Raw genomic sequence first — 57,671 nt, 5'->3', positions numbered from 1 at the left:
CGGGGCTTGAATATAATGGGCATACTATTTCATCACTGTTTGCCCAGAAACGTAATTTATTGAACCCGGCTTTTTATCGCTTTTTGTATGAGATCACCCAGTTTAATAAGCTTGCTAAAAAGGTTGTAGGTGATAGTGAGTTAATGAATCAAACGCTAGGTGATTTTTTAACTCAGCATCAGTTTAGTGATTACTTTGCTGAAAATTATATCTTACCGATGGGGGCTGCTATTTGGTCTTCAACGTTATCTGATATGAGACGTTTTCCCTTAGCTTTCTTTCTGCGTTTTTTCTTAAACCATGGTTTGTTAGACATAACTAATCGTCCACAGTGGCGTGTAATACCGGGTGGTTCTCGTGAATATGTTAGAAAAATGATGTCTTATATCGGAGATTGTATTCAACTAAATAGCCCTGTCTCTTCGGTGAAGCGTAGTAAAGGCAAGGTAATTGTTACGGTTAATACTAAGCAAGAAGAATTTGATCAAGTGATTTTCGCTTGTCATAGTGATCAAGCGTTAAAAATGCTGTCTGACGCAACATCAGAAGAAAACTACGTGTTATCAGATATTCATTATCAAGAAAACGAAGTGGTTCTTCATACCGATACTTCGTTATTACCAAAACGTCAGGCTGCATGGGCATCTTGGAATTATTCGTTACCTAAATCTCGTGATGCTCGAGAACGTAACTTAGCGTCACTGACTTATAACATGAATATACTTCAAGGCATTCTAGCTCCTGAAACATTTTGTGTAACCCTTAACCAAACTGAATCGATAGATAAAGACAAAATACTGCGCAAATTTGTTTATTCTCATCCTGTTTTCAATACGAAAAGTATTGCGGCTCAGCAGAAACGTCATTTAATAAATGGACAAAATCAAACATGGTTCTGTGGTGCGTATTGGTATAACGGTTTTCATGAAGACGGGGTACGTAGCGCGTTAGACGTTGTCGAAGCAATAAAAATGCAATCATTGACGCAATCAGAAGATGAAATGGTAACAGCGAAATCTCTGAATGTTTCTAATGAACCATCATATAACTGTGTCATACGAAGTTATTAGTATGGGGAAAGATAATCAGCTAAAAAGCGGCATCTTTCAGGGATGGGTTAGGCATCGACGTTTTACACCAGTGGATCATAGATTCACGTATTCTATGTTTATGCCCCATATCCACTTAAATGAATTAGAACAGTTGGATAAAAAAGTAAAAGGCTTTGGATTATCCCTGTTTAATTTTGCTCGATTTCGACGTGATGATTACGTAAAAGGTGATCCTGATTTAGCACAAGCTGTAAAAGATAAGGTCTATGCGCTAACAGGTAAAATGATTGATGGCAATGTCACTATGCTATGTCACTTACGTTATTGCGGATTGTATTTCAGTCCTCTTAATTTGTATTACCTCCATGATGATGAAGGTCAATGGCAATATATGTTAGCTGAAGTCAGTAATACACCTTGGAACGAACGTCATTACTATGCGATACCGGCCCCGCAATATTGGCAGGGGCGTGAATATAGTCATGATAAGGCGTTTCATGTTTCACCTTTTAACCCTATACATCAACAGTATCATTGGCGATTAACAGAGCCTGATAGCAATTTGCTGGTTAACTTGGCTGTGAGTCGATACAAAGATTGCATCTCTCCGAGCGGGTATTCGGGTGATTCGAAAAATAGCCATCAAAAAGTATTTGATGCCACCATGCAGATGCGTAAGCAAAACTTCACATCTGCAATACTTATCAAGCAATTACTGCTTACACCGATTATGACAATAAAGGTTGTTATAGGTATTTATTGGCAAGCGCTTAAATTATTTATTAAAGGCGTACCAATTTATGATCACCCAAATAACACACCGTATGAAAAAGTAAATAAACACAAGATTAAACGAGGGAATGACAATGTTTAGAAGCGACGTACAACAATCATCATCAGTTAATGTATCAGCCTCTGATCATGCATCTCGGCATATTTTATTTAAAGTATTAAAACACCTTTCTAATGCGGGCTTAAGTGTATCTGATTCAACGGAAGGCACCGTCTTCTTTGGTGACAAACAAGCACCGCTACAAGCGAGTATTAATGTCCATAACCCACTTTTCTATAAACGCTTACTGACTGATGGCAGCATTGGTGCAGGTGAAGCGTATATGGAAGGCTGGTGGGATTCACCAAACTTAACCAATGTTGTACGAGTTTTGGCTAAGAACTTGACAACGTTAGATAAGCTAGAAGCAAAAATGGGTTGGATGAGTCGAATCTCTGAACAGATTGGGCACTTGCTGCGTAAAAATACCATTAAGAATGCGCGCAAAAACATTTCAGCTCATTACGATCTTGGTAACGATCTTTATCGCCACTTTCTTGATCCTAATATGCTTTATTCTTCGGCAATTTATCTCAATAAAAATGACACGTTAGATCAAGCACAATGGAATAAGATGGATCGTTTGTGCCAACATTTAAAATTAACTGAAGACGATCATTTACTAGAAATTGGTACTGGATGGGGCGGTATGGCGATTCATGCAGCGAAATACTACGGCTGCCGTGTTACTACTACTACGATCTCTGAGCAACAATATTTATGGGCAAAAGAGCGAGTTGAAAAAGAAGGTCTATCAAATCGTATCACCTTACTTATGGACGACTACCGCGATTTAACGGGGCAATACGATAAGTTAGTATCGGTTGAAATGATAGAAGCAGTCGGTAAGCAATACCTTAAAACCTATATTGAAAAGTGTCAGTCATTATTAAAACCAACTGGCTTAATGGCGATTCAAGCAATCACAATTGCCGATCAACGTTATGATAGTTACAGCCGCGGCGTTGATTTTATTCAAAAACACATATTCCCTGGCGGTTTCTTACCTTCAATTACCGTATTACTTGAAAATCTAACCAAGCACAGTGATTTCGTGATGCGAGATATCAAAGATATTGGCTTAGATTATGCGAAAACGCTTGAGGATTGGCATCAGCAGTTTAATGAGAATGCCGTAGCATTAGAAAAATATGGCTACGACGAAAGATTTATGAGGATGTGGCGTTTTTACTTTGCTTATTGCGAGGGGGGGTTCTTAGAGCGCACCATTAGTACTATTCAATTTGTCGCAAGTCGCCCGCAATGGAGAGAGTAAATCCATTGGCAAACAAACTAAAAGTGTTATTGGCTGGCATGGTGTTTAACTTCTATTGGTTACTCGCTGTGTGGGGGCAATATCGTTTTACTTATATCTTGGTTTTCATACTAATAGCTACATGGTTTATGGAATCTAAGGCGTGGCGTTTCTCTGTATTAGCATCGATACCCGGCATAGTGATTGATTCAATGCTCAGACATTGGCAGGTGTTTGATTTTCCAATACCGAATCGAACGCCACTTTTCTTTAATGTGGAGAGTATTGGGTTAATACCACTTTGGCTGATATTGCTTTGGTTGGGTTTCACAACTTTTGTTTGGGTTCTACGCACATCAATTAGTAGCTTTGCTACACATTGGTTGCTGGTGGCTGGCAGTTTTGGCGGTGCATTGAGTTATTGGTCTGGAATGAAATTAGGTGCGGTAATTTGGCAGCTAGAAACATTAGATACATTCTTTGTGCTAATAGTGATCTGGTTGGCTCTATCGGCGTATCTTTTATGGTTACTGCGTATTTTACATAAAGATCCAAATAATCCGACCGCACAGGAGCAATAAATGCGAACACTCGTTATCTTTTTGGGTTTATTGATATGCTCTAATGTTGCTAAAGCAGAAGCGGATTATAGCAATAAAGCGATTCAAAATAACGCTACTCTACAGTTACAGACCCTTAGTGATAAATACCCATGGTATCAGTGGAAAATAGTGGGTGAAGCAACACTTGAGTGGGGAATATGGGATATTTATCACTCAGAGCTAAAAACGCCAACAGGACGATATAAGGGGACGCAAGATGATTTAGCTTTAATTATTCTTTATCTACGTAATATCGATAAAGATGCCTTGTTGGATGCGACTGAAGAACAATGGCAACATTTAGGTTATAGCAGCCAACAGATAACACCGTGGCTAAAAACGTTATCAACCATATGGCCAGACGTTAAAAAGGGAGATAGATTAACTTTCGTTCTCCGTAATGGTGAAGGGCAGTTTTATCAACAAAGTAAACCACTAGGGAAAGTCTTATCACCATCACTATCACAAAGCTTTATTGCTATTTGGTTATCACCAAAGACATCGTATCCGGAATTACGTCAGCAGTTAATTGGAAAATAGCGAGCATCAAATACTCTTACTCTGCATGTTAATCATTCAAAGTGAGACTATGGAATAAGGTCACGGCATGAAAAAAATAACTTCAATATTATTAGCATTAATGTTGCTTTTAACAGGGTGTACAGCGTCTATTTCTGATTATAAATCTTCACAACCCAAGTTTGATTTATTTGGTTACTTTGCTGGTAAAACAACGGCATGGGGAATGCTGCAAGATTATAAAGGTAAACAAACACGCCGATTTACGGTTGATATAGTAGGTAAAGTAAAAAAGGATACATTAACCCTTGTCGAAGACTTTGTATTTGATGATGGTGAAACCCAACAGCGTATTTGGACGATAAAAAAACAAGCAGATGGACGATATACCGGAACGGCGGGTGATGTTATTGGTGAAGCACAAGGAGTTGAGGTCGGTAATGCATTGCACTGGCAATATACCTTAGCGATTCCCGTAGATGATACAGTTTATAATATTACATTTAATGACTGGATGTATCGCCAAGATGAAAAGCACATGTTCAATGTTGCAACCATGACCAAATTTGGCTTTGAAGTAGGTAAAGTAACGTTGTTTTTCCAAAAAAGATGATTAATTTAAATATGTAATACCATATTTTCTCTATCTATTTATTACGCAATAATAAGCCAGTTTGATTGACTGGCTTTTTTGATCGAATTATCACGTCATAAAGATACTATGTTATACGGTTACTATTATAGTGCGCTTTGTTTCTAATTTTTAGTCAATGAGTTTATAAATCATGAATTATAAATAGTAATTTAAAAGACATAATCAAATAACGGATTTAGGAAAATAATAATGCTTAAAAAATGGAATGAAAAATGGTTCAAACGTTGGAGCATACGGCGTGAAAAAGGGCAGTTGCATTATGTTCTTTCTCAAACAGCAATTTATGTTTTTTCTTAATAATTGGTTTGTTTTTACAAACGTTACTTTTTTCTAATCAATCTAAATGGGATGTGTTTTTACCGAATACAGCAAAATACGCACTGTTTTGGTCTGTCATGGGCTTAATAGTAAATTACTTTGGATGGATATTTGCTGAAATTCGATATCAAAATGTGATAAAGAAAAAGAAAGAAGAAAACGGTAACCATTAAATACGAGAGATCGTTCTCTTCTAGCACATCTTTAATCAAAAGATTAAAAGCCTACATCTAAACAGGCTTTGATTTAACTAAACTCGATGCTGGTTATCAGCCAAAACCACGCGACATTGCAACGATACGTTTTAATACCCAACGGATAAGCAGAGGTGTGCGGTTATCTTTCTCATCGCGAGTATATTTAACGATTGCCAATGCCATATCGGGTTTCGCTGTTTTTCTTAGTACCTTATGAATGATCTTACGCATTGGTATTTTAGTATCAGTGATATTCGCTAAGTCACGAAACAAAGGTTCATAGCCATTTTTATATAAGAAATGTTCAATGTCTTTTGCTGGCAATACGGTCAAGCGTTCACGCTCGGGATCATCGCCAAGCATATTACGGACTTTCTCTGCATATTTCTTACCCGCTAGATCACCATCAGCCACTAAATGCCATTCAATACCGAGTATCTTTGCCAACTTGATCAATGGCTTTAATCCACTTTGCGCAAACTCAATAATTTGAATCCCTTCTGCGGCAAGGTTATAACCATTTAGGTGTGCCATTTCATTAAATAACCATACTTCCGTTTCCCCTTCAACTAACAGCCATACTCTTGCAAAGAAAGCACTCGGGCGATGCATGCGTACGTGAAAAGTGACTTTTCGGGTATCATCTTTACTCAACTCCCCATTATCTACACCATATACTTCCGTTTTATATGGCTGACGTATCAACTTCTTGATCGCGGTTAACGGCGCAGAAGTTAAAAGCTCAGGGCTGTTGGTCGTTAAGATCTTTTGCATCGGCATATTTTGAATAAACGCCCATGCTTGATGGAGCATGATCGGATGCAAACGACCTTCTGGATCTTCCAAGATCATGATAGGCCGTGAAATGCGTTTTAACTCGACAGGACCCCTTGCACGAATATATTCATTCAATAACCCCATTAACAATAAACGCGCTTGCTTTGTCATGTGGGGCTGAATCAATTGGTCAAACGGATTTGCATATAAACCATGTGTATTGGTTTGTTGTAATGAAGAGTAGTGTGGCGATAATGCTTTACTACGCTGGTGGGGCGCAAAGGCAAAGTAGTGATCAACTAATGATCGTAACGTAGTAATACTACTTTTAATTTCTGCTGTACTGACATGACCGGGCTGTGTCATTAACCGTCGACAGGTATTATCTAAACGTTTTTGTACGCGAAGCTCTTGCGGCGTTTGCGTTAATGGCTGCTCATTATTACCGTCATGACGTTCTTCGTGAAGACGTCTCGAATCACGAATACGAACAATAGGGTGAAGCACCATTAGCTGTCGAATCAACTTATCCGTATCAGGATGTGAAATGCCATGACCAGTTGAATGTAAAAATTGTCTATTAGTAATGATCTTATCGTTTTCAATATGGCTGTGAATTTGATAATAAAAATGCTTTATACCGTCTTTTTCTGAGAGAAAAGGCTGAAACCCACGGTAGCGACGGGCATTATGTTCACCTTTATAATCTTCATTCCAATGTAAAACAATCTGAATTTCTGTCGCTCGCTCATTACCTAACGCATGATCGATATGGAAATCGGAAAAGTTAAACTCGTAAAACTCAGCATCTGGAGACAATGCTAAACAAAGCGCATCGAGCAAAGAGGATTTGCCCCACGCATTTTCACCAATTAGGACGGTTAACTCTTTAAAAGACAAGGATAAACGCTTAATACCACGGAAACCGGATATTTCAATTCTTTCTAAATGCATAAAACTCTACAAACCTCGTTTATTCCTGTATACGATATAGTAAATCAATCGTTGACTCGCAAGAACTGATCACATATTCATAGCATGATATGCTTTAAATAGTTATATGATTTCAAACAAATAATAATAGAAGGAAGAGTTAGATGGCTAAGATAATTCACTCAATGATCCGTGTGTTAGATCTTGACGCTTCATTAAAGTTTTACAAAGAAGCATTAGATTTAGAGATTGCTGAGCGTTTAGATTTTGAAGGGTTTAGTCTGGTTTACTTACGCAACAATGAAAATGATATGGAGCTTGAGCTGACTTGGAATGAGGGAACGGAAGAACCGTATACCCATGGTACGGGTTATGGTCATATTGCTGTCGCTGTGGATGATTTAGAAGCTGAACATGCAAAATTAACGGATTGTGGTTATGCGCCTTTAGAGATTAAAGAGTTTTTCCGTGAGGGGACGTTATTAGCGAAGTTTTTCTTTGTACAAGATCCGGATGGTTACAAAATTGAGTTTTTACAACGCCATGCTCGTTATCAGTAACATTTTAGCAAAGATGATTTAATGGATAGTAAGATGATAAATAGCAATTAGTCTTACTATTCATTAAATGATCATCATGAATCATGCTATATTGATATTTATCACAATTATTTTGTCTTATAGTGAAATTTTTTAGGCTAAATAGGTGACTTAAACTAAACATATCTCTCATTCATATGAGTCCTTCAGGGAGAGACGTAATTTTTTATGACAAAGAATAATAAAAAAGCAAAGATTACATTTGCTCATATCAATGATACGCATTCAAATTTTGAACCATCATCTATATCACTGAATTTACCTGAACACGTTTTAGATACTGAATCCTCGGTTTATGCCAGTTGTGGTGGTTTTTCTCGTATTTCATCGGCAGTAAGTGAATTAAAAGCTGAAGCCTATTTGAATCAACGTGAATTCATGTTTTTACACGCAGGTGATTGTTTCCAAGGCACGTTATATTTCTCATTATATAAAGGTATGGCTAATGCTGTACTACTAAATGCGATTGGTGTTGAAGCGATGGCATTGGGAAATCATGAACTTGATATGGGTAACGACAGTGTCGCTGATTTTCTTGATCATACGCATTTCCCGTTACTGGCTGGTAATTGGGATCTGTCACAAGAAGTTCAAACCAAGTCTAATCCGCTGCGAGATAAAGCCAATGTTTACGGTTATGACAATAGCACTGCAACCGCTAAATATATTGTAAAAGATGTGCATGGTGAGCCTGTTGCGATTTTTGGTGTAGCGATCGAAAATATGGCCGGCATTGCGAACCCAGATCCTGATACTCACTTTATGAATGTCGAGACGGTTGCGCGTAATACTGTTCAGTATCTACATAAGCAGAGTATCAATAAGATTGTTGTGTTAAGCCATCTAGGCTATGACCACGATATTGAGCTTGCTCAAGCTGTTGATGGAATAGGCGTCATTATTGGTGGCCATACTCACACCATGCAAGGTGATTTCACCAACGTTGGTTACGGTAAAACTGATCAATACGCACACACTGTTAATAATACCTGTGTTGTACAAGCGGGTTGTAATGCATTGGCGGTAGGACATATAACATTAGAGTTTGCTGAAGACGGAACAATTGAGCAGGCGTTTGGTGCTAATCAACTATTATTAGGTCGTCAATTTACGGTAGATGCAAGCCGCACCGAGCATTTAGAAAGTGATGATCATGAAATCGTTCGTCATTTTTTAAGCCAGCAAGATAACATTCGTTTTGTAGTGAAAGATCCTATCATTGAAAATATACTCAATGAGCACTATCGCCCTGCGGTACGTGCACTGCAAACTGAAGAAATTGCTGTTATTAATGAGCCGCTTCGTCATATTCGTATTCCTGATCAACGAGGTCCAAGTCAAATTGCTCCTTGGGTGGTTGAAAGTTTCGTCTGGAAAGCCCGTGAGCTAGGTCATAACGTCGATTTTGGTATTCATAACGCTGGTGGCGTTAGGTGCTCATTAAATCCAGGTATTATTACACCAGCAGATATCGCAGGGAAATTACTACCTTTTGCTATTGGTATTATGATTTATAGCGTTAAAGGTAAACGTATTCGTCAAGCGCTTGAAGGAGCGATTGATAATGCGATTAGTAACGGTGTAGATGGGACTGGTGATGGAAGTTTTCCCTATGTAGCAGATCTTCGTTACACCTATCGCTGTTGTGCTGTGAAAGGTACACGCATTGAGTTATTAGAGCATTTACAAGACGGTAAGTGGATACCTGTTGAAGATGATAAAGTTTATAGTTCCGTTTCATCGGGCTATACCGCAACAGGTAAAGAAGGCTATGCGCCATTATTAGATTACGTTAAAGAGCCTATGCCGCTTAACGTTACAATGGCTGATGCTTTTGAAGCTTATGCAAAACAGAAAAAATACTTTGATGTACCAGTAGATAATAATACGGTTTATATTCCCTGTACTGGTAATCAAGATGTCGCCTAAATACTAGGTAAACTCATCGATAGAAACAAAGCTTAAGCCGACTAACAATTTACCGTTAGTCGGCTTTCTTTTTATCGACAAATGAATCTTGGTTTTCAAACTTAGTCTTGGCGATGAGTTTAAGAAGAACAGGTAATGTATAAGTCGGAATTTGAATCGCTGCCATCAGTGCTAAATATTCAAATCCTAAATAACTGCTTGCTATGGTGTAGGTAAGTAATACATTACGATTAGTTGCAGTAATGGCATACAGCGTTTTGGCTTGTTGATTTTTCTTATAATAGGTTAAGTAAGTGATACCGAAAAATAATCCGCAAAGTAAACAGCCTAGCAGTAAATAGCTCATCCCTTCGTGTAATGAACGTTCAAACATTTCCCTCAAAGGAGCGACAAGTCCAAGCGGAAAAGCAAAAATTAGCAGAACGGTTAACTTAGATATTCTGTGATGAATTTTCTGTAATAGTGTTGGGTTTATCATTTTGTAGCAAAGCGCAGAAATAGCCATTGGTCCAATAATGAATATCGTTAGTCGTTGTATATATTGGATAAAATCCAAAGTTACTGTGTCACTTTGAAGTAACGTAAGGTTAAAAAATAATATGATTGGCATCATTAATGTTGAGGCAATCGTTAATGCCATCGCATGCAATACATCAAAGCCTAAGGTTTTCGCTATGGCAGGGGTCGCAAATAATGTACCTGTCGCCGTTACCGCCGTTATAGCGATAAATAGTGGCGTTGAAATGTTAAAGATATATAGCAATACAGCGGCGAATAAAGTGAGCCCTAGGCTATGGAAAAGCGCATAAGACCAAACACTTTTAGATAACAACTTGCGGATAAGTAACTCTTGTTTAATTCCTAATAAAGTAAAAAGCATCAGGAAAAACAAGATATACGGTAAAGCAGGGAAGACAATACGACTAATACTTGGAAAGCTAAAACCGACGATACCTGCAAACATCAATAAAATAGCAGAATATTTATTAAGAAAAAAAAGCATAAGTTAAAAATCCTTTTGTTAACTTATTGTTATCATTGTTTTTGTTTAAATACAAAAAAAGATTCTATTTGAAACAAAAAACTAAACATTTAGTAATGTAATCGTTCTTAATAGTCTTTTGTGCTTTAGGGTAATAATCGTTAGTAATCAAGTGTTAACACATAAGAAAAACTAATGCTATGAAAGAAATATTGTCATTTATAGGTTATGTAAACAGACGATAAACTACTCGTGTTTATTGAATTTAATACCTTTTTCAGGGGCAATCATGGCACATACATTTGATGTGGACGCAGCTACAACGTTACATCTTCAGGATAAAAAAAGTTACGAAGTAACGATCAAAGGATTGATTGCACACCTATTTGATATTGTATTTAACCGATCAAAAAAGTCAGTCGCTTACAGTATTGAAGATATCCCAGTTCATTTACAGAAAGATATTGGCATCTATCGATAACATTTTGTATTGAGATTTTTAAAGTCGGCATGATTGCCGGCTTTTTTTTGCTTAAAATTCCGCTATAACCGCCTAAAAATAGTGGGTACTATTTGGCTTTAGTTAAAGTAAAATATTCATTGCTAAAAATAAAAATATTATTAAATGATTTAGTCGTAGGAGTATAAAAATGGGCTTTTTTTCAAAGCTATTTGGTTCTAAAAAATCAGAGGTTACCACTCAGGAAGTTGAGCCAACTCTTTATAATGGTTACTTAATTTATCCTGAGCCGAAGCAAGAAGGAGGGCAATTTAGAATCGCTGGAAGAATTTGTAAAGAGATCGACGGAGAATTAAATACACACCACTTTATTCGTTCAGATTTACTCAGCTCTCGTCATGATGCGGAAACATTTATGATTAAAAAAGCAGAAATGTTTATTAAACAAATGGGCGATAAAATGTTCAAATAAAAGCTGTAGTAATATTCAACAAATTTCATTGCAATTGTAATGGTATAAAAGTATCTTTTTAAACATTAAAAATGAATTTTACATTATATCATTATCCTATTGTGAATATTCATATGACAAAATTATCAGTTAAGCATATTTAAAGTTGGTTGTTTTTTAAAACAATAAGTTGATTAGGTTAAATATTGTTTATTGAGTATATAGCTGACAATTATCGTTTTAGAGTCAAAAGCAGATAGAAAGTGTGATTCAGTCATTATTTTTAAATGTACTATTATGGATGCTAGAAATATAAATGTAGTTTAATTTCAGTAGTATAATGACAGTCACTAGGGTTTTTGACTTGTAGATATGGGGATTTTTGTATTTTTACTACAAAAAGCTTGATGTTGCTTGCTGGGTTGGATACAAAATGATTATGTTTTAGCCAATGTACAGGGAATAATAATGCAGATTGGTGTACCGAGAGAGGTACTCGCTCATGAGACGCGAGTAGCTGCAACACCTAAAACGGTCGAGCAGATATTGAAAATGGGGTTCAGCGTTGTTGTTGAACAAGGAGCTGGACGTTTAGCAAGCTTTGATGACGCTGCTTATGAAGCGGCAGGGGCAACGGTTGTCTCAACTGATGAAGTATGGCAATCGGATCTTATTTTTAAAGTCAATGCACCGCAGGTTAATCCTGTAACAGGTGTAGATGAATTTGAGCTCATCAAAGAGGGTGCAAGCTTAGTTAGTTTTATTTGGCCTGCTCAAAATCCTGAATTATTAGAAAAACTATCGTCTAAAAATATTAATATTATGGCGATGGATTCTGTACCGCGTATTTCACGTGCACAGGCGCTTGATGCCTTAAGCTCAATGGCAAATATCGCAGGTTACCGTGCTGTTGTTGAAGCCGCTCATGAGTTTGGTCGATTCTTTACTGGTCAAATTACCGCTGCAGGTAAAGTGCCTCCAGCGAAAGTCCTCGTTGCTGGTGCTGGTGTTGCAGGTCTTGCCGCTATTGGTGCTGCTGGTAGCCTTGGTGCGATTGTTCGTTCTTTTGATGTTCGTCCTGAAGTTAAAGAACAAGTTGAATCAATGGGCGCTGAATTCCTAGAAGTTGATTATAAAGAAGATACTTCAACGGGAGATGGCTACGCTAAAGAAATGTCTGATGAATTCAATAAAGCGGCTGAGCGTTTATACGCAGAGCAAGCGAAAGATGTCGATATCATCATTACTACCGCACTTATCCCTGGGCGCCCAGCACCAAAATTGATCACCAAAGAAATGGTAGATTCAATGAAATCAGGCAGTGTTATTGTCGATCTTGCTGCTGCGAATGGCGGTAACTGTGCATACACTGAAGCAGATAAAGTTGTTACGACACCAAATGGTGTAAAAGTTATCGGCTATACAGATATGGTTGGTCGCTTACCAACACAGTCTTCTCAGCTCTACGGAACAAACCTTGTTAACTTACTTAAACTGCTTTGCAAAGAGAAAGACGGTAATATTGATATCAATTTTGATGATGAAGTATTACGCGGTCTAACGGTTGTTAAAGCGGGTGAACTAACATGGCCTGCGCCACCAATTAAAGTTTCTGCGGCAGCTCAACAGCCAAAAGCGGCGGCTAAAGTTGAACCTAAAGTTGAAGAGCCTGCATCACCGGTTAAGAAATTTGGCTTAATGGGTGCCGGGATTGCGCTATTTGCTTGGATTGCTAATTATGCTCCAGCAGAGTTTTTAACGCACTTCACTGTATTCGTCCTTGCATGTGTCGTTGGATACTACGTGGTTTGGAATGTATCCCACTCTTTACATACTCCTTTAATGTCAGTAACTAACGCTATCTCGGGCATCATTATTGTTGGTGCTTTGCTCCAAATCGGTCAGGGAAATGGGGTGGTATCCTTCCTCGCGTTTATTGCTGTTCTCATCGCTAGTATTAATATCTTTGGTGGCTTTACGGTTACCAAGAGAATGCTAGAAATGTTCCGTAAAGATAAATAAGGAGTAACACATGTCTGCAGGAATCGTACAAGCAGCTTACCTTGTTGCTGCCGTACTGTTTATCATGTCTTTAGCGGGACTGTCTAAGCAAGAAACAGCACGAAACGGTAATTACTTTGGTATTGCTGGTATGGCAATCGCTCTGATTGCTACTATCTTTGGTCCTCACACTGAAGGCACAGTTTGGATTATCCTTGCGATGATCATTGGTGGTGCAATTGGTATTTTCTACGCTAAAAAAGTAGAAATGACAGAGATGCCAGAGCTTGTTGCTATGTTACACAGCTTTGTAGGTATGGCTGCGGTATTAGTAGGTTTTAATACTTACTTAGATCACGGCGACCTTACGGGTGTAATGTTAAACATTCACTTGGTTGAAATTTTCCTTGGCGTATTTATTGGTGCAGTAACTTTTACCGGTTCGTTAGTTGCATTTGCTAAGTTACGCGGATTAGTTTCATCATCAGCACTAATGCTTCCTCACCGTCACAAATTAAACCTGTTAGCGCTTGTTGTTTCAGCACTATTGCTAGTTTGGTTTGTACAGTCAGAAGGTTCATTAACGGCGCTAATCTTAGTAACACTTATTGCGTTTGTATTTGGTTACCACCTTGTTGCTTCAATTGGTGGCGCTGATATGCCAGTGGTTGTATCCATGCTTAACTCTTATTCTGGTTGGGCTGCAGCAGCGGCGGGTTTCATGTTAGCAAACGACCTTCTAATCGTAACAGGTGCATTAGTAGGCTCTTCTGGTGCTATCCTTTCTTACATTATGTGTAAGGCGATGAACCGTTCATTTATTAGTGTTATCGCTGGCGGTTTTGGTTCGGATGGTACAGCAGCAAGCTCTGATGAAGAATACGGCGAACACCGTGAAGCTTCAGCAGAAGAAGTGGCTGAAATGCTAAAAGATGCACGCTCAGTTATCATTACTCCAGGATACGGCATGGCGGTTGCTCAAGCGCAATATCCTGTTCACGAGATCACAGATAAGTTACGTGCAAAAGGCATTGATGTTCGATTTGGTATTCACCCTGTTGCTGGTCGTCTACCTGGACACATGAACGTGCTATTAGCTGAAGCAAAAGTGCCTTATGACATCGTGTTAGAAATGGATGAGATCAATGATGATTTCCCACAAACTGATGTTGTACTTGTAATTGGTGCAAACGACACTGTTAACCCTGCTGCGATGGAAGATCCTAACAGTCCAATCGCTGGTATGCCTGTACTTGAAGTCTGGAATGCCAAAGAAGTGGTTGTGTTTAAGCGTTCAATGAGTACTGGTTATGCTGGGGTTCAAAACCCATTATTCTTTAAAGATAATAGCCATATGTTGTTCGGCGATGCTAAAGACTCATGTTTGAAAATACTTGAGCACCTGTAAATCGTTAATAGTAAAGTAAACAATGCCACTCACATGAGTGGCATTTTTATTTCTAATCACTATTTAATAAATAACGCCAAAGCAATGTTTCGCTCGAATCGGGCAAATAACGTAGAGAGATCCGTCAACACAACATGCATAAACTTAATACTCTTTTGATTGAGTAAAAGAAGCCGAAGCAACGAAGGCTTCACATGTCACTCTCTGGTGAGTCTCTAAAATAGATAATGATTATCCTTTTTAAGTATAAAGTCTTTGCCTTATGGCATAAATTGACCGATGTTTAATGTTTGCATTTTTTTACATGACATAACTTTGACAATTTAGTGAGAAACAATGTTAAAGTATATGAATGAAAACGTATGTACTTTTATTCTCACTCTTATTTACTACTGCTAGCCATGCTGAAGGTGTTTCATTACCTGAAAGATTGGCGGCTGTTCGAACAGATTTATTGGAAAGTGAACCTGTATCTACATACGACTTTCGTAAACTACAAAGTACCTATCCAGCACCTTTACTGTTGCCTTCTAGCTTATTACCTCAAACTAAAAAGTATCCTCTTTCAGCACTGAGGCAGCTATATCAAAACTCGTTAACATGTAAGGGCCCGTGGCCTTATTCACCATTGGTAACACAGCCTGTAGTTTTTACTCGAGCTATTTGTAATAAGACAACGTTACCAAAAGGGTGGTTTGTTCGTTCAGGATATATTCATCCCGGCGGTGGTAGTTATGCATATCGTTATTTAGCTGAACACCCAGGAAAGGTGTCAGAACTCAGTAAGTTTTTGCATATTAAAGAACACCCATTAGCGTCATCGACAACCTTACTTGGTCGTTTACAACGAATGAATAGCGATGAAATTAAAGTATTAATCTCTGGTGCTCGTTTCTTCATTGCGAACGGTGAACTATGGGTACGAAATGGTAATGTCTATAACCTTTATAACCAGTCAACATGGTTAAAGGTCTTAGCCCGTCATGGTTTGCATTTAAAACGCTTAAATCGTCATGATTTTTGTTTAGCTCAGAATGGAAATATATGTTGGCGTGAAGAGAATAAGTCGCACTTAACGTATTACTTACTGGTATGTTTGTTGGTAAGTAATGCATTATTACTGGTAAGTTGGGGAGTTTATCGTTTCCGTATTCGTCGCCGAGATATGCAAGAACGCATGTTAGTTCTACAAATTTTGACGCATGAATTAAGAACGCCTATAGCAAGTTTAGCGATGACTGTTGAAGGATTTAGACGCCACTTTGATGAATTACCAGAAGGTCTGTATGATGAGTTTAGGCGTTTGACTGATGATTCAAGACGATTACGACAGTTAGCTGAAGCAAGTAAAGATTACTTACAAGCTAACCAACAACAATTAAGTACGCAAGAAGTTGAATCCGTCAATGAATGGTTAGGCTATCTTGCTGAAGAGTATGATGTAACTTTACATCTTGCTGAAGATAGAAGTGTTCACGTAAATATTTATTGGCTTGGTACATGTTTAGATAACTTATTTTCTAATGCTCATAAATATGGCGTAGCACCAATTACATTAACAACTTCATACTATGATGGAAAACTTAAAATTGTGGTTCAAGACCAAGGCCCATTAACTGCCAAAGATTGGTCTAAACTGCGTAAACCTTTTGTTAGTGAACAAGGTTTAGGTTTAGGTTTGACGATTGTAGAATCAATGATTAATAGAATGGGGGGGAAATTGAAATTAATAGGCCCACCAACCACCTTTATATTGGAGATACCGTGTGAATCAAACTCTGCTACTGGTTGAAGATGACCGCAACCTTGCTGATGGTTTACTCGATTGCTTAAAGCAAGCTGGTTATAACTGTTTATATGCAGATTGCGCTAGTAAGGTAGACGCTTTATGGAAAGAGGCCGATCTTGTTGTTCTAGATCGTCAATTGCCTGAAGGTGACTCATTAAATTATTTAGGCTCATGGCTTAAAAAGAAGCACGTTCCTGTTATTTTATTAACTGCAATGGTATCGATTAACGATAAAGTTGTTGGTTTAGATTCTGGTGCAAAAGACTATCTAACGAAGCCTTTTGCTGAAGAAGAATTACTTGCACGAGTACGCGTACATCTTCGTGGTGACGATGAAGATACTGCAGCAGCTAATATCATTAAAGTCGGCGATATCATTATCAATCAAGAAAGCCGTGAAGTCATTTTTGATAATGAAAATATTACGTTAACGCGTACTGAATTTGAACTTCTTGTATTCTTATCAAAAAATGCAGGTCGTGTATTTACACGTGACGAATTACTTGATCAAGTTTGGGGTTATAACCACTACCCAACTACACGTACGGTTGATACTCATATTCTGCAATTACGTCAAAAATTACCAGGTATTGATATCGAAACATTACGTGGTGTCGGCTACCGTATGAAGCCATAAGTACTGGTTATTAAATGAGAAGAATAACCTTTTTCTTGTGTCAGTTAGGTATTATTAACGCTTTGTTCTTAATACCTAACGCCAACGCAGCTTGGTTTGTAGATCAAAGCTCTTATGCGGCTGCCCATCGACATTTACTTGAAGGTCAAACTGATAAATCATTTGAATCGATTATAGAGGCTTGGCAGCAATCTCCGACAACAGATCAGAAAGCGAATCTTAATGGTTTGCTTGATCTTGCGATTACAGAGGACTGTGGCCATAGCCTTGATAATACAGTTTTACCTTCTTGGTTATCCAAGTTATCGATTGAGCGTTCTGTGGTTCAAAACATTAATCAGCAGTTACTTAAGTTATCGATTGTTGGTTCAACACGAGTTAACATTACGAAGATCAGTTTTTCTAAGTGGCCTAATGATAATTTAATTGATGCCAAACCTGTGGTTGATGATGGTGGTTACTTTACGGTTGATGCGAAAAAGCTCGATCATAAAGTAGAAGCAGGATTATATAAGTTGACGATTATCGCTGATGGTGAACCCGCTTGGAATAAATGGATTGTGCTTAATGAGCCGCCAGCCAAACAGAACTTAGGTTGGAAAGACAGCAATTCATGGCGTATTGATCATGTGGCTAAATTGAATTCATCATGTCCTGCACCGAGTTTGTCGATAAAACTGTATGACTTAAATGATACAGATTGGCGACCATTATGGAGCGAACAAACGGACATTTATCTGCCGACTAAGTTACCCAAACTTAATATCCCTGAAGGGCGATATTGGCTTGATGTTGGCTTAATTAAAAGTCGATGGCAAGGTGAGATATCTATTTTAGACATTCAAAGTATCACTCGACCCATTGATTACTCTGATGATACTCATTAAGTTTAAAACCACTTTATACGAGTGGTTTTTTTTATACTCTTAAACATGTATAATTAATGCATGTTTAAAGTGGTGAAAATTATGCAAATTATCGACAAAGCAAAAGAAGATAAAATACCTGCAATTTTACGATTAGGCTTTCGACCGTTTTTTCTTGGAGCAAGTGCTTTTTCAGTTATCGCAATGATAATGTGGGCATTGTTCTGGTCAGGTGAGTTTCAATTATCTAGTTTTATGTATTCAAATCCTATTTGGTGGCATAGCCATGAAATGCTATTTGGATTTTCAGGCGCAGTCATTATTGGTTTTTTATTGACGGCTGTACAAAACTGGACAGGGCAAACAAGTATTAAAGGCACTAAACTACTTCTGGTTTTCAGCCTTTGGTTGATTGCTCGTATCGGTTTAATGATGGGCTCAGTTAGCAGTCTTTGGCTGTTTATTGATACATTATGGATTGTCGTGGCTATCTACTATCTTGCAATACCAATCATAAGAGTTAAACAGTGGCGTAATCTTTTCTTTGTACCCGTTTTACTACTGTTTGCTTTTACCAATATTCAATTTCATTTCATTGCATTAGGCAAGAGTCATCAATCTATTGCTGATATTGCTTTACCTGTCGTGCTTGTCGTTACTGTGATTACCTTAGTTGTTGGTGGTCGGGTTATCCCATTTTTTACTTCACGCGGAACAAATACTGAAGTTATTAAACGAATTAAAACGATTGAATATCTTGCACTTATACCTGCTTGGTTGTTGCTGCTGGCGACATTCTTTATAAATAACGCAACAATAAATGGGGTTATTGCTCCGTTGTCGATCGTTGCGGCTACAACTAACTTTGTTCGTCTTTATCGCTGGCGCACAATCTCAACACTCCGTATTCCACTGTTGTGGTCTTTGCATCTTGCTTACTTGTCTTTAATTATTGGTTTATTTTTGCTTGGTTGCAGCTTTTACACAACAGCGATCAGTGAGTCTATTGCTATTCATATTATTACCATCGGCGGACTAGGGGGAATGATACTAGCAATGATCTCGCGTGTATCTTTAGGACACACTGGTCGTAAATTGCAAGTTGGGCGTTTTATGCAGGTTGCGTTTATTGCGTTATTTTTGTCATTACTAGCACGAGTATTACTGACTACTGTCGCGCCTGCTTTGTTACTTGATGGCTATGTGATTTCTGCAAGTTTGTGGGCTGTTGCTTTTGGGATTTTCACCATCGTCTATTTTCCAGTACTCACAAAGCCCCGTGTTGACGGTCATCCAGGGTAAGTGACTAAAGTGAGAGTCTGTATTGATAAGCTTGATAATCAGTGACATTATCGGCTATTCACTCTAAAATAATGCTTCGTTCATCAACAAGAAGATAGTTATGTACAATCACACTCCAACGCTCAATCATGAACAACAACAAGAAGCTGCTGAGCGTATCCATGAGCTGATGGCGCAAGGTATTAGTAGTGGTGAAGCGATAATGATTGTTGCTCACCAGATCCGAGAAGCGGATATAAAGCGTCGTGAAGCGGCTGGTGAAACCTTCAGTGATGAAGAAGAGTAATAAAAAGAAGAGCTTAACGGCTCTTTTTTTATAATTGGATACTTTTATTTCAAATAAAAGCTTGTTCAATTGTATGCTTTTATTATACAAATAATAAAAACATAATTTTATTAGGGTAATTATATGAATGACCGATATTTACAGGCTCAAGCTTTTGCTAAAAGTCGACATGGCGAGCAAAAATACGGAGATTATCCTTACTACGTACATTTAGATACAGTTGCTGAATTTGCACGACCATATGGTATTGATGCAATGATTGTAGCTCAACTACATGATGTGATTGAAGATACTGATACCAGCTTTGACGAGTTGGCAGACTTATTTGGTTTTACCATTGCTGACGCAGTGAATTATGTCACTGATGTGAAGTTAGAAGATCGAGCGAAACGAAAATTAGAGATAAATCAACGGTTACTATCACTTGATCCAGCTGAAGATGCAGCACGCTTAGCATTAATTGTTAAAACCTGCGATCGCTTAGCTAACGTTCAATCAAGCAGTAATAATTCACGCCGCCATTTCTTAATGTATCAAGCTGAGCATGACGCTTTTAAGCATGCTGTTTATCGTGCTGGTCTCTGTGATCCTTTATGGCAACAATTAGACGCGCTTATTCATTCAAAAGATTGTGTTAACTGTGCTTAGTGCATGAAATTTTGTGGTTAGTTAATAAAAAAGCCCGTGTATTTGATAAATACACGGGCTTTTTTATAAGTTGTTTATGACGACATATAGCTGTCAGTCATTATTCCTCATCGTAAATCGTCGGAATAGGTTGGCGCTTATGTTGGGTTGCTTTATAAATAGAGATTAAGCGATCGCGGACAAAATCGGTAACGGGTTTGCCTTCTAAGAAGTCATCAATCTGATCGTAAGAAACTTGTAAAGCATCCTCGTCAGCTTTTTGTGGCGCTAATTCTTCTAGGTCAGCTGTAGGTACTTTATAAACTAATTGTTCTGGCGCACCAAGTTTTGCTGCTAGAGCACGAACTTGACGTTTATTTAAACCAAATAGAGGTGCCAAATCACAAGCACCATCACCAAACTTTGTATAAAAACCGGTAATGTTTTCAGCTGAATGATCGGTACCAATAACTAAACCGCCGACAAGCCCTGCAATCTCGTATTGAGCAATCATACGTGTGCGAGCTTTTACATTGCCTTTCACGAAATCAACTTTTGCGTTATCGCTAGGAATAAGCCCAGTGTTTTCTAATGCTAAAAGGGTGCTTGCATGAGTGCCATCAACACCATTTTTAATATTAACGCTGACAGAGTGACTAGGCTGGATGAAGCTTAATGCGAGTTGTGCTTCGTCTTCATCTTGTTGTTCACCATAGGGGAGACGAACGGCAATAAACTGGTACTCGTTGCTGTTAGACACTTGGTTTAAACCATCAACAGCAAGTTGAGCAAGGCGACCACATGTTGTTGAATCCACGCCACCACTAATGCCTAGTACAAGTGATTTACAGCCCGATTGTTTAAGTTTTTTTTGAATAAATTCAACTCGGCGTTGGATTTCAAAATCAACGTCAATGACTGGTAGCACGCGCATTTCAGTGCGGATAAGCTGTTCCATGGTATATGAATCCTTAAGAGAGTTAGCCCAAATATTAATCATTTGAAGCGATATAATGGATAAATGAGAGATAAACCATTACACCTTTGGCAAAATCATGCGATAACTCGTTATTATGATCAATGCTAAAGATAGATATTACTAAAATTAAGGGGCATTTTCCTATTAAATGCTTAAATAATAGTTACATCATTAGAAATCTCTAGTGTGAATATAAGTAAATTGATAGAACAAAAGGTTTGATGGATGAAACAAACACTTGCTATATTCGGTAGCGCTTTTAATCCGCCTAGTTTAGGGCATCGTTCGGTTTTAGAACGATTAACGCATTATGACGAAGTGCTTTTACTTCCAAGTTACAATCATGCTTGGGGTAAGAATATGTTGGATTATTCATTACGTTGTGAGTTAGTTTCTGCTTTTATCGATGACATTTCCCAAGATAATCTCGTGCTGTCCACGTTAGAGCAAGATATCGCAGTAGGTGATGAGGCGATAACAACATATGCGGTACTTGTTGAATTACAAAAGCGTTACCCAAACCATCAAATTACATTTGTTATTGGCCCTGATAATTTTTTGAATTTTGGGGGATTTTTCAAGTCAAATGAAATACTTAGTCAATGGCAAGTGCTTGCATGTCCTGAAACGGTGCCGATTAGAAGTACGCTAATTCGAAAAGCATTAGCTAAAAATCAAAATATCAGTGATTTAACAACGGCAAGTGTTAGCCAGTTATTAATGACAGACGAGCGTTATCATTTTTAACTTTAGGGGATATGGCGAAGTGTTTAAACAAATCTCATTTGGTGTTTTTTGTTGCTTATTATTTATGTTTTCTTCGTCAACTTACGCTTTCAAATGCAAAAATTATTATTGTTTAGATACTGTTTCTCAGCCTTTTAGTATCGATTATCTAAATAATACCAAAGACTGCTCAGCACCTATTTATAGCATTGATCGCAACAATAATATAAACCATTCGCTAATGTTTTCACGCCACGATAACGCTATACCATGGAAAATTGATTCTAATAGTTATGGTGATAAATTCTGGCTACACTGGGATGATAAATTTGCAGACTCACCTGTTTTAATGGATCACAATTCATCGACGTTTTATGGTTTAGGTTTTTGGATGCCGACTAACGATGATGATGAAGCATTCACAAGTGCAGCAGGGGCTGAAGATTGGATATTAAACCATGGACTGCAAATGAGTTTAGGCTTTGGTGATATTAGTGGTCAAAAACCACGCGTGAGGTTTGATTATCGTTGGCATAATAATAGCCATGTTGAAGATGGCGTATCAATGCAAGTTCATATCCCTCTGAATTAAAAAACGCCCATGTTAAGGGCGTATTTCATTTAGCGTAAGCTTTCACCTAAAATTGGCAATGAAAGTGCGTCTACCATTTGTTCTGTCGTATTCAATTGAGCCGCAATTTGTGGGAGCTTTCGTCCTGAACGACTTAGCTTAAGTACTTCTCGCATTAGAATGCAGGCTTCACACTCTTTTACTGTCATATTCATTACAGATTCAAGGCTTGATATGGCTGTTTTTTCAGTTATTTTATTGCCTTTTAGCATTAATGCTAATGAATTATGATGCTGCTTATTGATCGCTGGACAAAGTGATTGAGTCGACACAGAAAGTTTTTCAACTTTATCTGCAATGACTTTTAATAAACGACCTTCTGCGCCATCCCATTTATGATCTTGAACGGGAGATTTTGCCAATTCATCAAGCACAGCTCTTACGAGCGATGACACAACAAAAAAGCCTGCATCAGTGCATAGTGGCTGTGTCATACGAACCGAAAAGGCCACTTGGTAAAATGTTGCACCAGGTAGCACTGTGATGGCATGTAAACAATCAAATGGGATCCAGAAACCATGACCCTTAGTGATCATGTGCTCTTGTTTACCTAATCGGATTAACACACAACCATTCGTTACAACAATAAAGTAAGAAGATTGGCTCTTTTTGCGTGAACCAACAAAAAGAAAAGGGTGTTCGTTATTTGAAAACTCAATAGCTTGTTTCATACTGACTCTCTTACACATAAGCATGCACATCTTCGTGTTTTTTTCTATTAGCGTCAACAAAGAGGGTTATGTATTAACTAAATACTGTAGATATCATTTCTTAACATGATCAAATTGGTGCAAAAAATAGCAGCTACGATGAAAAAGTAGACAATTATATGAGGTATGACCTCCAACCATCACGGTTATTGACAGAGGTTGTTTGGTTAATCATTATTTATTAGTAAAATAACTCAGTTTTTTCAACATGAAGCATTACTGTGCATATAGATAACGATATTTATAAAGAAATTCGCCCGTATAATGATGATGAAGTCAGTGGTGCGATTCAACGACTCATTGATGATAAAGATTTTATCAACGCTATTTTAAAGTACCGCTTCCCACATGCGTCGGGCATGTTTGGTTGGTTGCTTATTCCCCTTATTAAACGTTTCCTTGTGAAGAAATGGTCAGGCATTAAATCGGTCAAAGATATTCAAAATCAAGTTGCCAAATATATGCAAGGAACTATTGAACATTCATGTGACGGTGTAACGTGCACAGGCCTAGATAAATTAGACCCAAATAAGGCTTACTTATTCGTTTCTAATCATCGTGATATCGCGATGGATCCTGCAATGGTTAACTGGTGTTTATTTAAAGAGAACTTCAACACAGTACGTATTGCCATTGGTGATAACTTACTGAAGAAGCCTTGTGCAACAGAATTAATGCGTTTGAATAAAAGCTTTATTGTAAAACGATCCGCAAAAGGGCCACGTGAATTGATGAAATCACTTGGACTGCTTTCAAGTTATATCTCTCACTCTTTAGAAACAGGAAACAATATTTGGATTGCTCAAAAAGAAGGGCGTGCCAAAGACGGTAACGATAAGACAGATCCTGCTATTTTAAAAATGTTCTTTATGGAAGGACGTAAGCAGAAAATTCCTTTTTCTGAGTTTATGAGTAACTTAAACATTGTCCCTGTCGCGATTTCTTATGAAAACGATCCTTGTGATGTGGCTAAAGCTGAAGAACTTTATCAAAAAGCATCAACCGGTAGCTATGAAAAAGGTGAGTTTGAAGACATCGAAAGCATAGTACAAGGTATTGTAGGGCAAAAGCGTCGTATCCATATTAGCTTTGGTGACGTCATCAACAATGCACCAGAGACGCCTGAAGAATTAGCTGTAGAAATTGATCGTCAAATTACTGAAAATTACCATTTATTCCCAGCCAATTTCATTGCTGCGAACATTGATTCAGACATAGTGACAGACGAAGAAAGAAACAAGTTTGCCCAAAAACTTGAAAATCATAGTGACAGTGTTAATGATATCTTAAAGCAGATGTATGCGTTGCCTGCACTCAAAAAACAGCAACAACACTCGATGTAATAGCTATAAAACGATGTCGATTTTTTCGATTAATAAGGAACGGCATCGTTTTTTAGTACACACCGAAGTATGGATCATAAGTAACAATAATTGCTTTAGGTATGATTATTTCAGCGCCATTTTTCCAATTATCATCGATATGTTGATATAGATTAGACTCTTCCTCAGATACCAATAACAGTTGAATCCTTTCTTCTTCAATATCGAATTGAAGTGCAATATAAGACGCTATATTAAATAGCCGCTCGTAACCTAAATCCGTCGTTATATGTTGAATAATAACAATATAAGTTTGATGATAATTTTTAAGAGCGTAACCAAAGTTATTCAATACTCTTTTAGTATCAACGGTTAATTTGTTGCTGTTATCACTAAAATAGACAACATTGTACTGATCTTGGATTTCAACTAATAATGCTTGCTTTGGTATATAAGCTTTAATTTGTGTTGTGCTCTGATTTATAGGACTAGCGTCGCTAAAATTATGTATCGCATAAGCTGGAATTGTGATGAATGCGACAGCCACTAAAATTGTAATTATAGTTACTGAATAGTTAAATAATCTATTAGTGATGAAGTTAGAAAAAAATGACGGCATAACATGCTCATTGTACTTGTATGATTATCAGTTTAGTACAATGAACATTGTTATAGCCTAAAATTAAGGTTATTCGTCTTATTTGTGATTATCTATGATTGGATTGATATTTTTATAGGGTGGTAGAGACATCCGCTCAGCCATATAATCAATAAAACAACGTACTTTGGGTGCAAGATATTTACGTCTAGGGTAAACAGCATAAATAGGTAATTCTACTGTCGTTTTCCAATCATTAAGTAAAGTGATTAACTTATTTGTTTTAATCTCGTCCGTTAGCAGATAGGTTGAGAGATAAGCAATACCTAAACCACTGACTGCAGCATCAAGCACTGCAGGTGCATTATCAATACGATAATTACCATTAACTCGAATGGATTGCTTTAATCCATCTCGTCCAAATTCCCAGTTTACATATTTACGCTCGCGGCTTTGGTAAGTAATACAATTGTGTTGACGTAAATCACCAGGGATAATGGGCTCACCATGTTGTGCTATGTAATCAGGAGAAGCGACAACGACGAATTCACATTTAGCGAGCTTTCGGGCTACCATTCCTTCAGGTGGATGTTCATGAATAGCAATCCAGCAATCAAAGCCTTCTTCTAAAAGGTTTGGGCGGTGATCAAATAAACTAATTTCAAGCTCTAGTTCAGGATTTTGCTTTTGAAACTCAGCTAATGCGGAAGTGATATGAATATTACCGAAAGATTGAGCGATGCCAATTCGTAATAGACCTGTAATTTCATTTCGATATCCCGCCACCATGGCTTCCGCTTCATTAACAGTATCAATTAATTGTTGGCCATAGTCTGCGTATTGCACGCCAATTTCAGTTAATACAACGGTACGTGTACTGCGTTGAACAAGCTGACAGCCTAACCTTTCTTCTAAACATTTTATTTGCTTACTTACCTGAGACTTTGATATTCCCAAACGATCAGCAGCTTTCGTGAAATTTTGTTCATGACCAATAGCAGCCAGTATTACCATCTGTTGCAAATTATCAAGCATTTGGTATTCCAAGTTACGCTGTCACGATGATATGGCGTAACAAAATAATCGATTAACACTATCTATGCATTATGATTTTTTGCCTCATAAACATCAATCTATATGTATGAATATAAATAATAACTTACATCATTTTAAACGATTTAAATAATTAGAACGGAAACGTTATGATAGCGCTATTGCTAATGGAGGAATGCATGTTTACCGTTTTTACCACCTTTTTATTATTGGGTCTATATAGCTTTGGCGGCCCAGCAGCACATATTGGTTTCTTTCAACGTTCTTTTGTACAAGAAAAAAAATGGATTTCTGATGATGATTTCACTCATGCTGTAGCGTTATGTCAATTTTTACCGGGCCCTGCCAGTAGCCAACTTGGTATGTATATTGGTTATAAGAAAGCGGGATATTTAGGCGCCGTTGCTGCCTTTATGGGTTTTACTTTACCTTCTTTTGCATTATTAACAGGACTTGCCATTGTTAGTAGCAGTGTAACGTCTAACTCTGTTGTTGATAGTTTAATCATCGCGGCAAAACTACTTGCCGTTATCGTCGTTGCTGATGCGCTATGGGGAATGGCTAAAAAGAACTTAACGACAGCCCTAACAATTACCGTGGCAGTGGTGACAGCTATTTGGGTCTATTTTAGTTCCGGTCTACTTGGTCAAGTGTTGCCTATCTGTGTCGCGGCAGCTGTTGGCTACGCATTGTCATTTAAAACGCAGATTACACCAACAAATAAACTAACGACTAGCATAAAACCACACCTTGGTATTTTAGTTACATTTGGCGTGTTGTTAGTGGGGTTACCCTTATTAGCACCTTACAATAGCGGTATTAATTTATTTAATATCTTCTACCAAGCAGGGAGTTTTGTTTTTGGCGGTGGGCATGTTGTATTACCACTCCTACAACCAATGATGGAAGGGTTAGTAGGAGAGTCTACCTTTATTAATGCTTACGCATCTGCACAGCTTGTACCTGGTCCAATGTTCACTATGGCTAGTTATTTAGGTGCTTCGATAGACGGTATACACCCAGTGTTAGGTAGCTTGATAGCAACCATTGCTGTGTTTTTACCTGGCAGTTTATTACTATTTGCTTTTATTCCAGCATGGAAAGCGTTGTTTGAGCATCAACGATTAAAACAATCAATCACTTTAGTCAATGCTTGTGTTGTTGGACTATTAGCCAGTGCTTTTGTTAGTCCAATTATTACCAGTGGCGTTAAAACCGGATTTGATGTTGTAGCAGTTGTGGTTGGATTTATTGCGTTTAAATATTTCAAATGGCCGGTATGGGTGTTAGCTTTGATGCTTTTCACAACCCAATATTTGATCTTAACTTAATAACATCAATTAGTTAAAAAGAAGGGTCTGCTTTATGCAGACCCTTCTTTTATAGAATAATCGAAACAGCTTATAGGCTTGGATGTGGTATAAATATTAACCCTAATGCACTATAACTTTATAATCTATAATGAAAACAACTTACCAATCGAGAACTAATTGATGATTTTTGATAATTAATTCAGGCTTAGTAGATTTAAGCAACGCTTGTTTCATTTCGTTTTCATCTAGCTTATAGACAGGTTTGGTTGATAGCACCTGTCCAATAAGTGAAACAAATGGAGTGATAACCGGTTTAGTCAGTATGTTATTAAACTTCTCCGGTTTTATTGCCAATGATTCAATATTTAAACCACGTAAATATATCGCCCCTTCATCTTGATTATAATAGGGGATGGCACTGAAATTTGCTTTAACAACAATATCTTGAGGTGGTTGGCCAGCAAGCTCTAGTTGAGCGCTAGCTGTAGTATCAACACTAACACGATTGTCCGCGACACGGCCAATGCCTACTTTTACTTTTTCAAACTTACCTGTTGCGTAGGCGATACCTTGAATACCAACAGAGCGTTCAACATTCGTTTCTTTGTTTATGTAGTTTTGCATCTCACTTTCAGTGATACCGTAACTACTACAGCCAGTAAAGAAGAAGGCAGAACTCACAATAATCAGAGCTTTTAAGCGCATAAAAAACCTTAAGAAAAATATATATGCTTTATTTATAGCTCATATTAATAAAAAAAAGCACGTAAACCTACGTGCTTAATACTCTCAAACAAATATTAACTGTTAGCAAACAAAACAGAGATATCATAGTTATCACGGCTAAGTGAGCTTTTAAGTTTTGCTAATGAGGTAACTTGTAATTGGCGAATACGTTCTCTTGTCAGTCCCACTTCTTCTGCAACTTCTTGCAAAGTCTGTGCTTCATAACCTTGTAAACCAAATCTTCTACATATGATTTCTTTATCTCGGTTATTTAAACAATTGAGTACGTTGGATGTTATTTTTTGGATTGCTAAATCATCAACATGTTCATCAGGTTTTGCACTGTTTTCATCTGCAATTAATACCGCTATTGACTGATTACTTGCTTCATTTGAGAATGATTGATCGTACGATACAATAGGAGTGTCATAAGAAAGGGTTGTCGATACATCATCAAGGGTTTTATTTAAAACTTCAGCAACTAACTCTGTACTTGGTTCCTGATTGTTTTTCTTTACTAATTGTTTATGCGTCCGAACAATGGTGTTAATTTCTTTTGATACATGAACAGGTAAACGTATCGTTCTTCCTTGATTATGTATTGCACGTTCTATTGTTTGTTTTATCCACCATGTAGCGTATGTTGAAAATCTAAACCCTTTTTCTGGATCAAATTTTTCAACAGCTGTCATTAATCCGATATTACCTTCATCAATTAAATCACTGATATGTATGTTACTGCCTCGGTATTTTTTTGCGATACTTACGACTAATCGTAAATTACTCTCAATCAATACATTTTTACTATTAGCATCACCGCACAAGCTTTTTCGGCTATATAAAATTTCTTCTTCTTTCGTTAAAAGTGGCTTTTCTGATATTTCTTTTAGGTATAAATGAACGATATCCCCGCCATGTGGAAATTGTTCTTCTTTGTTTATATCCATTTCAGATCCCTTTATGATATTTATATTTAAAGTTTATAAGCCAACTATCAATAAGCAACGAGGCTCACACTATCATAAAGATTTATTCTATTCACCCATTTTATTAATCAGTTAATAAAAAATTAATACTACTCCACATTATAAATTCAATAAAAAATACCTACAAAGCATCCACTAGTCACTATAGAAATAAGATCTCACGTTTTAATAATAAAAACTATAAATTTTATGAAATCTTACCAACCACTAATAGCACCTAAATGATATTGATTCTCATTTGTATCGATGTATGATGAAGTTATTGTTTAAGGAGTTAGCTATGGTCTCTACCACAATTTCTGTTAAGCCCGAAATGGCTATCTTCAGTTTAAAACTAAAGAAAAAACTACTACTTCTAGGTCCAGCATTCATTGCGGCTATTGGTTATATTGATCCCGGTAATTTTGCTACAAACATAGAAGCGGGCTCTTCTTTTGGCTATCAGTTATTATGGGTTGTTCTTTGGGCAAACCTAATGGCTATGTTGATTCAATACCTATCTGCAAAGTTAGGTATAGTGACGGGGAAAAATCTCGCGGAACATTTACGAGAACATCTACCCAAATGGGCGATAGCTCCATATTGGATTCAGGCCGAAATTATAGCTATGGCGACGGATTTAGCTGAATTTATTGGTGCTGCTGTTGGTTTCCAATTATTGTTTGGTATTAGTTTAATGGAAGGAGCAATAATAACAGCCATAGTAACAATGGCTATTTTATTATTAAGTAATAAAAGCCAGAAACCATTAGAAGTTGTCATTGCAACATTATTATTAGTCGTAGCTGTTGTATATGTTATTGAACTTTTCTTTGCTCATCCTGCTGCAAGCGAGATGATAAAAGGTCTTGCTATTCCAACGTTAAATAGTTCACATCAAATTTATTTAGCTGCAGGTATTTTAGGTGCAACAGTAATGCCGCATGTTATTTATTTACACTCGGCGCTATTTAAAAATACTTACGGTGAAACAAAAGCAAAAAGATTAAAATCAACACGTTTAGATGTACTCATTGCAATGGTTATTGCAGGTTTTGTGAATATTGCAATTGTGGCAATGGCAGCAGCCGTTTTCCATTATTCAGGTAATCAAGATATTGCTGGGATTGAAACGGCGTACAAAACATTAACGCCACTTGTTGGACAAGCGGCATCTACATTGTTTGCTATTTCTCTTATCGCATCAGGCTTATCATCGACTGTTGTTGGCACGATGGCTGGAGATGTCGTAATGCAAGGTTTCGTAAAATTTAAGATCCCTTTGTTATTACGCCGTCTTGTTACAATGATCCCATCATTTATCGTTATCGGGCTTGCTATTAATACCACTGAAATTTTAGTGATGAGTCAAGTCGTTCTTAGTTTTGGTATTGCATTAGCTATTATACCGTTACTCATTTTCACTAATAATGAAAAACTAATGGGTGAGTTTAAAAACAATAAATACGTTAGTTATGCAGGTATTGTTATCATTGCTCTTGTTGTTGCCTTGAACATATACCTAATGGTGACACTTTCTTAAATAATACATCCAATCAATTAGATGAATAAAAGCCAAACGTCACTTGTTTGTTATTTATTGGCAGTTTTTTTGTTTCATCAATAAACGTAGTGCTTTATTTTTATATTTAAATTCTTTTTTAGCTTTCTCTGATGCAACGTTTAAGATCATTTTAGAACGCTTTTCTAAGCTTTCTAGTTTCGTTTTTAAGCCTTCACAAGGTATAACACTGTATTGATTCTTATACTGTTTCACACTTTGAGCCTCAGAAGGGAAAGAGATAAGTAAAAAAATCGAAATTAATGAGCTAATGACACACATTTTCATGATAAATACTCCTTTCTATGGCGTATTATATTTCATAAGTGTTAATTACTAGTATTAAGTTTTACAATAAATGTGAGGTAAGCAGTTATTTTATAAAATACATAAGGTTATCAATTACATTACCGACTCGGAACTACACCTTTTAAATCATCATCAGTACGTCTATCGTAGCGTTGGGTTGTCGTAATACTACTATGTCCCATAAATTTACTGACTAATAATAAGTCGTAACCTGAACGCAAAAGATTAGTTGCCACTGAATGTCGAAAATCATGGGGTGAAACAATACGAGAAAAACCTAACATATTGAGTTTTTTACACAAATCATTAAGTGTTTGTGTTGTTAAACGCATATAAGTCAATGTTTGGTAACGATTAATAGTGCAAAATAATGCAGGTAAATTCGGGTTAAAATCTTGCAAACGAATGGCTAGCCATTTTTCCATCGCGTTATATAAATCACTATTTCGAGAGAAAGGAACATAGCGCTCCTTATTACCTTTACCAACAACACGTAGCTGGCACCGATCCATATCAATATCAAAGGTATTTATATTGACCACTTCTGCTCGCCGTAAACCTGCCTCATACATTAACCAAAAAATAGCATTATCTCTCAATGCCTTAGTTTCATTCTTTTGATTAAGCGTAATAGCTGAAATATGATCTAATTCATTATAGCTAAGGTATCTGCCACTGGATTGACGAGATCCCCTCGGTAATTTAATTGCTTTTATACGTTCTAAATTTTCAACTGAGATCAACTCAGCGAGCCAGGCATGTTGAGCTACACCGCGTAACATGCGAAGTAAATTATCAGCAGTTGCTGGCGCATAGGCTTTTTTTTGATCGCTGATTTGGTTATCTATTCGATCACTTAAAAACGATTGCATCGTTGATTGAAGAATAGGGGCATATAAAATACCAGTCCAATCAAAACGCTCAATACAACTTCGAATACAAAAACAACTAAAGGCCTCTAACATCACTTTTGATTGTTTTGATAATTCAAACGCATAGTGCTGAGGTAAAATCGGTTGAAGCCAACCACTTTCTATCGTTGAGTTTTTAAAACTTCCAAGATCAAAAACTGCGACACGATCTTTAAATTCAACAACACGAGCGGCAGGTAAGTTTTGATTATCTCTAAGAAATTTAGCTACATTCAATAAAGCGTTAAGTAATGGCTTTACTTGTAAGTTCTTTATTGGCTCATTCGCACTGAAGTAATGATTTTTCATTTTAGCTTTTTGTTTAGCGCGAGCAATCAGAAATGACTTAACTGCATCAATCAGCTTTTCTTGATTATTAAATAGTTCAATCCAATCAATGAGTTGGAAGCTATCTCCCAATGCATAGCGTGCAAGCCTTTCAAGTGAATAACGCGCATTAGCTTGACCGCCGGTGGTGTCAGTCGCTGATAATGAATACACATAAGATAACGCAGGATTAGTCGAAGCATAATTTATATGATTAATGCGTTCTGCTAATTGTGTTTGCTGACGTAATGATGTGGTTCTTAAACTCGCGGCTCTTGGATCGATAGGGAATTTGTTCTGCATTACATAAGTTATTTTAGATCTGCTATAAGAGATATTATATAAGACTGATATTTAATTACTATATAAATCTGTTAGTTAGTCGAAAGATCTGGATCATCAACAAAGATATACTGACTGTTATTAACCCCTTTTTTTTGTTGGTATTTTAAATAAATTAAGAGATTAACCTACGAATTAGTGATTCATAAAAGTGTTACACTGTCACGTATGGGTTGTAAACTTAATACGCTGAATTAGAAAGTTATTACTTATAATTAAAGTTAATGGAGATAAAAGGATGTAGGTATGAACTTGTTAAAGAGAGCTATTTGGCTTTGTTGCCTTTTTTCTACTTCAGTAAGTGCAACGAATATCTATCTCAAGCAATTTAATGAAATAGATATGAGCCTTAACAATTTAGTGTTAGATATAAATTGCGGAAAGTTACCATCAATATCGTTTACGGGTGATGAACTCGAAATGGTGATGTTACAAGTGAATGATGCGACACTTAAATTATATTCTACAGATAAAGATAACCCTAAGGTTAACATTACGGCTCGTGTTATTGTTTCTAAACCTTTGAATAAAATTGATATCGCTAATCACGCAAAGGTAAATATTGATGGCTGTGCCCTAGATGAAACTACATTCACCGCTAATGTATCGAATAAAAGTTATGCCGAACTTCACGGTTCAACAACGAATCTCGATATAACTGCAACAGACAATTCGCATGTGAAGGTCGGTATTGTTGCTGAAAAAGTTATCGTTAATGCCTTTCAATCATCATCTATTGAGATCAATAAACCCATTGGAGTTTTAAAATTATCACTCGCCACTGATTCTTTATTTTCTTTAACATCAGGCGTTAACCTTGTTGAATTAAACATGAAAGAGGAGTCAATTGCCACTATGTGCAATACGGCGAACAGTACAATAAATGGTTCTATGGAAGATGATTCATCAATCACAATAAATAAAGCTGCTGATTCAACAATTGTCGCTAGTGACAATAGTAAAATAACGTATTGTTATCAGAACTGACGTTTTATAGTAAATATGTAATGGTAGTCTTAATTTGATAGGGGTCGATCATGACAATACAAACAGTCACATTTTCAATTAATAACAAGCTTTCCATCGCGGAAAATATAATCGAATATGTACAAAGCCATGAAGATAAATTTTCACCTGCTTTGTTCACTAAACATGATCAACAAGATCTTCGATATCAATTTGCAACAGCTAGCTTAAATGTTGATATGGTAGAAATGGCACAAGATTCAAATAGTGGTGTGATCAGTGTAAGTTACGGTATTCATTTCTTCTGGCCCTGTAATAACCAAGATGAAATTGATCACTATAAAGAAACACTAAACTTTGTAATAAGAGAGGAGAAAGTAACGATTGAACTCGTTGAACATGAACCATGGATTGTGCTGTAAACAAAAACAGCCACTCAGAAGAATGGCTGTTTTAGATAGCATCTAATTATTCGTCACTCTCAAAACCAAATACACGATCTTGGATATACACCATATCGCAATCAGTTTTGTATAAAACACTATGTATTCTGTTCGCTTGAATATAACCCGTTTGGCCTGCAGTTAGCGTCATTTCATCACCATCTTTAGCGAGTTCACCATCTTTCTTGACGTAAAATTGAATAACAATTTCACCTTTAACAATGATCGACATGTCATCATTAGGATGATGATGGGGTGCTTCAAACGTACCAGCTTCCCATCGTTCAAGTAAAGCTGTTACACAGTTTTCATTCTTTTCATCTGTATCTCGGAAACTAAAACCTGGCATATCAGGTTCTTTTGTAAAATCAGACCAGATGTTTTTAGAAACAAAATCACTCATAATAAAACCATATAACTATTTGAAGATATAGTTATTATAGGTGAAGAAAGCTATTTTATAGATAGCCAAAAAAGAAAGATAAAAAACCAAATTGACGTGCTACAAAATCAGGTTAAGAATCTTATATCTTAATTAATACATATCGTGATCGTTGTATAACCAATCGTCTGCTTCATCAAACATGTCCTGTAGCAGTGCTTCAACGCGTTCTTTATCATCGGCAAAACCACCAAGCACTGTGAGATTATTTCCACCACCAAGACGAACACGAATATTTGCATCCGGCCAGTTCATTAATACTCTTCTGTTAAATTCATCATCAATCTTTGAAAAATGAGCATCAGATAGGTTGAGTTTATTAAGCATTAATTCAATACGCATATAGTAATTACATCCAACTGTATATAACAACACTGATTTTATAAACAGTAGTAACTAACATCAATTCAAGATTTAAATCGTTGTAATTAGTTGTATTCATTAATACTGTTGCCCAATAACAACAGAGATCTTTGTCACATCTTTAATGATAGTTAATCAAAATAACGTTCATTTGATACTGTCATAACGCCATTCATTAACCCACACTGAAAAAGCGATTAGCATTTCAATAAAAATAATTTACAGCTTAAACAATAAGTATCAAAAATAAATATTTTAAACGAAATTTGGAACTTATTGTTATTCCTTTTTGTCAAAATAGTTCTATCATTATTCCAACAGCAAATAATAGGATATAAAAAATGACAACTTTCACATTACATAGCCAAGACATTGTAGAAGGCCAATTAAAAGACAAGCGCTTTTCATTTAACAGCTTCGGACACGACGGTGATAACGTTTCTCCGCAGCTATCATGGGAAAACGCACCTGAAGGAACAAAAAGTTTTGCAATAACTTGTTTTGATCCAGACGCACCAACAGAAAGCGGATTTTGGCACTGGCAAGTGATCAATATCCCAGCATCGACTACATCACTTGAGCAGGGCGCATCAGGCAAACTTGCGGCTGGTTTAGAGATGCGTAATGACTATGGGTTTAACGGTTACGGCGGCGCTTGTCCTCCTGAAGGTCACGGTATGCATCGTTACCAATTTACAGTATGGGCACTGCCAGTAGAAAAACTTGAAGTGCCAGATGATGCATCATGTGCATTAGTTAGCTTTATGCTAAACGCAACAGCATTGGGCAAATCAACGATTACCCCAACATATGTTCGATAAATAACGCTTATATTAATAATCATTGAGATAAACCTTGTGTCTATTTATTGTGTATCATCAATAACCAGTCACAAGGTTTATATAAAAAAAACATGTCAGGCATAATCAAACTTAATTATTATAATGGTAATCGACCGCAGCACCTGCGTAATGTACCGATTATTTACCCTTCCATTTTCTGGATTCAACAGGGTAATAAACAATTGCATTGGCAAAATGACTGGATCACCTTCAATAGCAATAACTGGTTATTGGCACATGGCAATACATCATTGACCTTTATCAATACCCCTAACCAAACCCAATTTTTCTCAACCCAACTGAGTTTTTTGATCCGACCAACGGATGAGCAAATTCAACGGTCGCAAGAAAATCAGAAAGACGGTTTAACACCTGAATATAGCCTAGATGGAACGGCGAAATACTTATGGCAAAGTATAATAACAATGCCGAAGGATATTCAGCCCAACGTGCAAACACATATCGTTAATGCATTATTTGAGCATCTTGCTAACAATGGTTATCTTCATCAGTTATTTTCAATGCGAAATTTAAGCTGGCGAGACAAGTTAACCCAATATTTTAATGATGATCCCAAAGCCAATCATTCAATTGAATCGGTCTGTGATCATTTCGGATTAAGTAAATCGACATTAATTAGGCGCTTAAAAGACGAGAATACCCAATTTAGGGATGTATTAGCAGAACTGAGAATGGGTTATGCATTAAGCTTATTGCAAACTAAGCCATATTCACAAATAGAGCTTGCGCATTTATGTGGTTACAAATCAGAAGCCCGATTTGCACAACGTTTTCAACATCAGTTTGGTCTGAGCCTAAAACAATATCAAAAAACATTTGAATACCACCATTAAGATAAATACCATTCTTTTATTTTAGCGATAATGGTATTTATCTTTATATTCAATAATATCAATCCATTAACGGATAAATAATGTCTCTAATTGAAGGGCAATGGCATCCGCTAATTGGTGCGTTGAAATGTTACGTTCTATAGTATGCAGTGGCATATTGCCAGACTCTACCACACTTAACCAATCAGAAATCATCGCATCAAACCCTTTGGTTGCTAACATTGGCATCCAATCTTCTGATGTTAAAATTCTTTCTTCATTATTTAGCCAGCGTTGACCACGCATAAAAGAAGTAAATTGGTAAGACTGGTTATGATAAGTGGCAGAAACACATTCATTGGTAATGCCGTTTAAACGATTCATCGAAGCATGTAGCAGACATTGTCCTGCTTGCCATTGCACATCAACACGTGAAAGCTGATCACCAAACATTTGATGAGTAACATAAACATCATCGAGTGTCGATTTAGTATTTAAGTTAACGCTATCAAGTGCATGAATAAAATCATCAAAGATAAAGGTGTGAATATCACCAACCAGATTATGGCGATTTTTCTCCCAACGCAGTGAATGTAATTCACCAATATTTCCGGAAGCTAACTCTGGTAGATGTTTGTTAAATAGAGGGATATGACGACGGTTAAAACCAACATAAAGTGGGGTGTTATGTTGTTCTGCAAGCTCGTAAAGACGTTCAACGTGCTCTGCATTATCAACTAACGGTTTATCAACAAACGTAGGAATACCTTGCTTTATACACCAATGCGCTATGTCATAGTGACTACGTGTTGCAGCATGGATCATCACCGCATCTATATTCTTTTTATTTAATTGGCGGTAATCATCAAAACAGCAAGTGACATTATGCTTATCAGCCAATGCATTTAAAACGGTAGGGTTGCGTGTACAAAAAATTAACTCTACATTTTTCAGTTGCGTCATAATTGGGAGATACGCTTTCTGTGCAATATCACCTAGCCCAACAATTCCTATTCGCATTTTTAACCCTTAACGTATTGGTTTTATGAACCGAAATGCTTTATATCTCAAAGAAGCTGAAGCTAGGCTTAAGACATTCACTTTAACGGTGTTTATTTTCCGAACTCTCTTGGCTTAAAGTAGGATCATCATACTTTTTCATTTTCTCATTAAATTTATCTTCTCGTTTATGATAGATAGATTGTAATGAAATTAAACAGATAACGCAGCTTGCCACACATTTTAAAAGGGAAATAATAATGCAATGGGGCAGTGTGGTTGTCCGATGTAATGTTAAGTAAAATAACTCACAAGTATAAACAATAGTAGATACTAACGACGCGTAAAAAAAGATTTTGTTTGTTGCTATGGGCATCTTCACAATAATAACTCTGTTTAATATGCTTCTATCTATAAAACGTAACATAATACCCCTTAAGAATAACAGCGATTGAGAAAATATTTTATAAATTAATTACATAAAGTGATGATTTTATACATTAAGGCCATTTTTTGAACTAAAATTAATCCGAACAACATTCAAATGCTAAACAACCGTTAGTAATATTTTGAATTACTAGACCAATATAGAATGTAAGCTTATGTTTATATAAATAGCCTAATTGCCAATGGCTGAACGATATACCTAATGAAGCTAATCAGAAAAGGGATGAAATTGAACACAAATGCGTTAACATGGTTATGAAACATCTTACAGCATGGGGCATTCACCAAGCGATTAAGCCCTAGCATCATTAAAATACTCACAGAGCTCAATCTTGGTGTAGGCTTTACTCTATATCCTATTATTCTATTAGAATGAGGGGATTATCAATAAAATGAGCAACATAAAACATTAGTAAAAGCGATGAGATCAAATAGATTGATAAATTGAGATCATAGTTTCCGAAATATAACCGTTTTATTTAGCACATTAATCATGTTCAATACGCAATAATATTATTTATAGATTATTCTATTTACACAGTTTTTGGGATAGCACATGCTTTCAATATTCAACGCTGCAGAAATGTTCGCACTTATTCTTACTCTCGCGACCTTAATAACAGGTGTTATTTTCGCGTTAGATAAGTTCGTGTGGCAACCTAAACGAGAAGGGGTTAAACAGGAGAACACAGGTTGGGTTGCTCAAGCACGCTCAATGTTTCCGGTGTTATTTGCTATTTTAATTATTCGATCATTTATTATCGAACCTTTTCAAATTCCAAGTGGCTCTATGCAGCCGACATTAGTACCTGGTGATTTTATTGGGGTAGAAAAGTTCGCCTACGGCCTACGCGATCCTATTTTCCACAAAACATTAATACCAACAGGTAAGCCACAACGTGGTGACATAGCAGTATTTATTGATCCATCAAATCCGAAAATTGATTTAATCAAACGCGTGGTTGGTTTACCGGGTGATACTATTATTTACCAAAACAAAACCCTTTATATCAAACCAGCTTGTAACGGACAGAAAGTATGTCCAGTAGCAAAAGAAGTACCAAAACAATATGTTGGCTTAACTAATTTCACTGAATTAGGTACACAGCTAAACGAGTATAAAGAAGAACTGGGTAAGGTGACTCACCACATTCTGCGTGATCCAACTTTACCAGAGCAAATTAATCGTTATTACCAACAGCCAGGTCAACCAATGGGTGTATGGGTAGTGCCAAAGGGTCATTACTTTGCAATGGGTGACAACCGAGATAATAGCTTAGATAGCCGTTACTGGGGCTTTATGCCAGAGCAGAACTTAGTAGGTAAAGCGACCTTCATTTGGATTAGCTTTACTTTCAACCATAACCCAGACTCAATGTGGCCACATTGGTTACCTAATGGTGTTCGCTTCAACCGTATCGGTAGCATTCATTAGAACGATAACCAAACAATAAGATAAAACCAGAAAAACCGACATGCTAACAACATGTCGGTTTTTTATTAATCTGTAATGTTTTAATCAAATTATACTTATCTGACTCTTTCTCCGTTATCCAGTGCTCACCACTTGCTGGTGCAGAATCTAGCGTGTACATGTAGAAATCAACACCTTTATTCCTAGCTCTTACAGGTTGTGCTGCACAGACCGGTATTGTTACACCGAAAGAGAATTCTTATACAGTAGAAGCGACTGGCAGCAGTGCGCAAGAAGCAAAACAAATTGCAAATGCGACGGCAAAAAAAACATGTAAAGATTTAGGTAAATCCTTCTATGTGATTTCTGAACAGAGTAATTTCGATCATGCCGTTGATGAGAAAACCACTGAGCTTGCAAACACGGCGAGCAAGTTTTTCTTAGGTGGTGATGTATTAAACTCTGAACATAAAGTTATGATGGAATTTAACTGTAAGTAACTAGCTTCTATAAAATATGGTTCCAATAGGGCATATACCTCTGCGTGTATGTCCTTTTTTATGTTTTAAGCACTAGTACAATTAGCGTTGTAAATCACTTAGTATCAACGCTTTCCTTTAAAGCCCTACAATAATTGCCGATATATATCCCTGATTTTAGTTGGTTTTTGTCATACACCGACTTAGCTATACTGCGCAAGTTTTAAACTCACTATTATAAATAGAATACATAAAGCACTGGATTTACGCTCCAGCTCGCAGAAGGAAAAAACATGTCTCAATACGTTGTATGTGCGCTGTATAAATTTGTCGCATTAGATAACTACCAAGAAATTCGCCAACCATTAACGAAATTGCTCGAAGCCAATCACATTCGGGGCACACTGCTTCTTGCTAGTGAAGGGATCAATGGCACCGTAGCAGGTAAACGAGAATCTATTGATGCGTTACTAGCTTGGTTTAAACAAGATCCGCGCTTAGCCGACGTTGTTTATAAAGAATCATTTAATGCAGAGCAGCCATTTAACCGCACCAAAGTAAAACTGAAGAAAGAAATCGTTACTATGGGTGTGGAGGGGATCGATCCTCGTCACGTGGTGGGAACCTACGTAAAACCTAACGAATGGAACGCATTAATTTCAGATCCTGATGTTGTTCTGGTTGATACCCGTAACGATTACGAAGTCGATATTGGTACATTCAAAAACGCCGTAAATCCAAATACAGAAACCTTCCGCGAATTCCCGCAATACGTAAAAGACAACCTCGATCCTAACAAACACAAAAAGGTTGCGATGTTCTGTACTGGCGGCATTCGTTGTGAAAAATCAACTGCATACATGAAAGAGCAAGGGTTTGAAGAAGTCTATCACCTAGAAGGTGGCATTCTTAAATACCTTGAAGAAGTCCCACAAGAAGAAAGCATGTGGGAAGGTGACTGCTATGTGTTTGATGGGCGAGTTGCTGTTAACCACCAACTAGAAAAAAGTGATTACGATGTGTGTAATGCCTGTCGATTGCCAATCACACAAGAAGAACAATTATCAGAGCATTTTGAAAAAGGCGTAAGTTGTCCAAAATGTATTGATAAACACAGCGAAGAGCAAAAAGCCCGTTTCCGTGAACGTGAAAAACAAGTGCAATTAGCGAATGCACGTGGTGAAACCCATGTCGGCGGTGATGCTGCTCAACTAATAGAGCAACGTAAAAAAGCCAAACTTGCCCATAAAGAGCAGCAACGAGCGGCTAAAAAGTAAGATAAAACAATATCTGCTTTCAAATGATAAAACACAAAAGGAATAGACATTTTTAACTAGAAAGAGTTATTTGTGTTTATTCCCTTTTTATTAATGCAGTTTATGTGTTGATATTTCACCTAATGTTATATGCATGCAGTCAATCAATAGTCAGCTAGATACTCTTCATATAACTACAAATAATACAGTATTCAGTTTCCATCCCTAATCTATTCATATACTTGCCGATCTACAAGTGGGTGGGAAAAATGCTTCCACAACGGAATGGGTATCAACGTATTATCCGCTACAGGGGATAACACAATAATATCCTTTATAGCGGATAAATTGAAAATATCCGCTATAAGGGATATACTTTAAATATCCTTTATAGCGGATAATTTAAAGTGGGAACCATGCAAATCACATCAGCTAAAATGCTCGCCAATGCAGTGCGAGATCAACGTAAAGCCCAAAGCAGAACCCAAAGTGATACAGCTAAACTGGTCGGTATTAAACAAACCACCGTATCTGCGTTCGAAAATAACCCAGAAAGTACCAAGCTAGAAACGCTTTTTAAATTACTCGCCGCATTAGATCTAGAGCTGCATGTTCAACCGCGTAACACAAACAGCGAACAACACACCACGGAACAGAAATGGAATGAGGAGTGGTAAACATGGATGTGTTAACGGTTGCAATGAATGGGATCTTAGTCGGCAGCTTAACCAAAGCAAACTCTGGTGCTATATCGTTTCAATATGATCCAACATGGTTATCACGAGCAGGAGCCCGTGCGATCTCACTCTCTATGCCGTTACGCCACGATGCTTATCATGGTGATATTCCTTACAATTTCTTCGATAACTTATTGCCTGATAACGAAGAAATTCGTAGTCGTATTCAATCCCGCTTTCAAGCGGCTACCAAACGCCCCTTTGATCTACTAAGTAAAATAGGCGGCGATTGTGTTGGTGCTATTCAGCTTTATTCAGCACAACATAGCCTACAGGATGTCAGGCAAATACAGGCTGAGCCATTAACCGAATCTCGAATGGCACAGGTATTACGGGGTTACCAAAGCGATGCGCCACTCGGCATGCTAGATGATATGGACGACTTTCGTATATCTATAGCCGGCGCACAGGAAAAAACGGGCTTGTTATGGTATCAAAATCAGTGGCATTTACCGTTAGGTTCGACCCCAACCAGCCATATTCTAAAGTTACCAATCGGGATCTTACCGCACAAAAACATAGACTTAAGCGATAGCTGTGAAAACGAATGGTTATGTTTAAAAATCGCGGCAGCATTTGGCTTTGAAGTGAACGATGCCAGCATCATCTATGTTGAAGATGTAAAAGCATTAGCGTTAACGCGCTTTGATCGTCGATGGTCACAAGACGGCAGTTGGTTAATGCGTTTACCCCAAGAAGACATGTGCCAAGCGTTAGGTGTTGCGCCGGCATTAAAATATGAATCGGACGGTGGGCCAAACATTGCCAGTATCATGCAATTTCTATTAGGTTCACGAACATCAACCCAAGATCGAGAAGTGTTTTTCAAAGCACAGATCTTGTTTTGGTTGTTAGCAGCCATTGATGGACACGGTAAAAACTTTAGCTTATTTCTAGAACCTGAAAGCCGTTACAGCATGACACCGCTATACGACATTATTTCTGCTTATCCTTTAATGGATTCAAACAGCATACCGAAACAGAAAGCCAAAATGGCAATGGCATTAACGGGCACCAAGAAATATTACAAATGGCAAACCATTCAGCCTCGGCATTTTTTAAGTACAGCTAAAGCGGTTGGATTTTCGACCCAACGTGCCAATGAATTAATGCTCGAAATGAAAAACCAAGCACCAAGTGCGATAGAAAAAGTCCGACAGCAATTGCCCAACGATTTTCCTACTGATATTAGTGAATCGATATTTAACGGGGTATTAAAGCAAGCAGGGCGATTGGCATAAAGCCAAGTTATACGTATAAAAAAGGCATGAGCAAACAACCCATGCCTTAAATATGCTTGCTTTAAATACTCTTGCTTTAAATACTCGGGCCTTAATACTTATGCCTTCAGAATTAGGGCTTAATTAGCCAATAGTAGGATAGTCGGTATAACCGTGATCATTACCGCCAAATAGCGTCGCACCATCCAGTTCTGCTAAAGGTTGTTGGTGCTGTAGACGTGAGACAAAATCAGGATTAGCCACAAACGGACGACCAAACGCCACCAAATCTGCATAGCCTTTATTAAGCACTTCATCCGCACGCGCTTGTGTGTAACTGCCAGCAACAATGATCGTATTAGTGAAATACTCACGCAGATCAATTCTAAATTGTTCTGGGATCACTGGCGCATCATCCCAATCCGCTTCTGATAAATGCAGGTAACCAATGTCACGGGCTTGAAGTTGTTTTGCCGCCTCTAAAATAGTCGGGACAATATCAGGGCAATTCATATCTTTAAAAGTGATAAAGGGCGCAAGTCGAACACCCACTTTATTAGCACCAATGCTATTACTAACAGCATCAACAACTTCTAGTAAAAAGCGAATACGGTTTTCTCTCGTGACACCGTAACTATCTGTACGATGATTAGAGTTAGTACGCAAGAACTGATCGATAAGATAGCCATTACCGCCGTGAATTTCGACACCATCAAAACCTGCATCAATGGCGCGTTTTGCAGCATAAGCAAAATCTGCGATAACCCGATCAATATCTGCTTGTGTCATTGCTCTTGGTTCAACACAATCGACCATTTTGCCATTGCCTTGTTCATCTGCAATCCACACCTTGGTTTCAACAGGTTTAAGTGCCGATGGCGCAATCGGCTTCTCTCCATTTTGGAATACAGGGTGAGACACACGACCTACATGCCATAGCTGACAAAACATCGCCGCGCCGTTCTTATGTACCGCTTGTGTTACCGAATTCCAACCCGATACTTGCTCATCGGTATAAACACCAGGCGTAAACGAATAGCCTTGCGAATCATCAGAAATCTGCGTCGCTTCAGAGATAATTAATCCAGCACTGGCACGTTGTTGGTAATAACTCGCCATCATCGCGTTTGGAACATTACCCGGCTGGCTACTACGCGCACGTGTCATCGGTGCCATAACAATACGGTTTTGTAGATTCAATTCGTTAAGCTGTGTTGATTCAAAAAGCTTGCTCATTATCGACACCTTATTTAAGAAGTGGTACGTGGGTTTTAACGCTGACTGATTCCATCCAATCTTTTACTGTGTTGTCCCACTTGATCTCTGCCGCACTAAAGAACCCACGTAAAATAGAGAACATAATCGCACCATCAATCAAACGAACAGGTTGGTTAGTCTCTAACTTCAAAATCGTTTTTGCTTGCTTAATAAGAGACTCAACGTCATTGGCGATAATCGCGGTATCTTGCAATAACGCATCAAAATTTAACTCGTCTGATTCTTTCTTGGCTCGCCAAGCTTGTCGGGCAGAAACTGTTTCAAATTCAGGTAACGCCATGTTTGACCAACGTGGATAGCCGATTTTTTGTAATGGAAGAAACGCGTTTTTTTGCCAATCAAACACAGCCTTAGAAATCTCAATTGTCTCGCTAGACTGCGCTAACTCAATGAAATACTGAATAATATCTAAGCTTTCTGCTAAGGCTTCGCCATCATCTTTAATCAAAAGAGGCACTTGCTTAGTACCGATGAGCGCATTCGTGGTTTTGTCATCATCATAAGCAATACAAGTTACCGTCAGTGGGATATTCAACATTCCAGCCACATAACGGACGCGAGCACTAAAAGGGCAATGTTCATAAATATAAAGCTTCATCGTTATTTCCTATTTAGCCATTTTTGTTTTGATGGCGTCAGTATATTCATTGGATAGAATTTGATAATTGGGGTAAATTTAAAAAGATTATTCGGCTGAGCTGAACAATAAACAAAAGGAGAGGGCATGGATAAGTTTTCTGATATGACGTTATTTATCAGTATCGTTAAAAATCAAGGCATGGCCGCAGCAGGCAGAGAGTTGGGGTTATCTCCCGCAACGGTGACAGCAAGGCTGCAAGCATTAGAAGATCGCTACGGTGTTAAGCTGCTTAATCGCAGTACTAGGCATATCTCTTTAACCGAATCTGGTGCGCTGTACCATCAAGCCTGTTTAGAGATCATCGATAGCGTAAAAGAGACAGAAAACTTACTTCAAACCGGTAGCCAAGAAGTACGAGGGACGCTAAAGATCTCGGCGCCACGAGACATAGGCAAACAATACATCTCACCCGTCATATCGGCATTTTGCGAACGATACCCAGACGTTGTGCCGTACTTGTATTTAGACGATAAGCTAACCAACTTAGCAGAATCGGGGATTGATATTGTGATCCGTTACGGTGAACTGGCAGACAGTAACCTTATCTCTCGCAAACTGGCAGCCAGCAGGCGAGTGTTATGTGCAACGCCTGAGTACTTAGCAAACAAAGGCACACCCGTTACACCACAAGATCTCGCCGATCACCATTGTTTAGCCATGATCCGCAGTAATGAAGAACTGAAAACATGGCACTTTACAGACGACAACCAACAAACAGTAATAACCCTAGTACCGAAACGCTTTTCAGATGATGGCGAAGTGATCCGCCAATGGGCATTAGATGGAGCAGGCATAGCGTTAAAGTCGATATTAGATATTCAGCACGACATACAAGAGCAAAGATTAGTGACAGTACTTGATGGGTACATGAAGAACTTCAACGCATCGACATCTTCAGCCAGTGCCGACTTAAACGTGATTTACCAAAGCCGCCAGTATCAACCTAAACGGCTTCGATTGTTTATTGAGTTCTTGTTGGAGCAATTTGGTGAAATATCGCAAAGTGGGATTAAGGAAAACCAATACCACCCGAGTGTAAAAGGCTAATTAGAATCCATAAAGGTCTTGAAAAAGCCAGTATTAAAAATAGTTGGGAAGGTTGGAGGTTTAAAAATGGTTATCTTGTAAATGAATAAGGAATAAGAATGTCACCACAACAAATTTTGACTGGTTACGCTCTATTAGAGATTGAAGCCGATCATAATAGAAGAACACAACGTGAGATCATCAAAGTTGCTAGATTGCTCAGGAACATGCCAAAAAATCAACTTAGTTAAATATGACTGTATAACGATTAAATACTGATTTAATTGGAAAATATTTATAAATAAAATATTATGTAACTCTTTATTCATGAGAGAAGCTCTATGTCTATTGAAGAAGTTTTAACCTACATATTTACAGCTTTAGGCTCTGGATTCGTGGCTGCCTTAATTGTTTACTATAAAGCAAGCTTTAAAAAAAGTGCTGAAATAGATGTAATTTCAGCCAATATTGAAGAAATTATAAAACAACAAGAAAAACTAACAGCAGCAACAGAACAGGTTAAAGTAGATATAGAGCATCAAATTTGGAAAAAACAAGAATCTGAACAATTAATTAGACAGATGATTGAGGAATACTACACCTGCATAGACAAAATACTGCACTATATGATTGATGAATATCATAGTGCATTAATTGATCTTGTTGAAAGACCAGAAAATCCAGAAATAAGAGCGTCATTAATCTCGACTTTATATATACCTGAAATACAGGATAAGCATGATGAATTGATAGAAGTTATAAATGAATTCTATAGATTCATGCAGGAAGTATATAGAAATAAAAAATTCAATGACGGAAAAGTTCCATCAGATGAATTTTATGAAGGAGTAAAAAAACTAGACGAGTTTGCTGATAAAGCAAAACCAATAATTATCGAAATTAAAAGCATACTTACACACAAAATAAATACTCTTATTGAAATAGATAACTAGTACTAATGTAATTTAACTTTCACCCCGTATTACTACACGGGGTCAATAAAAATGATTATTTATAAAGTATTAAATTATTGCCTTTCAACTACAAAACCTAAACGTTCAGCAAAAGCATCTATTTCAACTAAAAATCTTTCTGAGTTGAGTAAACCGATGCTTTCGCCAAAATCAATATCTAATTTGTCAGTTGGGAATATTACGTAACATTCATGCTCAGAATTTCTACTACGATATCTTATGCCGTCATAACCTTTAGCATATATTAAATGCGCCCAACCAAAGCAAACTTCGTAGTTTGGAGTGCTGAAAATTTGAATGTCTAATCCTAACTGAGTTCTAGTTTTTTGACTTGTCATATCAACAAGAATTAAGTCAGTACCATCAGGAATTACAATTTCAGTCATTCTACGATTTTTCAATAAATTATATTCAATAAAATCGTTTTTGCTCATATGTATATTTCTGAATATTGACTCACTTAGAGCCCCTTCAAGTGTAGCTGCAATGTAACATCCACCAAAGGCTATGAAGTTATAATCTTTCAATTCATCAGGAAGCGTATTCGACACATATCCATTAAACCTTCCACCATCTGCTTCATCGTAGAACAACCAACCGTAGTTAGCATTATGGCTACGGTATAGTGCTTTGTTTGTTGGTAATACGAATGTATCAATTTTTTGATGAGGAAATGATTCAAACAAATGAACTGAAGGATAGTTAATTTCAAAATTTTGCACTTCTACCACCTAGTTAGCAACATACTGTCGAGCAAGCTTGGAAATCTTTGGTTCATTGCCTGGGTGCGTTTTTAAATATTCAATTGGGGTTTTATTACCTATTAACTCAAATTTAGAGTGAAAAAATTGAACAATAGTCCATTGATTATCAAAACCTATAGCATCAATAACTGAAGGTATACAAGAATATGGTTCATTATTCTCATCTAATTGCCATAAGGGGAAGTAATTCCCGTTTTTACCACTTACAGCTAAAATTTTATGTTCACGTCTTAGTCTATTGATATTCTGTCTTGTACAACTTAAATAATTGCCAAATTCAGAGCTTTGAACCATTTGTTTGAGGTACTCATTTTTTATCTTATTTATAGTTTCTATAGACTTACTTTGATGTTCATATAGCTTTAATTTTTCTTCTAATTCTTTAACTTTCTCCTCTAATATCTTTATTTTTATATCTTTTTTAGTTTCTGACAAGCTACCTTTATAGGTAGGATTCAATGGCTCCTCCAATACTGGCATATGAAAATGCATGCATTTGGAAATAATAATCCGTTGATTTACTCTTTCTGGATTTTCCACATTGCAGTCTATACTTACTCTTGGTTGTCTACGGACATCTTTTTTAGTCTCTGACAAGTAAAGTTTATAGGCAGGATTCTCTGGAATCTCCAACAATGGAATAAAAAAAGAAGGTATATTTTCAACTCTTTCTGAATTTTCTAGTTTGCGGCCTTTATCTAGACTACTAAGAGCTTTTTTTTCTATAGAAGACATAAGTTCTCCAAAATTACGCTGTAATTTTTGTTTAGACCTTTTAAACTTTACACCCTTTACACTTCTTGTCAAATTTCAATACCCTTAAATACATATGTATAAAGTGTTCAACTTTTAAGTACTTTTAGATTATAACTAAACAAATAAAGAGCGGCTTAGCAGGAAAGGAGGTGTTTGAAATTTATTTTAGAGGGGTTCCGCTTTGCGGGTAATAGACTAGCCGAAAATTCAAATATAAGTTAGTTAGCCGCATAGCTTTAGTGAATAGTAGAACTAACCATCTACATTCTCATCAACCAATTCAACTTGATTTGGAACCAGCCAAAGGATTGAGAAAAACACAATAAACACCACTAAAGTTGTTAAAAACAAATTTTGGACATGGCTATTAATCAATGAGTATAAAAATGAAGAAAAGAATGTCAGTGTTAATCCAGTAATTTTTCTACGACGGTTTGATACCATAAGTGCCGAACATTTCACGCAGCGATATTGAGTTGTGTATTTGCTACAGAACAAATAACTAAGGGAAATAGGAGAGTGACAGTTAGGACATTGATGCTTAGCCATAAAGATTCCTAGGTGTTGTGTGTCATGTAATCGAACGTAAACTTTACCAAGTTAGCTCATCTATTTATAAACATTTACACAAAGCAAGGTTAATGCTGGCGACCATCTCACATAATGATGAATCGCCATGTATCGATTAAAACTTGTTTTCACTGTTGTATTTGTTAGTGATTTTGAAGTCATTAAGGTCTAAGTCTTCTAAGAACTCAAAACCGTGATGCTCATGGTAATACCAAGCAGCAAAGCCAATGATCGCGAGTACAATTAATTTTTTCATACAATCCTTTGTTTTGTTAACGGTTTAACCAACAACGGCAATCCATGCCGTGTATCCAAGGAAAATAATATACAAAACAATAACGCTGTGATTGCAGTATCAAATGGCCAATCTGTGTATTAAGCAAATGAATAACACTGAAACAGATTCAAATACCAATACAAGTTGTGATGATCGTTATGGTTAAGACGAGAAGCGTGATAATGATTTCGAATACAGCAACGTGATAAACTTTGGCGATTGAGATGGTTGAGATTCAAATCGTTGAAATTTAAACACCAATAACAGCATGATTTAAGTTCGTCTAAGAACATCTGTGATTTGAATCTTTAAAGCGAAGATATGATGAGCGTTAAACACGCCATTTCAAATAGGTTCAGACTAAACATAGCCGTTTTTAAGGCAAATACCATTACTTTGGGAACTATACCTTTGGTGCGTATTATGTACCTTATGTTAAATAGGGTATCTAGCTTATTATCGGTCATAGAAACTAAACTAAAGTGTCACATGTATTACTCTACTCTGCTGATTTATTGATAGTTTTAGTTTGTTACAGGGTCATTTAACAGTATTGCGTATTTACCATAAAATAGGTAATTACCATTAATAATTCTTGTTCTGCGAACGCTATGCATTCTTGAACAAGGATTATTTGGAATTACCAAAAAAGAACAGCCTCAAACGCTATTAGAGTTTGAGGCTGCTTTAATGTTACTTGATACTTAACTTACTTTTCGCCAACCAATTTCAATGGATTGGAATTGCTCGGTAAGTAACGTAACGAAAACATAGCGTCTGGATGGCATGTTTTTTCGTTCAAAATGCTGTCGAATTTTTCTTTACTCACACGATCGGCTTTGAAACTTTTAGCCGCTTTATCTTGCACGAAGATTTCGCGGATAATGCCGACATTACAGCCTAAGTCATCTAAGTAAGCATGGCGTTCATCTGTCGATAATGCTTGTGTTCCCGCACCATCTTGTACATAAACAATTAAACCTAAGTTGGTAAGTTGATCTGTCCATTGTTTTATCTGGCTTTGAGTTAATTGGCCTGATAAGTAAAGACTGATCATTAATGGCTCATCATACCGTTTTACTTGCTGCTTTAGGATTTGTGCCAGTTGCTCTCTTTGTGCCGGTGTTTTGAAATCGTAATCTGATAACTCTAACGGCAAATATAAACCTTGTACTTTGTTTGAGTGTATTCTTAACCAAGTTTTCCACTGCATGTATGATTTATGCAGTTTGTTAAAGTACTCTGTTAAATACACTTTTTGCTCAGTAGCATTGGTATGTATCTCACGGAAATAATTAGGATCGGAATATAATCCGACCCATAATTTTATATTATCATCTTGCAATGCTTCCATACGCTGCGCTAACCAGCCGTGAGACTCTCCAAAGGTTTGATTGCCGTATTGTGTCCATTGAATGACGATGTTTTTTATACCTATACCCCTGATTTCTCTACCAAACTCTTTCCATTGTTGTTGTGAGATATCACGATCTTGATTAAGCGGTTGATAGAAAATACTAAGATTTTGACTATCTGCCTTTTGCTGACAGCTAGTTAAAAAGATAAGGAAAAACGCAGTAAGACAGCATCGTCTGATTTGTTTCCCTGTGAACTTTGTAGTGTATGTTGCCATTCAAGACCTACTTCTGAATCTACGTCTAAGCCATTGTATTTGGTGTAATGTGAATTCCAGTTCCAACTTGCTCCTAAACCTGCCACAGTAGATGTGTTGTCACTGTCGTCGGCCCATTGTATAAATGTGTATGGCGTAAGTCTTTGTTGGTAATCATTTTTCATCTTGAATGTTTGACCAATTTCGTAACGACCAAACAAAATATAGTCATTTGTATTATCTAGATATAATAGTCCGTCAGCATAAACGCTCTGATATAACCAATGATTGAGATCAGGCTTCCATGCTTTTGACCATTTATCGTTTGAAAGTACGTTTGAACTAACACGTACATAAGGTCGTAATTTATGGTCATCGCCTATTACTTGTTGGCGAACACCGGCTTTTAAATAAGTATCATGGCTTGCTATGGGTTGGACTTGATACGATAAATCCAAGTCAGTGGTATTGTCTGATGATGTATTAGCAAATCCCCCATTACTTAATGCTGCAATAGAAAATGCACTGCGTGGGAGCCACGGATGTTCAAAATAGTATTTAGCATCACTGTATAAGAAGTAGTTTCCTGCTCGACTAGATACCCCTGGCATTGCTTGTTGTTGATCAGTCCCAATCCAACCCGCGATATTATATTTCCAGCCTAAATTGATGTTTTTATGTGAGCTTTGTAAGTAATTAATCAGTTTCTTGTTTGGTGCTGGGCTAGTTAGCTCCTGATCAATAGCGGCTTTATATAGCTGTGATGAAAGTGCTGTATCACCGTTTTTATTTGCGATATCTGCATATTCTGCAGTCATATTGACATCTTTTTTATATTTCAGATGTTGATATGCATTTGCAAACGCCTGCTGCGCTAACTCAGGGTCTTTTTGATAAGTTTGGTAACCTAATAGCGCACTCGCGTTACCGGTTTTGTCGCTTTCAAACAATTTTTTTGCTAATTCGGTATCGTTATTTTCTGCTATGTATTTAGCAAGATCTTTGATTAATTCCGATGACTGGGTGTGATCTATCCCTTGCTCTATACGTGATATTACAGTGGCTTTATCATCTATTTTTTTAGCAATATCAATGCCTAGCTGCCACCACTGTTCATTCTGTTTATCAAAGTTTGATTCTAACCAACGCTGGTTTGCACGCTTTGTTTGCCCGACTTCATTCAACGTTTCTATATATAAATAACGTGAGTATGACGCTAGCTTTTTAAGATCTGACGCATTACGCACAGCTTTATGCCAGTATGTTTCACTCACCTTATACGCTTTTGCTTTAGCGAACCACTGCGCTAAAACTAATGATTGTTGCGCTGTCGGAGAGGTTTTTATTGTTGCCTGATACTGCTCTGCTGCTTTCAATGGATCACTGTTAACCACACAATATGCGATCGCTTGGTTTAAATAGTCATTATTTGTTACTAAGCCATCAATCATCTTACATTGATGCTGTAACTGCCAAACCTTGGGTGACATTGTCACTTTGTATCTATTTGCATCCGCGATGATTTGCGGGGTAAACAAGGTAATATTACGTTGAGCAATATCTAAGATGTTATTAACAATTTTACGATCGGCCAATAGCTTTTGTTTATGTGTTTGTAAGCCGTATTTAATCATTGATGCTGCGAGTTTATCCCCATTGGAAGATTGTAACGCATTAAACACCGCATGAACTAAATCGGAGTTATGGTGATCATTTTTGTAAATCTGAAAAGATACTCTGGCTGCTTTACCGTATTGTTTTACTTTTGAATAGGCATACGCAAGTTCTCTGCCAAATGACTCCTGATGATCGTTATCTTTTAATAAATTGATTATCTTCGACCATGCGCGTTGATTCTTGTAGTGCGTTAATAGCACGCTTGTTTTCAATTTCTTTGCACTACTCTGCTTAAAGTCAATTTGTTCTAGTTGGCCATACAACCCTAATTTATCATCAAGTTCGATCCACATTGTTGAGTCTTTCTGCGGATCACATTGCTTCAATTTCATTTTGGCCTGTGTGATATTATCTTCCGATATACTATTCATTGTTTGTTTCAAACAAGGCGTCATTTCGGCAAATTCATTAATGACTTGTTCGTCTAATGAATTTAAGTAATCTCGTTGTTTAATAAACACATCAGAAAGCGCATTATTGTCATATAAGCGATTTAGTTCTTTTCGTGCTTTTTTATATTGGTATGTCGCCAATAAATGTTCAATATATTGGTTGTAAAACTCTTGCTGATCAGGAAGTGAAACAAGTTTAGACGCATAAGTCAGCGCCTTTATCTCATTACCATTCATTAATGTAGTAAGAGCAAGATATTTTAAATCCGTCTGATTACTCGAGTGTGATTGATAAATTGAATCAAGTATTGGTTGTGCTTCAACATACTTCTTGTCTGAATATAAATGATAAGCTTCATAGCGAAGCGTTATTAACGACTTATATTTATCTGGCTTATTATATGACCATTGTAATGCTTTGGTTGAGCCATACTGTTTATCTATATTGTACAGATTATTAGCAAAGAAACTCTGCATTTGTGTTGCTGTTAGTGTGTCAGCAATTTTTTTCAATTGTTCCTGCGTGTAAAACTTGCCATTTTTTGCGTTATTCAACCAGACATTGAGAACCTCATTACCCCTCTCATTCTTTGGTATTTTGGTTAAATATTTTAATTGCGTTTCAATCGGCTTACCGGCACTTACAGCTAACTGATAAGCGAATTTTAAAAAAGGAACATGGTTCGGAACAATAATGAGTGCGTGATCCACTTCTTTCAATGCTGCATTGTATTGTTTGTTTTTTTGTTCCTGATACGCCTTATCAATATACGGATAAGTGCGAAAATGCTCTGAATCTGTAAGATGCGCATAAATATTAGCTGACGCATTTACATTAACACTTATAAATGCACAAGCCATAGCGATTGATGTTCTTTTGAAGTTATTCATAAGTACTGTTTGCATTCATTAATAAGTTGATTAACATTCATTTGCTGTGAAGCTTGAAGCTCCAATGCTTTGTCTATGGCTTCTTTTGTCACGTAATGGTGCTGTATTAAAAATGCACCAAAACTTTGCTCATATTCTTTTTCATAAGCAAGGATAGCCTGATTCAGCACCGCTGACTCTATTTGTTTACTCATTAATAAACACTGACCTAGTTGACTCTGTGTTGCAAAGTACTGATCAATCAGAGTGTTGTAAGCCTCTTGAGAAAGATTTTTCTTACCAACGGTTTCTTCAATCACTTTATGGGGATTAATCTCTTTTTGCTCTAAATACCAGTAGCGTAAACCTAATGTCACAGCACCATTAGTCGTAATCACTGATTTTACAGGGCACTTTAATCGTCTTTTTATCGTTGCTAACGCTACAGGGCTTAATGGCATTTCTTTACCTAGCACGAGCATTTCACCATCTTTTCGTAGTGGCAGTACCGAGTACTTCAATGCCAGTTTTTTAGGTAACAATTCAATAAGTGCTGGATCTAAATCAAAGGGATCACAGTGTTCAAATTCTGATTCAAATTGCTCAGCAATTGCTTTACTTAAATCGTCATTGCTCACAATACCTTGCTCAACTAAGTACGAGCCGAGTAAACGGTCTTTCGGCATATTAATTAATACACTATTCAGCATTTCTTCCGTTATTTTATTGTTTTCTTTTAAGATCTCTCCAATTGGCTTTTTCCGTATTTCATCTTGAATGCTTGGAAAATCATGGGTAGTTTTATCCCAAGCAACACGCCTTGCATCACCTTGTTGAATAACTTGTGTAATAGCACGAACGTTAGCAGCAAAGTTAATAACAGTGCCCCAACATAAACGTAGTAGTGATAGCACGCCTTCTAAATAACCATAGTATTGGCTTACAAAGAAAAAACGTTGGAATAAGCGGTTAATAAACAATAAGGTATTAATCACTAAAAGAATATGAGTTGTCTTATCGTTAGCAATTATAGATAGGAAATGGAAGCCATCTTTCACAAAGTAGGAATAGATTGTTAGTCCCACTAATTGTAAAAAGATAAGCATAGATAGAAAGCCTATCGTATTGTTAATAAAACCTCTTCTGTCACGCCATAAAAAGTAATTTAACTTCCAATCGCTCGTCCATTTGGTATTTTTAAAACCTTGGAAAACGATACCAATAATCCAGCGGCTTTTTTGACGGACTGCTGTACTAAATGTTGTAGGGAAATATTCACGCACACAGACAACGTTACCGTCATGCAGGGATACCCCAATTGAGTCTTCTTTGAGTGTTGATTGGTCTTTATCAATAATAGGGAAACGTACAAAGATTTCGTTCATTCCCCATTGCTTCAGCCGTAAACCAATATCGTAGTCTTCCGTTAATGATTGAACATCAAATGGTAAACCATCACCTGCCACTAATAGTTTTAAAATCGCTTTACGGCTAAAACATGTCCCCACACCAGCACTAGGTACTTGTCCTGCTATCGCTTCTCGAACAACAACATCTTTACCATGTAATTCAGCAAATTCATCAGCGTAGTGGCCCGGTGTCATTTGATACCATTTACGGGTATAAGGATAAACAGGCAACTGAATCAGATCTTTTTCAGGCAATAAGTAGTTGTAAAGGCGCAGTTCCATTGGTGAAACAATGTCTTCTGAATCATGGAGAATAAAACCTGAAAATTCGATTTTTGCTTTTTTCTCAAACTCTATAATTGATGAAATAATATTGTTTAAGCAATCTGCTTTACTGGTTGGCCCTGGGCGAGCACACACCACTTTATGTACGTTAGGAAAACGTGCACAAACACGATCAACATCAGCTTGTGTTTCAGGGTCGTTAGGATAAGTACCAACAAAAATTTGATAGTTTTCATAATCTAAGCGAGATGCTGCCAGCTCAGCCATTTTATCGATTACGCCAAACTCTTGCCATGCTGGTACCATGATCGCTAATGGCTGCTCTTCTTTTTGATAAAGATCATTTACATTTTTACGTGAAAATCTTTTATAAACGGTGCCCTTTCGCCAAAAATGGCGTATCCAGTAGTAGAGATCGATGAACAAGTCATCGATACCACAAATACATAAAATCACCATGGTCACGAACAGTACAACGCGTAAGCCATATAAGTAGTAGAGAAAATAATCGAACATATCCATGATTAGAACTCGTGCACTCGCTTACAAATAAGGGCTGATGCATCGCCTTTACCGTATGGGTTTAGACAATCTTCAGATTTCCCTTGCAGCAACAGTGTCAACGCTGCATCGACAATACGATTACTATCATCGGCTCCCGCTAATATAGATAATCCTAAATTTAGCGCTTCTGGGCGCTCTGTCGTTTCTCGTAAAATTACAACTGGTGTTCCATAAGTCGGTGCTTCTTCTTGGATACCACCAGAGTCTGTCATAGTCAGCACAGAGGAAGCGAGAGTCTGCTGCAAGGCCAAATAGTCCAGCGGCTCGACAATTGATAGGTTTTCCACCCCATTTAAATTATCCATCACAGCTTGCTTAACTGTTGGATTTGGATGCACCGCCAAAACAAAGCGCAACTCAGGCTTTAAGTTAATAAGTTTCTTAATTGCTTCGCTAATGGTAGGAATAGACAGCCAATTTTCACGACGATGAGCAGTAACAAGTACTGTATTAGTCGCTTCAAGGTTAATGATACCTTTGTCTAATAATAATTTTTGCGCATCAATTGCTGTATTACCTGTCACTATCACAGATTCAGGTTTTATACCTTCTGCAAGTAGTGCTTCCTTTGCCATTTCTGTTGGAGAAAAATGCAAATTTGCAATACGAGCGACTAAGGTTCGATTCGATTCTTCTGGAAAAGGATGTTGCAAGTTACCTGAACGCAAACCAGCTTCAACATGGCCAATGCAGGGTATTTGAGCATAAAACGCAGCCATAGCACCGGCTAATGTAGAGCTTGTATCACCATGAACGAGGACACAGTCGTATTCGTTCTTTTGTAATACCGATTGAATATTTACCATTAAACCAGAGACTAAATCCGTTAATGTATTTCCTTCTGGACGTTGAAAGAAATAATCTGGTTTGATCTCAAAAACTCGAAAAGTTTGCTCTGCAAGCGTGTCATGTTGCCCTGTATGGCACCATTCAACCCACTTTTTTTGTTTTTTAAATTCAGCATATACTGGTGCCATTTTTATTATTTCTGGTCTAGTCCCTGTAATAATAAGTGTTTTCATAGATATTTACTCAAACTATTTATAACTCAAAACCCATCTGAAATTTTAATATTAAATATTAATATAAAACTCCCCTATAATATCCAAAAAGCTATTAACCAATGATTGTTAATATTTATTAATGAATATGTAGTAAAAATAAATAAAATTAATGACTTTTACGT

General features: G+C 37.2%; 57 protein-coding genes (1 of these 57 running past the window's edge). 35 read left to right on the top strand and 22 right to left on the bottom strand.

From position 1 onward, the window contains the following. From C9J46_RS16110 to C9J46_RS16085, 6 genes are all read left to right on the top strand, one after another. On the top strand, nt 1-1,070 hold the 3' portion of the coding sequence (locus tag C9J46_RS16110) for an NAD(P)/FAD-dependent oxidoreductase (RefSeq protein WP_107291210.1). The gene continues 274 nt to the left of window position 1, outside the view; 1,070 of the gene's 1,344 nt are visible here — the last part of the coding sequence; the start codon falls outside the window, past its left edge; its stop codon occupies nt 1,068-1,070. A gap of 1 nt (nt 1,071) precedes the next feature. Beyond that, the gene (locus tag C9J46_RS16105; protein ID WP_107291209.1) at nt 1,072-1,926 is read left to right on the top strand and encodes a DUF1365 domain-containing protein; all 855 of its coding nucleotides are present in this window, start codon (nt 1,072-1,074) and stop codon (nt 1,924-1,926) included. Next, nucleotides 1,919-3,160: a cyclopropane-fatty-acyl-phospholipid synthase family protein gene (locus tag C9J46_RS16100; RefSeq protein ID WP_107291208.1), complete on the top strand. Its 1,242-nt coding sequence runs from the start codon at nt 1,919-1,921 to the stop codon at nt 3,158-3,160. The genes C9J46_RS16105 and C9J46_RS16100 overlap by 8 nt, the downstream gene beginning before the upstream one ends. After that, complete coding sequence (locus C9J46_RS16095; protein WP_107260984.1) at nt 3,148-3,720, top strand: DUF2878 family protein; 573 nt, start codon at nt 3,148-3,150, stop codon at nt 3,718-3,720. Before C9J46_RS16100 ends, C9J46_RS16095 begins: the two co-directional genes overlap by 13 nt. Next, nucleotides 3,721-4,281, top strand: a complete 561-nt coding sequence (locus C9J46_RS16090; RefSeq protein ID WP_107247209.1) for a chalcone isomerase family protein — start codon at nt 3,721-3,723, stop codon at nt 4,279-4,281. Between the two features lie 67 nt (nt 4,282-4,348). Further along, nucleotides 4,349-4,873 carry a DUF3833 domain-containing protein gene (locus C9J46_RS16085; RefSeq protein ID WP_107291207.1) on the top strand — a complete coding sequence of 175 codons (525 nt, stop codon included), beginning with the start codon at nt 4,349-4,351 and terminating at the stop codon, nt 4,871-4,873. A 629-nt stretch (nt 4,874-5,502) separates the two neighbouring features. Here C9J46_RS16085 and C9J46_RS16080 read toward each other — a convergent pair. Then, a complete protein-coding gene (locus tag C9J46_RS16080) occupies nt 5,503-7,161 on the bottom strand; it encodes a DUF2813 domain-containing protein (protein ID WP_107207173.1) in 1,659 nt (552 codons plus the stop codon). A gap of 143 nt (nt 7,162-7,304) precedes the next feature. Between C9J46_RS16080 and C9J46_RS16075 the strand changes: the two genes are divergently transcribed. Both C9J46_RS16075 and C9J46_RS16070 read left to right on the top strand, forming a co-directional pair. Continuing rightward, the gene (locus C9J46_RS16075) at nt 7,305-7,700 is read left to right on the top strand and encodes a VOC family protein (RefSeq protein ID WP_107207172.1); all 396 of its coding nucleotides are present in this window, start codon (nt 7,305-7,307) and stop codon (nt 7,698-7,700) included. Between the two features lie 207 nt (nt 7,701-7,907). Continuing rightward, entirely contained in the window at nt 7,908-9,668 is a 1,761-nt protein-coding gene (locus C9J46_RS16070; RefSeq protein WP_107291206.1) for a bifunctional UDP-sugar hydrolase/5'-nucleotidase, read from the top strand. Between the two features lie 55 nt (nt 9,669-9,723). On the opposite strand, the gene C9J46_RS16065 is transcribed toward C9J46_RS16070, so the two are convergent. Further along, nucleotides 9,724-10,671 carry a hypothetical protein gene (locus tag C9J46_RS16065; protein WP_107291205.1) on the bottom strand — a complete coding sequence of 316 codons (948 nt, stop codon included), beginning with the start codon at nt 10,669-10,671 and terminating at the stop codon, nt 9,724-9,726. A 268-nt stretch (nt 10,672-10,939) separates the two neighbouring features. Between C9J46_RS16065 and C9J46_RS16060 the strand changes: the two genes are divergently transcribed. The 10 genes from C9J46_RS16060 to C9J46_RS16015 all read left to right on the top strand — a co-directional run bounded on the left by C9J46_RS16060 (nt 10,940) and on the right by C9J46_RS16015 (nt 20,498). Then, nucleotides 10,940-11,131, top strand: coding sequence for a hypothetical protein (locus C9J46_RS16060; RefSeq protein ID WP_107207169.1), 192 nt, complete (start codon nt 10,940-10,942; stop codon nt 11,129-11,131). Between the two features lie 169 nt (nt 11,132-11,300). Beyond that, a complete protein-coding gene (locus C9J46_RS16055) occupies nt 11,301-11,582 on the top strand; it encodes an HlyU family transcriptional regulator (RefSeq protein WP_107207168.1) in 282 nt (93 codons plus the stop codon). Nucleotides 11,583-12,029: 447 nt separating this feature from the next. Further along, entirely contained in the window at nt 12,030-13,583 is a 1,554-nt protein-coding gene (locus C9J46_RS16050) for a Re/Si-specific NAD(P)(+) transhydrogenase subunit alpha (RefSeq protein WP_107291204.1), read from the top strand. 10 nt (nt 13,584-13,593) lie between these two features. Further along, nucleotides 13,594-14,970 (top strand): Re/Si-specific NAD(P)(+) transhydrogenase subunit beta, encoded by a 1,377-nt coding sequence (gene pntB, locus C9J46_RS16045; protein WP_107207166.1) that lies wholly within the window; start codon nt 13,594-13,596, stop codon nt 14,968-14,970. Between the two features lie 352 nt (nt 14,971-15,322). Beyond that, nucleotides 15,323-16,762, top strand: a complete 1,440-nt coding sequence (gene vxrA / locus C9J46_RS16040) for a sensor histidine kinase VxrA (RefSeq protein ID WP_107207165.1) — start codon at nt 15,323-15,325, stop codon at nt 16,760-16,762. After that, the gene (locus C9J46_RS16035) at nt 16,737-17,396 is read left to right on the top strand and encodes a response regulator transcription factor (RefSeq protein WP_005365159.1); all 660 of its coding nucleotides are present in this window, start codon (nt 16,737-16,739) and stop codon (nt 17,394-17,396) included. The genes vxrA and C9J46_RS16035 overlap by 26 nt, the downstream gene beginning before the upstream one ends. Before the next feature lie 14 nt (nt 17,397-17,410). Beyond that, nucleotides 17,411-18,283 carry a DUF2861 family protein gene (locus tag C9J46_RS16030; RefSeq protein WP_233217638.1) on the top strand — a complete coding sequence of 291 codons (873 nt, stop codon included), beginning with the start codon at nt 17,411-17,413 and terminating at the stop codon, nt 18,281-18,283. 81 nt (nt 18,284-18,364) lie between these two features. Further along, nucleotides 18,365-19,564: an NnrS family protein gene (locus tag C9J46_RS16025; RefSeq protein ID WP_107291203.1), complete on the top strand. Its 1,200-nt coding sequence runs from the start codon at nt 18,365-18,367 to the stop codon at nt 19,562-19,564. A gap of 100 nt (nt 19,565-19,664) precedes the next feature. Further along, nucleotides 19,665-19,850 (top strand): YoaH family protein, encoded by a 186-nt coding sequence (locus C9J46_RS16020; protein ID WP_005365166.1) that lies wholly within the window; start codon nt 19,665-19,667, stop codon nt 19,848-19,850. A 123-nt stretch (nt 19,851-19,973) separates the two neighbouring features. Beyond that, nucleotides 19,974-20,498 (top strand): HD domain-containing protein, encoded by a 525-nt coding sequence (locus C9J46_RS16015; protein WP_107207162.1) that lies wholly within the window; start codon nt 19,974-19,976, stop codon nt 20,496-20,498. 100 nt (nt 20,499-20,598) lie between these two features. Here C9J46_RS16015 and nadE read toward each other — a convergent pair whose 3' ends face one another. Then, nucleotides 20,599-21,435, bottom strand: a complete 837-nt coding sequence (gene nadE, locus C9J46_RS16010) for an ammonia-dependent NAD(+) synthetase (RefSeq protein ID WP_107291202.1) — start codon at nt 21,433-21,435, stop codon at nt 20,599-20,601. Nucleotides 21,436-21,681: 246 nt separating this feature from the next. Between nadE and C9J46_RS16005 the strand changes: the two genes are divergently transcribed. Together C9J46_RS16005 and C9J46_RS21830 are read left to right on the top strand one after the other, a co-directional pair. After that, the gene (locus C9J46_RS16005) at nt 21,682-22,203 is read left to right on the top strand and encodes a nicotinate-nicotinamide nucleotide adenylyltransferase (RefSeq protein WP_107291201.1); all 522 of its coding nucleotides are present in this window, start codon (nt 21,682-21,684) and stop codon (nt 22,201-22,203) included. Between the two features lie 220 nt (nt 22,204-22,423). Next, nucleotides 22,424-22,774: a hypothetical protein gene (locus C9J46_RS21830; protein ID WP_233217789.1), complete on the top strand. Its 351-nt coding sequence runs from the start codon at nt 22,424-22,426 to the stop codon at nt 22,772-22,774. Between the two features lie 29 nt (nt 22,775-22,803). Here C9J46_RS21830 and C9J46_RS15995 read toward each other — a convergent pair whose 3' ends face one another. Next, the gene (locus tag C9J46_RS15995) at nt 22,804-23,484 is read right to left on the bottom strand and encodes an AraC family ligand binding domain-containing protein (RefSeq protein WP_107207158.1); all 681 of its coding nucleotides are present in this window, start codon (nt 23,482-23,484) and stop codon (nt 22,804-22,806) included. Nucleotides 23,485-23,744: 260 nt separating this feature from the next. Between C9J46_RS15995 and C9J46_RS15990 the strand changes: the two genes are divergently transcribed. Continuing rightward, on the top strand, nt 23,745-24,866 hold the full coding sequence (locus C9J46_RS15990) for a 1-acyl-sn-glycerol-3-phosphate acyltransferase (RefSeq protein WP_107291199.1): 1,122 nt from the start codon (nt 23,745-23,747) through the stop codon (nt 24,864-24,866). Between the two features lie 52 nt (nt 24,867-24,918). On the opposite strand, the gene C9J46_RS15985 is transcribed toward C9J46_RS15990, so the two are convergent. Both C9J46_RS15985 and C9J46_RS15980 read right to left on the bottom strand, forming a co-directional pair. Beyond that, nucleotides 24,919-25,464: a hypothetical protein gene (locus C9J46_RS15985; protein WP_107291198.1), complete on the bottom strand. Its 546-nt coding sequence runs from the start codon at nt 25,462-25,464 to the stop codon at nt 24,919-24,921. 78 nt (nt 25,465-25,542) lie between these two features. Beyond that, entirely contained in the window at nt 25,543-26,478 is a 936-nt protein-coding gene (locus C9J46_RS15980; protein ID WP_107207155.1) for a LysR family transcriptional regulator, read from the bottom strand. A 197-nt stretch (nt 26,479-26,675) separates the two neighbouring features. On the opposite strand from C9J46_RS15980, the gene chrA reads away from it, so the two are divergent. Next, a complete protein-coding gene (gene chrA / locus C9J46_RS15975) occupies nt 26,676-27,827 on the top strand; it encodes a chromate efflux transporter (protein ID WP_107291197.1) in 1,152 nt (383 codons plus the stop codon). Between the two features lie 141 nt (nt 27,828-27,968). On the opposite strand, the gene C9J46_RS15970 is transcribed toward chrA, so the two are convergent. Then, nucleotides 27,969-28,514 carry a DUF1439 domain-containing protein gene (locus tag C9J46_RS15970; protein ID WP_107291196.1) on the bottom strand — a complete coding sequence of 182 codons (546 nt, stop codon included), beginning with the start codon at nt 28,512-28,514 and terminating at the stop codon, nt 27,969-27,971. A gap of 95 nt (nt 28,515-28,609) precedes the next feature. Then, a complete protein-coding gene (rpoS, locus tag C9J46_RS15965) occupies nt 28,610-29,482 on the bottom strand; it encodes an RNA polymerase sigma factor RpoS (RefSeq protein WP_107207152.1) in 873 nt (290 codons plus the stop codon). A gap of 319 nt (nt 29,483-29,801) precedes the next feature. On the opposite strand from rpoS, the gene C9J46_RS15960 reads away from it, so the two are divergent. Then, nucleotides 29,802-31,043 (top strand): Nramp family divalent metal transporter, encoded by a 1,242-nt coding sequence (locus C9J46_RS15960; RefSeq protein WP_304589087.1) that lies wholly within the window; start codon nt 29,802-29,804, stop codon nt 31,041-31,043. A 54-nt stretch (nt 31,044-31,097) separates the two neighbouring features. Here C9J46_RS15960 and C9J46_RS15955 read toward each other — a convergent pair whose 3' ends face one another. Together C9J46_RS15955 and C9J46_RS15950 are read right to left on the bottom strand one after the other, a co-directional pair. Beyond that, nucleotides 31,098-31,349, bottom strand: a complete 252-nt coding sequence (locus tag C9J46_RS15955; RefSeq protein ID WP_107207151.1) for a hypothetical protein — start codon at nt 31,347-31,349, stop codon at nt 31,098-31,100. Nucleotides 31,350-31,468: 119 nt separating this feature from the next. Further along, nucleotides 31,469-32,911: a tyrosine-type recombinase/integrase gene (locus C9J46_RS15950; protein WP_107260966.1), complete on the bottom strand. Its 1,443-nt coding sequence runs from the start codon at nt 32,909-32,911 to the stop codon at nt 31,469-31,471. A 285-nt stretch (nt 32,912-33,196) separates the two neighbouring features. Between C9J46_RS15950 and C9J46_RS15945 the strand changes: the two genes are divergently transcribed. Both C9J46_RS15945 and C9J46_RS15940 read left to right on the top strand, forming a co-directional pair. Beyond that, nucleotides 33,197-33,937: a GIN domain-containing protein gene (locus C9J46_RS15945; RefSeq protein WP_107291195.1), complete on the top strand. Its 741-nt coding sequence runs from the start codon at nt 33,197-33,199 to the stop codon at nt 33,935-33,937. Between the two features lie 50 nt (nt 33,938-33,987). Next, entirely contained in the window at nt 33,988-34,338 is a 351-nt protein-coding gene (locus tag C9J46_RS15940; protein WP_107247399.1) for a hypothetical protein, read from the top strand. A 46-nt stretch (nt 34,339-34,384) separates the two neighbouring features. Here the strand turns inward: C9J46_RS15940 and C9J46_RS15935 are convergent, their stop codons facing one another. Both C9J46_RS15935 and C9J46_RS15930 read right to left on the bottom strand, forming a co-directional pair. Next, the gene (locus C9J46_RS15935; RefSeq protein WP_107207147.1) at nt 34,385-34,762 is read right to left on the bottom strand and encodes a cupin domain-containing protein; all 378 of its coding nucleotides are present in this window, start codon (nt 34,760-34,762) and stop codon (nt 34,385-34,387) included. A gap of 132 nt (nt 34,763-34,894) precedes the next feature. Then, nucleotides 34,895-35,143 carry a DinI-like family protein gene (locus C9J46_RS15930; protein WP_107207146.1) on the bottom strand — a complete coding sequence of 83 codons (249 nt, stop codon included), beginning with the start codon at nt 35,141-35,143 and terminating at the stop codon, nt 34,895-34,897. A gap of 362 nt (nt 35,144-35,505) precedes the next feature. Between C9J46_RS15930 and C9J46_RS15925 the strand changes: the two genes are divergently transcribed. Together C9J46_RS15925 and C9J46_RS15920 are read left to right on the top strand one after the other, a co-directional pair. Continuing rightward, nucleotides 35,506-35,985: a YbhB/YbcL family Raf kinase inhibitor-like protein gene (locus tag C9J46_RS15925; RefSeq protein WP_107207145.1), complete on the top strand. Its 480-nt coding sequence runs from the start codon at nt 35,506-35,508 to the stop codon at nt 35,983-35,985. A gap of 92 nt (nt 35,986-36,077) precedes the next feature. After that, on the top strand, nt 36,078-36,860 hold the full coding sequence (locus C9J46_RS15920) for a helix-turn-helix transcriptional regulator (RefSeq protein WP_107207144.1): 783 nt from the start codon (nt 36,078-36,080) through the stop codon (nt 36,858-36,860). Nucleotides 36,861-36,926: 66 nt separating this feature from the next. On the opposite strand, the gene C9J46_RS15915 is transcribed toward C9J46_RS15920, so the two are convergent. Beyond that, nucleotides 36,927-37,859 (bottom strand): Gfo/Idh/MocA family protein, encoded by a 933-nt coding sequence (locus C9J46_RS15915; protein WP_107207143.1) that lies wholly within the window; start codon nt 37,857-37,859, stop codon nt 36,927-36,929. Nucleotides 37,860-38,841: 982 nt separating this feature from the next. On the opposite strand from C9J46_RS15915, the gene lepB reads away from it, so the two are divergent. From lepB to C9J46_RS15890, 5 genes are all read left to right on the top strand, one after another. Then, nucleotides 38,842-39,720, top strand: coding sequence for a signal peptidase I (lepB, locus tag C9J46_RS15910; RefSeq protein ID WP_107207142.1), 879 nt, complete (start codon nt 38,842-38,844; stop codon nt 39,718-39,720). A 338-nt stretch (nt 39,721-40,058) separates the two neighbouring features. Continuing rightward, nucleotides 40,059-40,199, top strand: coding sequence for a hypothetical protein (locus tag C9J46_RS21825; RefSeq protein ID WP_233217639.1), 141 nt, complete (start codon nt 40,059-40,061; stop codon nt 40,197-40,199). A 272-nt stretch (nt 40,200-40,471) separates the two neighbouring features. Beyond that, nucleotides 40,472-41,455 (top strand): rhodanese-related sulfurtransferase, encoded by a 984-nt coding sequence (locus C9J46_RS15900; RefSeq protein ID WP_107207141.1) that lies wholly within the window; start codon nt 40,472-40,474, stop codon nt 41,453-41,455. A 395-nt stretch (nt 41,456-41,850) separates the two neighbouring features. Continuing rightward, complete coding sequence (locus tag C9J46_RS15895) at nt 41,851-42,111, top strand: helix-turn-helix domain-containing protein (protein ID WP_107291194.1); 261 nt, start codon at nt 41,851-41,853, stop codon at nt 42,109-42,111. Nucleotides 42,112-42,113: 2 nt separating this feature from the next. Beyond that, entirely contained in the window at nt 42,114-43,412 is a 1,299-nt protein-coding gene (locus tag C9J46_RS15890; protein ID WP_107291193.1) for a type II toxin-antitoxin system HipA family toxin, read from the top strand. 123 nt (nt 43,413-43,535) lie between these two features. On the opposite strand, the gene C9J46_RS15885 is transcribed toward C9J46_RS15890, so the two are convergent. Together C9J46_RS15885 and C9J46_RS15880 are read right to left on the bottom strand one after the other, a co-directional pair. Continuing rightward, nucleotides 43,536-44,627 carry an alkene reductase gene (locus tag C9J46_RS15885; RefSeq protein WP_107291192.1) on the bottom strand — a complete coding sequence of 364 codons (1,092 nt, stop codon included), beginning with the start codon at nt 44,625-44,627 and terminating at the stop codon, nt 43,536-43,538. A 10-nt stretch (nt 44,628-44,637) separates the two neighbouring features. Then, nucleotides 44,638-45,267: a GrxB family glutaredoxin gene (locus C9J46_RS15880; protein ID WP_107291191.1), complete on the bottom strand. Its 630-nt coding sequence runs from the start codon at nt 45,265-45,267 to the stop codon at nt 44,638-44,640. 126 nt (nt 45,268-45,393) lie between these two features. Between C9J46_RS15880 and C9J46_RS15875 the strand changes: the two genes are divergently transcribed. The 3 genes from C9J46_RS15875 (at nt 45,394) to C9J46_RS15870 (ending at nt 47,288) form a co-directional block, all read left to right on the top strand. Continuing rightward, the gene (locus C9J46_RS15875) at nt 45,394-46,356 is read left to right on the top strand and encodes a LysR family transcriptional regulator (protein ID WP_107291190.1); all 963 of its coding nucleotides are present in this window, start codon (nt 45,394-45,396) and stop codon (nt 46,354-46,356) included. Nucleotides 46,357-46,454: 98 nt separating this feature from the next. After that, complete coding sequence (locus tag C9J46_RS21880; protein WP_255419030.1) at nt 46,455-46,586, top strand: hypothetical protein; 132 nt, start codon at nt 46,455-46,457, stop codon at nt 46,584-46,586. 90 nt (nt 46,587-46,676) lie between these two features. Next, entirely contained in the window at nt 46,677-47,288 is a 612-nt protein-coding gene (locus C9J46_RS15870) for a hypothetical protein (protein WP_107291189.1), read from the top strand. Nucleotides 47,289-47,362: 74 nt separating this feature from the next. On the opposite strand, the gene C9J46_RS15865 is transcribed toward C9J46_RS15870, so the two are convergent. The 7 genes from C9J46_RS15865 to wecB form a co-directional block, all read right to left on the bottom strand. Next, nucleotides 47,363-48,031 carry an RES family NAD+ phosphorylase gene (locus tag C9J46_RS15865; protein ID WP_158259616.1) on the bottom strand — a complete coding sequence of 223 codons (669 nt, stop codon included), beginning with the start codon at nt 48,029-48,031 and terminating at the stop codon, nt 47,363-47,365. 9 nt (nt 48,032-48,040) lie between these two features. Next, nucleotides 48,041-48,808, bottom strand: coding sequence for a hypothetical protein (locus C9J46_RS15860; RefSeq protein WP_146144665.1), 768 nt, complete (start codon nt 48,806-48,808; stop codon nt 48,041-48,043). Nucleotides 48,809-49,514: 706 nt separating this feature from the next. Next, nucleotides 49,515-49,655 (bottom strand): hypothetical protein, encoded by a 141-nt coding sequence (locus C9J46_RS21680; protein WP_173425626.1) that lies wholly within the window; start codon nt 49,653-49,655, stop codon nt 49,515-49,517. 730 nt (nt 49,656-50,385) lie between these two features. After that, nucleotides 50,386-51,309, bottom strand: coding sequence for a DUF4434 domain-containing protein (locus C9J46_RS15850; protein ID WP_107247412.1), 924 nt, complete (start codon nt 51,307-51,309; stop codon nt 50,386-50,388). Further along, entirely contained in the window at nt 51,231-54,218 is a 2,988-nt protein-coding gene (locus C9J46_RS15845; RefSeq protein ID WP_158259615.1) for a hypothetical protein, read from the bottom strand. Before C9J46_RS15845 ends, C9J46_RS15850 begins: the two co-directional genes overlap by 79 nt. 26 nt (nt 54,219-54,244) lie before the next feature. After that, complete coding sequence (locus C9J46_RS15840; RefSeq protein WP_107247414.1) at nt 54,245-56,443, bottom strand: glycosyl transferase family protein; 2,199 nt, start codon at nt 56,441-56,443, stop codon at nt 54,245-54,247. Between the two features lie 2 nt (nt 56,444-56,445). After that, nucleotides 56,446-57,507, bottom strand: a complete 1,062-nt coding sequence (gene wecB, locus C9J46_RS15835; RefSeq protein ID WP_107207127.1) for a non-hydrolyzing UDP-N-acetylglucosamine 2-epimerase — start codon at nt 57,505-57,507, stop codon at nt 56,446-56,448. Nucleotides 57,508-57,671: the final 164 nt, after the last annotated feature.

The organism is Photobacterium sp. GB-36, from assembly GCF_003026135.1.
Lineage (GTDB): Bacteria > Pseudomonadota > Gammaproteobacteria > Enterobacterales > Vibrionaceae > Photobacterium.
This window is presented reverse-complemented; position numbering and strand designations above follow the sequence as displayed.

Bases quoted from the DNA above. Each gene is read 5' to 3' on its own strand.
- C9J46_RS15885 (WP_107291192.1), bottom strand. From the start codon at position 44,627: ATGAGCAAGCTTTTTGAATCAACACAGCTTAACGAATTGAATCTACAA.
- C9J46_RS16090 (WP_107247209.1), top strand. From the start codon at position 3,721: ATGCGAACACTCGTTATCTTTTTGGGTTTATTGATATGCTCTAATGTT.
- C9J46_RS16015 (WP_107207162.1), top strand. From the start codon at position 19,974: ATGAATGACCGATATTTACAGGCTCAAGCTTTTGCTAAAAGTCGACAT.
- C9J46_RS16070 (WP_107291206.1), top strand. From the start codon at position 7,908: ATGACAAAGAATAATAAAAAAGCAAAGATTACATTTGCTCATATCAAT.
- C9J46_RS16055 (WP_107207168.1), top strand. From the start codon at position 11,301: ATGGGCTTTTTTTCAAAGCTATTTGGTTCTAAAAAATCAGAGGTTACC.
- C9J46_RS15970 (WP_107291196.1), bottom strand. From the start codon at position 28,514: ATGCGCTTAAAAGCTCTGATTATTGTGAGTTCTGCCTTCTTCTTTACT.
- lepB (WP_107207142.1), top strand. From the start codon at position 38,842: ATGCTTTCAATATTCAACGCTGCAGAAATGTTCGCACTTATTCTTACT.
- C9J46_RS15875 (WP_107291190.1), top strand. From the start codon at position 45,394: ATGGATAAGTTTTCTGATATGACGTTATTTATCAGTATCGTTAAAAAT.
- C9J46_RS16100 (WP_107291208.1), top strand. From the start codon at position 1,919: ATGTTTAGAAGCGACGTACAACAATCATCATCAGTTAATGTATCAGCC.
- C9J46_RS21880 (WP_255419030.1), top strand. From the start codon at position 46,455: ATGTCACCACAACAAATTTTGACTGGTTACGCTCTATTAGAGATTGAA.
- C9J46_RS16060 (WP_107207169.1), top strand. From the start codon at position 10,940: ATGGCACATACATTTGATGTGGACGCAGCTACAACGTTACATCTTCAG.
- vxrA (WP_107207165.1), top strand. From the start codon at position 15,323: ATGAAAACGTATGTACTTTTATTCTCACTCTTATTTACTACTGCTAGC.
- C9J46_RS15955 (WP_107207151.1), bottom strand. From the start codon at position 31,349: ATGAAAATGTGTGTCATTAGCTCATTAATTTCGATTTTTTTACTTATC.
- chrA (WP_107291197.1), top strand. From the start codon at position 26,676: ATGTTTACCGTTTTTACCACCTTTTTATTATTGGGTCTATATAGCTTT.
- C9J46_RS15870 (WP_107291189.1), top strand. From the start codon at position 46,677: ATGTCTATTGAAGAAGTTTTAACCTACATATTTACAGCTTTAGGCTCT.
- C9J46_RS16030 (WP_233217638.1), top strand. From the start codon at position 17,411: ATGAGAAGAATAACCTTTTTCTTGTGTCAGTTAGGTATTATTAACGCT.
- C9J46_RS15950 (WP_107260966.1), bottom strand. From the start codon at position 32,911: ATGCAGAACAAATTCCCTATCGATCCAAGAGCCGCGAGTTTAAGAACC.
- C9J46_RS16075 (WP_107207172.1), top strand. From the start codon at position 7,305: ATGGCTAAGATAATTCACTCAATGATCCGTGTGTTAGATCTTGACGCT.
- C9J46_RS21680 (WP_173425626.1), bottom strand. From the start codon at position 49,655: ATGAAAAAATTAATTGTACTCGCGATCATTGGCTTTGCTGCTTGGTAT.
- C9J46_RS21830 (WP_233217789.1), top strand. From the start codon at position 22,424: ATGTTTTCACGCCACGATAACGCTATACCATGGAAAATTGATTCTAAT.
- wecB (WP_107207127.1), bottom strand. From the start codon at position 57,507: ATGAAAACACTTATTATTACAGGGACTAGACCAGAAATAATAAAAATG.
- C9J46_RS15995 (WP_107207158.1), bottom strand. From the start codon at position 23,484: ATGAAACAAGCTATTGAGTTTTCAAATAACGAACACCCTTTTCTTTTT.
- C9J46_RS15845 (WP_158259615.1), bottom strand. From the start codon at position 54,218: ATGGCTTGTGCATTTATAAGTGTTAATGTAAATGCGTCAGCTAATATT.
- C9J46_RS15850 (WP_107247412.1), bottom strand. From the start codon at position 51,309: ATGGCAACATACACTACAAAGTTCACAGGGAAACAAATCAGACGATGC.
- C9J46_RS16005 (WP_107291201.1), top strand. From the start codon at position 21,682: ATGAAACAAACACTTGCTATATTCGGTAGCGCTTTTAATCCGCCTAGT.
- C9J46_RS15860 (WP_146144665.1), bottom strand. From the start codon at position 48,808: ATGTCTTCTATAGAAAAAAAAGCTCTTAGTAGTCTAGATAAAGGCCGC.
- C9J46_RS15920 (WP_107207144.1), top strand. From the start codon at position 36,078: ATGTCAGGCATAATCAAACTTAATTATTATAATGGTAATCGACCGCAG.
- pntB (WP_107207166.1), top strand. From the start codon at position 13,594: ATGTCTGCAGGAATCGTACAAGCAGCTTACCTTGTTGCTGCCGTACTG.
- C9J46_RS15980 (WP_107207155.1), bottom strand. From the start codon at position 26,478: ATGCTTGATAATTTGCAACAGATGGTAATACTGGCTGCTATTGGTCAT.
- C9J46_RS15895 (WP_107291194.1), top strand. From the start codon at position 41,851: ATGCAAATCACATCAGCTAAAATGCTCGCCAATGCAGTGCGAGATCAA.
- C9J46_RS16080 (WP_107207173.1), bottom strand. From the start codon at position 7,161: ATGCATTTAGAAAGAATTGAAATATCCGGTTTCCGTGGTATTAAGCGT.
- C9J46_RS15945 (WP_107291195.1), top strand. From the start codon at position 33,197: ATGAACTTGTTAAAGAGAGCTATTTGGCTTTGTTGCCTTTTTTCTACT.
- C9J46_RS16105 (WP_107291209.1), top strand. From the start codon at position 1,072: ATGGGGAAAGATAATCAGCTAAAAAGCGGCATCTTTCAGGGATGGGTT.
- C9J46_RS16065 (WP_107291205.1), bottom strand. From the start codon at position 10,671: ATGCTTTTTTTTCTTAATAAATATTCTGCTATTTTATTGATGTTTGCA.
- C9J46_RS15935 (WP_107207147.1), bottom strand. From the start codon at position 34,762: ATGAGTGATTTTGTTTCTAAAAACATCTGGTCTGATTTTACAAAAGAA.
- C9J46_RS15880 (WP_107291191.1), bottom strand. From the start codon at position 45,267: ATGAAGCTTTATATTTATGAACATTGCCCTTTTAGTGCTCGCGTCCGT.
- C9J46_RS16085 (WP_107291207.1), top strand. From the start codon at position 4,349: ATGAAAAAAATAACTTCAATATTATTAGCATTAATGTTGCTTTTAACA.
- C9J46_RS15930 (WP_107207146.1), bottom strand. From the start codon at position 35,143: ATGCGTATTGAATTAATGCTTAATAAACTCAACCTATCTGATGCTCAT.
- nadE (WP_107291202.1), bottom strand. From the start codon at position 21,435: ATGGAACAGCTTATCCGCACTGAAATGCGCGTGCTACCAGTCATTGAC.
- C9J46_RS16050 (WP_107291204.1), top strand. From the start codon at position 12,030: ATGCAGATTGGTGTACCGAGAGAGGTACTCGCTCATGAGACGCGAGTA.
- rpoS (WP_107207152.1), bottom strand. From the start codon at position 29,482: ATGGATATAAACAAAGAAGAACAATTTCCACATGGCGGGGATATCGTT.
- C9J46_RS15900 (WP_107207141.1), top strand. From the start codon at position 40,472: ATGTCTCAATACGTTGTATGTGCGCTGTATAAATTTGTCGCATTAGAT.
- C9J46_RS16095 (WP_107260984.1), top strand. From the start codon at position 3,148: ATGGAGAGAGTAAATCCATTGGCAAACAAACTAAAAGTGTTATTGGCT.
- C9J46_RS16020 (WP_005365166.1), top strand. From the start codon at position 19,665: ATGTACAATCACACTCCAACGCTCAATCATGAACAACAACAAGAAGCT.
- C9J46_RS15890 (WP_107291193.1), top strand. From the start codon at position 42,114: ATGGATGTGTTAACGGTTGCAATGAATGGGATCTTAGTCGGCAGCTTA.
- C9J46_RS15915 (WP_107207143.1), bottom strand. From the start codon at position 37,859: ATGCGAATAGGAATTGTTGGGCTAGGTGATATTGCACAGAAAGCGTAT.
- C9J46_RS15925 (WP_107207145.1), top strand. From the start codon at position 35,506: ATGACAACTTTCACATTACATAGCCAAGACATTGTAGAAGGCCAATTA.
- C9J46_RS15960 (WP_304589087.1), top strand. From the start codon at position 29,802: ATGGTCTCTACCACAATTTCTGTTAAGCCCGAAATGGCTATCTTCAGT.
- C9J46_RS15840 (WP_107247414.1), bottom strand. From the start codon at position 56,443: ATGGATATGTTCGATTATTTTCTCTACTACTTATATGGCTTACGCGTT.
- C9J46_RS15985 (WP_107291198.1), bottom strand. From the start codon at position 25,464: ATGCCGTCATTTTTTTCTAACTTCATCACTAATAGATTATTTAACTAT.
- C9J46_RS15940 (WP_107247399.1), top strand. From the start codon at position 33,988: ATGACAATACAAACAGTCACATTTTCAATTAATAACAAGCTTTCCATC.
- C9J46_RS16025 (WP_107291203.1), top strand. From the start codon at position 18,365: ATGCAAATTATCGACAAAGCAAAAGAAGATAAAATACCTGCAATTTTA.